Here is a 56,045-nt window from a genome sequence, read left to right as displayed (position 1 = left end):
TCGTCACTACCCCCTCCCTCAGCTGCGCGCCCGCATTTATTACCCGGGGGGTGTGCTTTCCGGGCGGGGGGGCGGGGCGGCCGGGGGGGCCCCGCCCCGCCGCGCGCTCCTTGGGGGCGCGGCCGGCCGGGCGCCGGGCGCCCACGGTGGTCGTGGGCGTCGTCACTTCGATGCCTGCAACTGCTTGTTGCCGAAGGCGACGGCGGCGTCGAGGGCCTCCTGCACCGACTTCTTGCCGAGGAGGGCCTGCGCGATCTCCTCGCGGACCTCGGTCTTCAGCGCTTCGGTCGCACCGGGCCAGTTGTAGACGACGGCCTTGGGCAGCTGGGTGGCGCTGAGGACGCGCACGTTCTCCAGGTCGCTGCCGTCCGAGGTGTGGAAGCGCTTGTCCTCCAGGCTTCCCTCGGTGGAGGGCAGGACCTCGGCGGTCTTGGCGAACGCCAGCTGGTTGTCGGCGTTCGTGACGAAGCGGGCGAAGGCGATGGCGGTGGCCTTGTTCTTCGCGCTCTTGGAGACGGCGACGTTCTGCGGGAACATCGTGGCCGCGGTGTTGGCGATCTGCGGCGTGTACTTCAGGGTCTTGTAGACCTTGGGCGCGTTCTCCTTCAGGTTCTTGATGGCGTACGAGCCACCGTCCATGTACGCGAGCTGGCCGGTCTGGAAGCTCTTCATCTCACCGGTGTAGTCGGTGCTGAGCGCCTCGGGCACGATCGCGCCCGCCTTGTACAGCTCGGCGTAGCGCTCGACGAACTTGACGCCCTCGGCGTTGTTGAAGGTGAACTCGGTCTGGTCCTTGTTCATCACCTCGATGCCGTACTTCGCCATCATCTCGGTGCCGGGCAGCAGGCCGAGCATGCGGTACTTGCCGTGCGACTTCTTGGCCATCGTCATGGCCTGCTCGAGAAGTTCGTCCTGGGTCTTCGGCAGCTTCTTCGGGTCGAGCCCGGCCTTCTCGAAGAGTGCGGTGTTGAACAGCGAAGGCCCGGTGTTCAGGTACCAGGGGTAGGAGAAGTGGCCGCCCGCCTCCTTCCAGTAGCTGCCGTCCCAGGCGCCCTTGAGGAAGCCGTCACCGGCCTTGGGGTCCGCCTCGTCGAGGTTGAGCAGCAGTCCGGCGTCGGCGAGCGGCGAACCGGTGGTCCGGTCGAGGTTGATGACGTCGGGCAGGGTGTTGCCCGCCGCGTCGGCCGAGAGCTTGTCGGCGTAGCCGTCGGCCGGCTGGTCGATCCACTTGACCTCGGCGCCCGGGTGCTGCTTCTCGAAGTCCTTGATGAGGGTGGTGAAGTAGTCCTGGAAACCGGCCTTGAGGTTCCAGGTCTGGAAGCTGATCCTGCCCGTGATCTTGCCTGCGGCCGCGTCCTTGTCCGAGCCGCCCTCGTTCCCGGCGGAGTCGCCCACACCACAGCCGGTGAGCGCCAGGGATGCGGTGAGGCCCGCGGCCACGGCCAGTCTCCGGAAGGATCTCATCGTCAAGTCTCCATCTGTCGGGAAATGCTGCTGGGAAGGGACGCGCGCGCAGGGGGGCGTCCGTGCGGCAGAGCGCGCGGATCGGTTTCTGGGTGCGGGAAGGCATGGCGGCGCAGGGCCGGTGGGGTCTACCGTGACCCGCAAAGGGAAAACTAAGGCGCTTTAGTAGCAAGGGTCAACAGGTTGCCGCCACCGAATCGGCAACGTTTCCAAGGTGCCTGCCCACTTCCGTGGCCCAGCATCCCGCGACGGCCACCCGACCGAACGGAGAGAGCGCCGTGTCCACGACGCCGAACGGCCCCGCCCCGCGGTGGAAAAGCCTTCCGCAGCCCACCCGGATCGCCCTGACGCAGGGGGAGTGGCGACCGGGTGCCCGGGTGCTCGTCACCTACGCGCCCGAGCACCTGGCCCGCGAGGCGGAACGCCTGACACAGGAGCTCACCGCCCTGGGCCATCCGGCCACCGCCCGCCCCGGCGCGGCGATACCCGTGGGGGAGGGTGCCGGTGACCCGGACACGCCCGGCGCCTCGGTGATCGCCCTCCGGACCGGCGACCCGGAAACCGCCGCGCCTGCCGCACCTGCCGCGTCCGCCGAGGCCACCGAACCTGCCGCGTCCGCCGAGGCCACCGCGGACGAAGCCTTCGCCGTCACCGTGCACGACCGCGTGGAGATCGTGGCCCGCTCCGCGGCGGGCGTCTTCCGGGCGACCAGGCAGATCCTGCACAACCTGCGCGCCCAGGGCGGCGTGCCGCGCGGCGAGGTCCACTCCCGGCCCGCCGTCGCGGAGCGCGGGTTCCACCTGGACGCGGCCCGCAAGTTCTACCCCGCCGACTGGCTCACCGACCTCGTCACCGAACTGTCGTACATCGGCGTCAACACGTTCCAGTGGCACTTCTCGGAGAACGAGGGCTTCCGCATCGCCTCCGACCGGCACCCCGGGATCGTCTCCCCCGACCACCTGACCAAGGACGAGGTCCGCGCCCTGCTCGCGCACGCCGCCGACCACCACGTCCGGGTGGTCCCCTCCCTCGACATGCCGGGCCACCTGCGCCACGCCCTGGCCGGGCACCCCGAATGGCAGCTGCCCGCACCCGGGACCGACACCCGGCACGCCCTGGACATCACCAACCCCGACGCGGTGCGCTTCGCCCACGACCTGGTGGACGAATACGCGGAACTCTTCGCCGGCTGCCGCCACTGGAACCTGGGCGCCGACGAGTTCGTCGCCTTCGAGCGCATGGCGGACTACCCCGTCCTCGCCGAGGCCGCCCGGGAGCGCTTCGGCCCCGAGGCCAACGGCTTCGACCTGCTGACCGCGTTCGCCAACGACATCGCGGCCCGCCTCGCCGGGCACGGCTTCACGGCCCGGGTCTGGAACGACGGCATGTTCCGGGGCAACGTCGTGCACCTCGATCCGGCCGTCCAGATCACCTGGTGGACCAACTGGGACGCCCGGATGCGACCGGTGACGGCCGGCCTCGACGCAGGTCACGGCCTCGTCAACTTCATGGACTCGCTGATGTACTACGTGCTCGGCGAGGTGAACAACTACCCCTACCCGACCAGCGAGCGGCTCTGGGACGAGGAATGGCACCCCGGCCTGTTCACCCGCCTGCCCGGGCGGGTGGCGCAGACCTGGCGGCCCCCGTACCCGGAGCAGCTGCTGGGGGCGAGCTTCTCGGTCTGGTGCGACGTCCCCGGGGCGCAGACCCCGGCGGAGGTCGCGGAGGGGATCGGGCGGCCGCTGCGCGGCATGGCGGAGCGCTCGTGGAACGCGGGCAGCCGGCTGAGCCACGAGGAGTTCCTGCACCTCGACGCCGCGATCGGCTGAGGGCACGCCGCGGACCGCTCCCCGCCGCTCACCCCCGCGCCGCCAGGCGCACGGCGCGCGGGGAGGCGCCGAGCTCCTTGCGGCACACCTTGTTGAACGCCTGGAGGTCGGGGATGCCGACGGTCGTGGCGATCGCCGGGATCGCGAGGGTCGACGCCTCCAGCAGGTGCCGGGCCCGCTCCATGCGCCGCCGCCGGACATGGCCGACGACGGTGTCCCCGGTGCCCTCGCGGAACAGCCGGGTCAGATGGGTGTGCGAGACACCGGCGACCGCGGCGATCTCCGGCACGGTCAGCGGCCCGGCCAGCCGCTCCTCGATGTACTCCTGGGCCGCCCGCAGCGCGGGATGCCGTGTCCCCGCACCACCCCCGGCGACGCCGTCGGGGCCGGTGGCGCGCCACAGCACCGTCCACAGCTCCGCCGACGCCCGGACGGGGTTGTGGGCGGCGGCCGCGACGGTCTGCCGCAGCAGCCCGCTCAGCGCCGGCGCGGCGGCCCCCGTGTCCTGCATGACGGGCGCCGTCCGCCGCTCCCCGTCACCCGGCAGCCGGAAGTGCGCGTACAGGTGCTCGCAGCGCCGGGCACCGTAGTGGAAACGGGCCTCCACGCCGGGCGGTACGAGACTGAGGTGGCCGGGGCGGATCAGGTGCCCCACCCCGTGCATCTCCAAGCGCCCCGCGTAGCCGTAGAGGTGGACCTGCCACAGGCCGGGCAGCCGGAACACCTCGGTCGGCCCGGTCGAACCGTGCACCGCCACCCCGGCGTTCACCTCCGTCGGCGGCCGGTCCAGGGCGAGTTCCACGTACGAGGCCATGGTGGAAAATTACCAGTGGCTGTCGGGAACGGCCCACGACATCCCACCCGCCCGCTCCTACGGTTTCGGTATGCCAACCACACAGCCGTACACCCGGCAGCAGCCGCGTCCGTTGAGTTCCGTCCAGATGGCGCGGTTCGTGGCGCAGGGTTTCCTCAGGCTCGACGGGGTCGTCCCCCAGGAGATGAACGACGAGGCCGTCGGTGTCTTCGACGGCCCCCTTCCCGAGGTGCCCTACGGCACCCCCGTCGACAAGGCCTTCCCCGAAGGCGGCTTCGCCCGCAGGCTCCTCGGGCTTCCCGAGGTCGCCGGCGCCCTGGCGGGCCTGGTGGGCCCGGAGCCGACCGTCGACCACCACTTCGTCCACGCCCGCCGGGCGTACGAGGGCCGCGCGCAGTCCCTGCACGCCGACGCCATCATCGACGTGCGCCCCGACGCCTTCGACGTACAGCTCATGTACTACCCGCAGGAGGTCACCGCGGACATGGGCGGCACACTCGTGGTGCCCGGCACCCACCTGCGCCGCATCAACGAGTCCGACATCGGCCGCTACCAGAACCTGCGCGGGCAGACCCGGCTCACCTGCCCGGCCGGCACCGTACTCCTGCTCCACCACGGCATCTGGCACAGCGGCCGGCGCAACGACAGCGACCGCACCCGCCACATGTACAAGATCCGCTTCAACCCGGCCGTCCCCCAGGTCCGCCTGTGGGACACCGGGGACCTCGACAGCCCGGCCGTGATCGAGGAGCTGGCGCGGACCTTCCCCTGGTGCGAGCCGGCGGCCGCCCGTCTGGAGACGTACAACCGCATCCTGCTGTGGCGGACCCTGACCGGCGACCCCGGGTTCGACATCGACCACTGGGCGACCCGTATCACCAACCGGCCCACGACAAGGAGCCACGCATGACCGACGAGACGACCCGCACCACCGCACCCGGCGCAGCGGCCACCGGAGACCGGCTGCGCCAGCAGGTCCTGGTGCTGTACCTGGCCGACTCCTCCCTCGACTCCGACGTCGTCGGCTGGACCAGCTACGACGGAACCGGCCGCACCCGCCCCACCACCGGCGACAGCGACGAACCGCCGTACCCGACGGGGCTGGCGGCCCTGCTGGACGGCTGGCGGCTCTTCCAGGCCGCCCAGTTGATACCCGCCGCGCCCGGGGCCGAGTACCACACCTCGTTCCTCAAGCACGAGTTCTACTTCGAGCGGCTCGTCCACGTGACCGCACCGTAGGGCCGGGCCGCCCCGGCCGGTTCAGCCGGCCGCGGCGGCCCCGATCCGTTCGCGGGTGTGGCGCAGGATGTTCACCACCGGCCGCCCGGTGACCAGGCTGCCCTCCGCGACGAACCCCTCCTCGCGCCCGGTGAGCGCCCGGACGAGATGACCGCGCCAGGTGAGGAGCAACTGCCCGGCCGCGGGATCGGCCGCCAGGTTGTGCAGCTCATGAGGGTCGGCCACCAGGTCGAACAGCTGCTCGCGACCCGTGCCCGACATCCACAGGTACTTGGTCCTGCCGTCGGTGACCCACTGCAACGACTGGTCGAACAGCACGTGCTCGCCGTGCAGGAACTCGCGCCACCGCGCGGGACGTTCGTCCCGCAGGAACGGGACCAGGCTGCGCCCGTCGCACTCCTCGGGCACCGGAAGGCCCGCCAGTTCCAGAAGCGTGGGCATGACGTCCCGCAGCTCCACCACCTCACTCGCCACGCCCCCGGCCGGCTGCCCGCCGGGCAGCGGACCGAACAGCAGCGGCACCCGGGCGGACCCCTCGAAACCGAAGCCCTTGCGGAACAGATGGTGCTCGCCGAGCATCTCGCCGTGGTCCGAGGTGAAGCAGATCACCGTGTCGTCAGCGAGCCCGAAGTCCGCCAGCGCCAGCCTGATGCGGTGGATCTGCAGGTCGATGTGGGCCATGTGCCCGTAGTAACCCGCCCGCGCCCGGTGCAGCGTGCGCGCGTCCATACGGCCCGCGAACGCCTCGTGGTCGCCGTCCCGGTGCCAGTCCGCGAAGTCGTCCGCCCAGTCCCCGACGGCCGGCTCGTACGGCGGCAGACCCAGATAGTCCTCGAAGGCCCAGGCCGGCGGATCGTACGGGGGATGGGGGCGGTGGAAGGACAGGTACAGGAAGAACGGCCGGGTGGGGTCGCGGCGGTAGAGCCACTCGACGGTCCGTTCGGCCAGCCAGCTCGTCGGGTGCAGATGCTCCGGCTTGTCCCAGGGACGGGCGACCAGCGAGTTGCAGCCCGCCCCGTGATCGGTGTGGTCGCTGTCCGGGCCCGCCCCGGGCTGGCGGCGCAGCCAGGGGGTGTAGTCGTCGTAGAAGGCGACGTCCCGCTGTCCGCGCGCCCGCGCGAAGTGGAGGAAGCCGTCGTGCAGGAGGACGTCGTCGAACCCGACGCGGGACCGCTCCGGCCACACGTGCATCTTCCCGATCGCCTGCGTCTGGTAACCGCCGCGCCGGAACTCGCCCGGCAGCGTCACCGGATGAGCCCGGTCGAACGGCACCCCCTCCACGTAACCGACGCGGCCGTGCCGCTCCTGCGACTGCCCGGTGAGCAGGGCGGCCCGGGCCGGGACACAGGTCGGGGTGGCCGAGTAGGCCGCCTCGAAGTGTGTCCCGGAGGCGGCGAGCCGGTCGAGATGGGGCGTACGGACGTCGGGGTGGCCTGCCGATGAAAGGCAGTCGCCACGCCACTGGTCCACGCAGATCAGGATGACGTTGGGTGCGGACAAGGCTCGTGGATTCCTCTGCTCGGGGGGTGGGTGCGCCGTGGCGGCGCGCATGGACGGCTCAGCGGGCGGCGGTGCCGTTCCCGGCCGCCCCGGACGACGGCCGGGCGAGCGGCACGCGGTCGCAGCGGGAGCTGCTGCGTTCGATGAGCTCGGGCACGCTCTCCGCGGTGTCGCCCATGCCCTCGGCGGTACCGTCGAGGGTCGCCATCAGCCGGCCGGCGACGTCCGAGCCGAACGCGAACGCGTCCCGGCCCAGCGCGGTGAGCGGCGGCTCCATGGCACTGGCGATGAGGGTGTCCTCCCACACCACCACGCAGACGTCGGCGGGCACGGCCAGACCGAGACGGCGGATCTCGCCGAGGCCGGCGACGGCCAGGATCTCGTTGTCGTACACCAGAGCCGTCGGCCGGTCCCCGGAGGACAGCAGCAGCCGGGTGGCCCGCGCGGCCGACGAGGCCGAGAAGTCGGTCGACATCACGAAGTGCCCGGGCAGCCCCATCTCCCGGGCGCCGCCGTGGAAGGCGTCGATGCGGCGGGTGATGTGCAGCATCTCGCCCGTCCCGCAGACGTACGCGACGGACTCGTGGCCGGTGAAGTGCAGGTGCTCGATGATTCTGCGCATCGGCTCCCGGTCGTCGATCGTGACGGCGGGCAGCCTGCCCCGCGGATCGGGTCCCCCGGCGATGACCGCCGGCATGCCCAGATCGGCCAGCGCGTCGGGCCGCGGATCGTCGACCCGCAGGTCCACCAGGATCACGGCGTCCACCCGGTTGGCCAGGTGCCACCTGCGGTAGGTGTCGATCTCGGCCTCCACCGAGTCGACCATCTGGAGCAGCAGCGACTGCCCCCGCTTGCTCAGCACGCTCTGCAGGCCCGTCATGAACCGCATGAAGAACGACTCGGAGCCGACGTCCCGGGCGCTGCGCGCGATGACGAGGCCCACGGTCTGCGACTTGGCCCCGGTCAGCACCTTGGCGGCGTGATGCGGCTCCCAGCCGTGCTCCTCGGCGACGGCGAGGATGCGCTGGCGGGTCTTCGCCGACACGCCGGGCTTCCCGTTCAGCGCGAACGAGGCAGCCGTCTCCGACACACCGGCGAGCCCGGCGATATCACGCAACGTCAGACGGGGTGGACGATCGGACATGGAGCTCCGTTCCTGGCAGACAGATGAGCACGCCCCGGCAGGGGGCGTACGGCGGTGTCCGGACGTCGTCCGGGACGCTGGTGCGCCTGGCCGGACGGTGGTGACCGCCGGGCCGGGAAGCTGCGGGTTCCGGGACCCTGCGGCTAGGGGCGGCGGTGGGGCGAGCGTATCGAGCTTCACGCCCGCCTTCCCAGTCCCCGGGACACGGCCGGGCCCGGACCCGCCCTCGCACGGGGCGGGTCCGGGTGCCGCGCACGGTGGGCGGCCCCGTGGTTCCCGGTGCCGCCCACCGCCGCCCCTTCCGTCAGGCGAGCCCGGCGTTCACCGGCCGTCCGTGGCGGCCGTCGGCGCCGACGGCCCGGACCGAGAAGTGCCGGCCGCGGCCGAGGTCGACCGATTCGGCGAAGAACACGTCACGCCGGACCCGGCCCAGCCAGGTGACGCCGTCGTCACCGTGCTGCAGCACGTCGTACGCGTCGGCTCCCTCGACCAGTTCCCACTCGAAGGCGAGGTGGCGCGTCCCTTCGGCCGCCTTCACGTCCCCGGCGTCCGTGACCTTCAGCCCGGAGGTTCCGCCCACCGGCTTGCCGCCGGCCCGCGGCAGGAAGACGACCTTGCCCAGCCGCCCGTCGCCGGCGGTGCGCAGCGAGAGGCGGGCGATCCGGTTGCCGTCCACCCGCACCGAACCGGCCCACTGGTCCCAGCCGCCGGACTCCTCGCGGGTCAGCGGGTGCCAGTCGACGGTCTCGGGGGTGTCCCGCCAGGTGATGCCCAGTTCGACCGAGGTGAGACCCTGGGCCCGCACCCGTACCGGCATCCGGCCCGAGGCGGTGAGGTCCGTCTTGAACAGGTGCAGCACGCCGGAACCGGTGAGGGCGAGGCTGTGCCCGCCCTCGTAGGCCACCGACTCGTCGAGGCGCACCCCCAGGCCGCCCTCGGTCCAGTACTGCCAGGTCAGCGCGCGGTCGGCGGCGCCCTGGTTGTTCCAGCCGGTGTCACGCACCCGCTCCCCGTCGAGCCAGAACCCGGCACCGGCGCCGACGTTGAAGGAGGACACGATGGGCAGCGAGGCGTACGGGGAGCGCTCGGTGATCCAGTGGGCGATGCCGTCGAAGCGCTGGTAGTTCCAGATGTCCTGGCGCCCGGAGGCGTACGGGACGGTGTGCCCGGACGTGGTGGGGTTGCCGGTGGGGCCGGACCAGAACCGTTGCTCCAGGTCGCGCAGGCCGTCCCGCCCGGCGGCCGTCGCGGCCTCGCCCGTTTCCGACTTCAGGACCCAGAAGCGGCTGTCGACGAACAGTGCGACGGACGTCGGAGCGTGGACGCCGGGGCCCGCCACCGTGCCGAACCGCTCGGTCGGGTTGAAGACGCCCTTCTCGTGCTCGATCCCGGCGAACGCCACCTTGCGCGGGTCGAACCCGTGGTTGCGGGCGGTGGTCGCGCTCTTGGTCAGGCGCGGGTCCGCCGACGGCCAGGCGTAGTTGATGAACATCGAGTCGATGATGGGCGCGTCCGGCGTGCCCAGCCACGGCACGTTCCGCTCGTTGAGCGTGTTCTGGTACGAGAGGCTGCCGCTGGGCAGTACGGCGTCGTAGTACTGGAGGTAGAAGTCGGGATCCGTCTTCTTGATGTAGGCGAGCAGGCCCATCAGCTTGGTGGCCTGCGCGGAGGTGATGGTGGCCTCCTGGTTGATGAAGAGGCCGTCGAAGCCGAGGTAGCGCCGGATCTCGATCAGTTTGTCACCGACCGGGAAGGAGCCGTCCTCGCGCTGGACCAGGAAGCCGTTGAAGTCCACGCCGCCGCGCGGCCAGAACCAGCCGCCGATGGCCCGGGCGCCGTTGAGGTGCGCGGCCTCCACCCACTGCGGGTCGGGCAGGTCGATCACGGCACCCTGGCGGCCCGGGGTCCCCGAGGGCCGCGCCACCAGTTCGTCGGGGCACTCGCGCGAGACGATGCCGTGCCAGGTGCCCCAGACGTCGATGTACTGCCAGAAGCGCTGGGTGTACGACCACGGCTCCAGGCCGATGGGCTGCGGACGGGCCCCGTAGACGGAGCCGGCGTTGTACCGGGTGAGTGTGGAGAGCTGCACCTCGGGGTCCAGGTCGGGGTGCGCCTGTGTCGGGGCGAAGGGGGCGATGCGCGGAGCCCGGGGCACCAGACACCGCAAGTGCTTGGCCCACGGCAGGCTCTCCGGGGTGAAGTCCAGGAGGTCGACCGGGTTCCAGCCGAACGGGGCGGGGCCCGGCGGGATGCCCGCCGAGTTGGGGACCGGGAATTCCGCGCCGGCGACCGCCTGGGCGGCGCCTGCTGCGGCGGTGCCCGCGGTGTCGGCGTCGGCGGCTGCCGCCGCCGTCGGTGCGAGGCCGGCGAGGAAGGCCCCGATGCCGAGCCCACCGACGGTGAGTACGGTGCGCCGGGAGAGCCCCGACGGTTCTTCGGCACCTGATGACCGGGCAGGGACGTGCATGTGATCAACCCTTCGTGAGGAGATGGGATCACAGCAGCACAGCGACGTGTGCGCGTGACTGTTGCGCTTTAGTTCGATGTGGTTCGAAAGCCCCGCCCCGTGCGGGCCGGTGGGGCGGGACGGGTCAGCGTGCGCAGCGGAAACCGGTGTTGCCGGAGGTGCTGTCGGGGGTGTTGCCCATGCGCGCCGAGGTGCGGTAGCGGAAGCAGTACGAGTCGTGGCACATGTGGGAGCCGCCGCGCAGCACACGGGTGTCGCCCGTGGCCGGGCCCCGCGGGTCGGTGCGGGGCTCCGGCGAGTGGCGGGTGGTGAACCGGTCGGCGCACCACTCCCAGACGTTCCCGGTCATGTTGAACAGCCCGTAGCCGTTGGGCGGGAAGGCGTCCACGGGGCAGGTGGCCCGGTAGCCGTCGGCAGCCGTGTTCAGCCCGGGGAACTCGCCCTGCCAGGTGTTCATCCGGTGTTCGCCGCCCGGCGTGCGCTCGTCGCCCCACGGGTACGTCCTGCCGGCCAGGCCGCCCCGGGCCGCGTACTCCCATTCGGCCTCGGTGGGCAGCCGGGTGCCGGCCCAGTCGCAGTAGGCGAGGGCGTCGTTGTACGAGACGTGGACGACCGGGTGGTCGGCGCGCCCTTCGAGGTCCGACCCGGGGCCCTCGGGGTGGCGCCAGTCGGCACCGAAGACCTGCCGCCACCAGGGGGTGGCGGCGGCCGCGCGGGTCGGCGGGAAGTCGTCGGGCAGGAAGCCGCCGAAGACGAACGACCAGCCGAACCGCTCGGCCTCGCCGATGTACCCGGTGGCCTCGGCGAAGGCGGCGAACTCGGCGTTGGTGACGGCGGTGGCGGCCAGGCCGAACGCCGAGAGCGTCACCTCGCGTACCGGGCCCTCGCCGTCGGCCGGGTAGGGGCCGTGCTCGGCACCCATGAGGAAGGTGCCGCCGGGGAGGTCCCGCCAGCCGCCGGCCGGGTCCGTCGCCGCGCTCGCCGAGGTGCCCGGGGCGGGGGGAGCGGGAGTGGTGCCGGCCGGATCGGTGCCGCCCGTCCGGCGGGGTGCGCAGCAGGAGCCCGGGGTCCGGGCGAGGTCCTCGCTCATGCGAGCCCCTCCGGGGCCGGGCGATCGGGCGTCCCGGCGGGCGGGGCGGCTGGCACGGTGGTCACGGTCGGGAACACTCCTCGGCGCGGCTCGGACATGCGGGTCTGGACCGGCCCGGCGTTCGTGGGGACACGACGGATCGGGGGCGGCGGCAGTGCACGCGCCCTGACTTTAGCGCTTTAGTTCGATCGCGGGGAAGTGCGGGACGCCGACTTTCCCGCGTCGGGAACAGCCGGTCCGGCCAGGGCGGTTGCACCGAGCGGGACCGGAGCCGTACGGGCGGGAGCACCGCGGGAGGCCGGGACCCAGGAGCGCGGCACGTCCGCCGCGCGTCCGGACCGAGACGTATCCCAGCAGGAGGACTGTGTCATGACTGACCGGCCGCTGACGCTCATGGCAGTGCACGCCCACCCCGACGACGAGGCCACCAGCACCGGAGGCGTTCTCGCGCGCTATGCGGCGGAGGGCATCCGCACGGTGCTGGTGACCTGTACCGACGGTGGTTGCGGTGACGGGCCCGGAGGGACCAAGCCCGGCGAGCCCGGACACGATCCGGCGGCCGTCGCCCGGCTGCGGCGCCGGGAGCTGGAGGAGAGCTGCGAGGTCCTGAAGATCAGTGACCTGGAGACGCTGGACTACGCCGACTCCGGAATGATGGGCTGGCCGGGCAACGACGCCCCCGGTTCCTTCTGGCGGACCCCGGTCGAGGAGGGCGCTGCACGGCTCGCGGAGCTGATGGAGCGCTACCGGCCCGATGTGGTCGTCACCTATGACGAGAACGGTTTCTACGGTCACCCCGACCACATCCAGGCCAACCGCGTCACGATGGCGGCACTGGAGATGACCGGGCTGACCCCGAAGGTGTACTGGACGACGGTGCCGCGCTCGATGATGCAGCGCTTCGGGGAGACGATGCGGGAGTTCGGCGAGGACCTGCCGGAGCCCGACCCGGACGAGGCCGCCGCCATGGCCGAGATCGGCCTGCCCGACGACGAGATCACCACCTGGGTGGACACCACCGCGTTCAGCGGCCAGAAGTTCGATTCGCTGGCGGCGCATGCCAGTCAGGGCGAGAACATCTTCTTCCTCAAAATGGGCAAGGAGAGGTTCGGCGAGCTGATGGGCATGGAGACCTTCGTCCGCGTCAAGGACACCACCGGCGCCGCCGTACCCGAGAACGACCTCTTCGCCGGACTGCGCTGACCCTTCCGGCCGGACGAGCCGGGGGAGCGGCCGTGCGCCGCCCCCCGGGTCAGGTCCGGACCGGCTCGCCCCGGAAGGCGGTGCGGCGCAGGGCGAGGAGGGTCGCGTCGTCGGTGCGGTGGGGGCCGTCCAGATGGGCGACGAGCCGTTCGACGTAGTCCTGGAGCCCGGTGTGGCCGGGGCCCGGCGCCGCTTCCCGGAAGCAGCGCTCGGCCGCGCGGAGGAAGCGGAGTGTGTCCTTCTCGGGGTCGGCCGGACGGCGTTCGGTCAGACCGTCCGAGTACATCAGGACGATGTCGCCGGCCTCCAGCGGCGTCTCGGTGGCGCTGTAGGAGGTGCCCGGCAGGACGCCCAGGGTGAGCCCGGGCCCTCCGGCGGGCGCCGGAAGCTGGGTGGCGCGGCCGTCGCGCAGCAGGACGGGGCGGGGATGCCCGGCGCAGGTCCAGCGGAGCAGGGCGCGCTCGGGGTGGTAGCGGGCGATGACCGCGGTGGCGGTGGACTCCCTGTCGTCGGCGCAGGCCACCTCGTTGAGCCACTGTGTCAGCCGCTCGACGGGCTCGCCGGTGTAGGCCAGACCCGCGAGCGCGTACCTGAGTTTGGCCATCAGGGTGACCGCTTCGAGGCCGTGGCCGCGGGCGTCGCCCAGCGCGACCAGCAGGCGGCCGTCGGGCAGGCCGCGGGCCTTGTACCAGTCGCCGCCCACCCCGGCCTCGCGGGCGTCGGGACGGTAGACGGCCGCCGCCTCCAGCCCGTAGGTGTCCAGCTCGTTCTGGAAGTGGGGCAGCACCGCGTCGCGCAGGACGGCGGCGACTTCGGCGACGGCTTCGGCGCGCTCGTACTCGTGGCGCGCGTCGCGTACGGCGCGCCGGGCGGCCTCGCGCCGCCGCCGGTCCGTGGTGACGTCGATGAGGACGCCCCGCAGGGCCCACACCAGGCCCCCGGGAGCGATGCGCACGGGTTCGGCGACCATGCGGAAGACGCGCTCGCTGCTGCCGCGAAGGCGCAGTTCGCACTCGGCTGTCCGCTTGCGCAGGATGACGTCGTACAACGTCTGGTACAGAGGGGGCAGGCTGGCCGGTACGGCGGCCGTGGCCAGATCGAACAGTCCCGGTACGGGTGCGTCTTCGGTCAGACCGAGCACCTTGCGGAAGCCGCGGGACGCCTGGATGCCGTCGTCCGCGAGGTTCCACTCCACCCAGCAGGTGCGCACCAGCTGCTGGGCGGCCGTGGCCATACGGAGCCGGCTGCCCGGTTCCCAGGTGAGCAGGAGATGCTCGCCGCAGGGGGCGACCCGGGCCTCCGCGTTGATGCGCACCGGTCCCGTGTGCGTGCTCATGAGCCATTCCAGCGTTTCGGTCTTCTGCGGCGTGCGCTGGTGGAAGGCGTCGGCCAGCATGCGGGGGATCACCGTACCGGCCAGGGAGGGGAAGCGCTCGAAGAGCGACTCCGGTCCGTCCCACGGGGGGACGGCCCCTTCGGGGAACCGGGAGGCCCCGTAGGCGCGGGCCGTGGCGTTCTGCGTCAGATAGAGGGCGTCCTTGAGCTCGCCGTTCTCGCCGAAGACGGGGGCCAGGAGAAGAGCTGCCATGGGAAGGGCTTCGAGTACCTCCCGGCCGGAGGGCAGGACCGTGTCCACCGCCGCCGGCACCAGGGACGCCGGGTCGGGCGCACTGGGCCGGTAGCGCTCGGCGTACGCCGTGACGCGCCGCCGCTGCGAGTCCAGCAGCGCACGGATCGCCTGCAGTTCCAGACGTGCGCGCGCGCCGCCCGCCGGAGGAGGATCGTCCACAGGCATGTCGGGCCTCTCGGTGCGGGTGTACGGGCGGCGCCGGAACAGCATCGGGGCGGGCGGGGCGGGGCGCCAGTCGGTGTAGGCCGGGTGGCGGTCGCCTCGGGCAGCGGTGGCGAGCGGGCTTCGGGCCGCGGCGGCGGAGCTCAGGCGGCGGGGGCGAGCGGCCTGCTGTCGACCGAGTCCAGGAAGAGCACCACGGTGAGCAGGGCGCCGCTGGTGGCGGGGCATATCGCGTACCGGGTCAGCTGCTCGTCCAGCTCGGACAGCAGGCGGCGGCCCTCGGGCATCCCGGCGCCACCGGCGGCCAGGACCGTGGCGGCGTCCTCCTGGACCATCCGCAGCGCCAGCGGCCCCTTGTCGCGTACCACCCGCTCGTCGTCCATGGCCGCCATCAGCGTCAGGAGCGCGTCGAGCTGCGCGGTCTCCTCGGCGACGCCCCGCGTGCGTGCCGCGCGGACCGCGGAGAGCGCCGCCTCGGCGGCGGTGAGACCGTGCCACTTGGTCCGGCCCGACAGCAGCCGGTGGCTGTCCCGGAAGTCTCCGGACGGTTCGACCTGCTCGTCGAGGGCGAGGGCCCGCGTGCAGGCGTCCCGGGTGCCGGTGGCGCCCCGCGACCACGCGGCCGTCAGCAGGCACAGCGCGCGGGCCGCCACATCGAATCCGTGCAGGGCCGCGGTGTGGGGCACCCGGGCCTGGGCGGCGCGGCAGGCCGCGGAGAGCCTGCCGATGTCCGCGCCGGCGCCGGCGGCCGCGCGCAGCGGGCCGTGGAGCCGGACCCCGACATCGACGAGCGAGGAGAACACCGAGTTGGCGGGCGTCTGCGCGGTGCGGCAGTCGGGCAGTCCCGGCTTGGGCGTGAGGAACACCTCGCGGGTGAAGGCGGCGACGGCGAGGTCCGCGAGATCGTCTGCGTCGATCCGGGGCAGGTGCTGAGAGGACATGCGTATCGCTTCCACTGGGCGGTGCGGGCGGGGCCCGGCTCCACGGCCGGGCTCCTTGCGTGATGCCCGCCGCCGGAGGGACGAACCGGGACCAATGGCCCTCCGGTGCGGGTACTCCGCCCCCACCCGTGCCGTCAGCCGGCCGTCGCCTCCACGTCCGACTCCAGATAGGCCCGCCAGCCGCCGTGCTCCGTGATGTCGGTGCCCCTGGCCGCGGAGTGCGGGTCGCACTGGAAGCCGAGGACCCAGGTGCCCTCCTCGAGTTCGACACGGCCGAGCGACATGGGTGCGGGCAGGGCGGAGAGGAAGCGTCCGAGCGCGGCGGGGGAGAGGGTCCACCGCTCACCGCTGATCGCGGCGCCGTGCGCCGGTCCGACCCGGACGAGGCCGGGCTTGGGCGGGGTGGTGTCGAGCGCCGTGAGCCGGTAGGCCGCCGCGGTGGTGACCTCGCCGGCGTACCGGGCACCGGATTCGGTGAGCTGGTGGTTGAGCGGCTGGCCGGACAGGTGGGCGCCGAACACGGCGAGGTCCACACCGCCGTCCGGCAGGGGATGCGGGGCCTGTTCACCGGTGAGCAGGGCGGCGATGTCCAGGGCCGGCTGGTCCTCGAAGGCGCGGGTGACGACGCTGACGCCGAACGGACCGCCGTCGGCCTCCCCGGCCGGGACGGCGACGGCCGCCATGTCCAGGAGGTTCACGAAGTTGGTGTACGTGCCCAGCCGCGAGTTGACGGCCACCGGATCGGCCAGGACCTCGGCGATGTCGGGGTGCCCGGTCGTGGTGGGCAGCAGCAGCGCGTCGTAGCCGGAGAGAATCCGCTGCGCGAGCGCCCGGTACCGGTCCAGACGTTCCTGGTCGCCGGCCAGGGCGTGGGCCGGCAGACCGGCGGCGCCGAGGATGATGCCGGCGACCGTGGGGTCGGCCGCCGACGGGTCGCGGGCGATGAACTCCCCGACGGCCGCGTAGCGTTCGGCGACCAGGGCGCCGTCGTAGAGCAGCCGGGCCGCCCGGAGCAGCGGTGACACGTCGACGACGGCAGTCGTGGCGCCGGCCGCCTCCAGCTGCTTGACGGCCACGGCGAACGCGGCGCGTCCCCCGGCGGTGAGCGGGGCGAGGTCCTCGTCGCGGGGGATCGCGACCCGGGGCCGGGGCGGGGCCGCCAGCCGGACGTCGTCGGGCCAGCCGCGGCTGCGCGGGTCGCCCTCGTCCGGGCCCGCCATGACACCGAGGGCCCGCTGGGCCTCGGTGAGGGTGCGGGCGAAGACCGTGACCGCGTCGTAGGAGCGGGCGGCGGGGACCACACCGGTGGTGGGGACCAGGCCCAGGGTGGGCTTGATTCCGACGATGCCGTTGAGGGCGGCGGGAACACGTCCGGAGCCGGCCGTGTCGGTGCCGAGCGCGATGTCCGCGATACCGAGGGCCACGGCGACCGCCGAACCGGAACTGGAGCCGCCGGAGATCTTCTCGGGACGCAGGGCGTTGCGCACGGCCCCGTAGGGGCTGCGGGTACCGACCAGGCCGGTGGCGAACTGGTCCAGGTTGGTCTTGCCGAGCACGACCGCGCCCGCGTCCAGCAGACGCCGCACGGCCGGCGCGGACACGTCCGGGGTGTGGGCGAACGCGGGGCAGGCGGCGGTGGTGGGCAGACCGGCGACGTCGATGTTGTCCTTCACCGCGACCAGGACGCCCGCCAGGGGCAACCGCTCACCGGCGGCCAGCCGGGCGTCCAGGGCGGCGGCCTCCGCCAGGACGTCGGCCTCCGGGCGCAGGGTGATCCACACCTCCGGGCGGTCGGTCCCGGCGATGCGGCGGTAGGCGGCGGTGACGCGGGCGGTGCAGTTCTCGGTCATCGGGTACCTCCGAGGATGCCCCGGCTTTCGGACCGGGGAGGAATCGGACTCCTGCGGAGCAGGACGGGGAAAGGGGTTTCGCCCAGGGACGAAGGACCGCTGCTTCGGCCGGGTGGGCCGCGCGCTGTGCGTGGCGGGAACCAAGCGCGTACGCCGTGCTGATCGAGAACCAGGACAGCACATGCACCTCCACGTCCTGCTGTACGAACCCGGGCCGGTCTCGACCCGGCTGGTGCTGATCGTGGAAGACCTGCCGGGTCGCTGGTCCGCAGGCGACGGGAGCCGGGAATCCCCCTGCTTCAGCTGGGGGAGGACGTCAAGCTGCTTCCTCTCGTGCGACGACGGCCAGCGGGGTGCCGGCGTCGATCTGCTGTCCGGGGGTGACGAGGACGTCGGTGACGACGCCGTGGGCGGGAGCGCGCACCACGACCTCCATCTTCATGGCTTCCAGGACCAGAAGGGCCTGGCCCGGCTCGACCTGGGTGCCGGGCCCGGCCTCGACCTTCCATACGGTGGAGCTCAGCGGGGCCTCGACCAGCCCCGCGCCCGGCGGCAGGGACGGCGGAGCCACGACCTCGGCGGCGGGTTCGGGTTCGGCGCGGGCCGCGAACTCGCCCGCGGCCTCCCACGCCCGGCGCTCCGTCTCGAAGGCCGCGGACTGGCGGGCGCGGAAGGCGGCGATGTCCTCGGCGTTCTCCCGCAGGAACGCCTCGTGCTCGGCGAGCGAGAAGACGCCCGGACGGATGTCCAGGGAGGTCCGCCCGGAGGCGAGACCGGCCCGGATGTCCAGGAGTTCGGCCGGCTCCACGGGGTGCCAGATGATGCGGTCGAAGAAGCGCAGCAGCCAGGGTGTGCCGTCGGCGAAGGAGCGGGGCGGGCGCAGACCGCCCCACACGGGCACGGTCCGGCCGATGAGCTGGTAGCCGCCCGGGCTCTCCATCCCGTAGACGCACAGGTACGAGCCCCCGATGCCGACGCCGGCCTCCGCCGTCCACGTACGGGCCGGGTTGTACTTGGTGGTCACCAGGCGGTGGCGGGGGTCGAGCGGGGTGGCGGCCGGGGCGCCGAGATAGACGTCGCCGAGGCCGAGGACGAGATAGCGGGCGTCGAAGACGGTACGGCGTACGTCCTCGACGCTGTCCAGCCCGTTGATACGGCGGATGAACTCGATGTTGGACGGGTTCCACGGGGCATCCCCGCGCACCGACGCGGTGTAGCGGTCGATGGCCTCGTTCACGGTGGGGTCGTCCCACGACAGGGGGAGGTGCACGTCCCGGCTGGGGACGGCCAGGTCGGCGGTGGCCGGCAACTGGTCCTCGGCCTCCCGGAGAAGACCGAGGAGGGTGCGCAGGGGCAGCACGTCCGGATCGGTGTGCAGATGCAGTGAGCGCACGCCCGGAGTGGAGTCGACCAGTCCGCGCGGCGCCAGGGCGCGTACGTGCTCGGCGAGGGCGTGGACGCGCATCCGCAGACCCAGGTCGAGGGTCATGGGGCCGTACTCGACGAGGATGTTGTCGTCGGCGCCCCGCCGGTAGGTGACCTCGGGGGTGGTGTCGGTGGCGGGGCGGCGGCCGAGGACGCCGTCGTCGCCGTCCGGGCCGCCGAACCCCGGAAGCGCGAGGAGCGCGGGGGTCCGGCGCAGGGCGTCGGCGGTCCGCTCGGTGACGGGGACGAACTGGACGGTGTCACCGGGGCGCAGCTGGCCGGTCTTCCAGCGCTCGCCGCGCACGACGGTGACCGGGCAGGCGAAACCTCCCAGGCTCGGCCCGTCGGGGCCGAGGATGGCCGGAGTGTCGCCGGTGAGATTGACCGCGCCGACGGAGTACGCGGTGTCGTGCACGTTGGACGGATGCAGTCCCGCCTCGCCGCCGTCCGGGCGGGCCCACTCGGGACGGGGTCCGATGAGACGCACGCCGGTGCGCGCCGACTGCGCGGAGACCTTCCAGTGGGTCCCGTAGACCGTCTCGATGCCGCCACGGGTGAGGAAGTCCGGTGCGGCGTGCGGGCCTTCACTGACCGCGATACGCCAGTGGCCGGTGAAGTGCGGACGTGCGGCGGCCGGCACGGGGACGGGCGCCGGGGCATCCGTCGCGGGCCGCGCGGGCCGCAGCACGTCGCCGGTGCGCAGGGCGCGGCCGGCGTGGCCGCCGAAGGAACCGAGGGTGAAGGTGGCGGCGCTGCCCAGGTAGGCGGGGACGTCGAGACCGCCGCGCACCAGGACGTAGGTGCGCATCCCGGGGCCCTGGGCGGTGCCGACGTCCAGCAGTTGGCCGGCGGCGAGATCGAGCGGCTCCCACATGGCGGCGGGCCGCCCGTCGACGGTGACCGCGGCAGGGGCGCCGGTGACGCAGACCACGGCCGGCCGGGAGAAGCGCAGTGCGGGCCCCTCCAGGGTGCACTCCAGACCGGGGGTGCCCTCCGGGTTGCCGACGGCGGTGTTGCCGAGCCGGAAGGAGAGGTCGTCCATCGGGCCGCCGGGCGGGATGCCGACCTCCCAGTAGCCGGTGCGCCCCGGCCAGTCCTGCACCGTGGTCTGGGCACCGCCGCGTTCCACGTCGATCCGCGGGCGCGGATCGGGCAGACCGGCCAGGGTGGCCGTGGTGTGACGGGCGTCGAGCACCACCGGCTCGCGGCAGGCGGCGCGCAGCAGCCCGAGGTTGGTCTCCACCCCGTCCACCACGGTCTCGTCCAGGGCCTCGGCCAGCCGGGCGAACGCCTCCGCCCGGGTGTCGCCGGTCGCGACGACCTTGGCGAGCATCGGGTCGTACGCGGTGGAGATGTGCTGCCCGGTCTCCGCCCAGCCGTCCACCCGCACATCGGCGGGGAACCCGACGCGGGTCAGCAGGCCGGAGCTCGGCCGGTGGTCCCGGGCCGGGTCCTCGGCGTAGACGCGCGCCTCGACCGCGTGGCCCCGGGCGGACGGTTCCCGGAGGAAGCCGCTCTCGCCGCGCGCCAGCCGCAGCATCCAGGCGACCAGGTCGATGCCGTGGATCTCCTCGGTCACCGGATGCTCCACCTGGAGACGGGTGTTCACCTCCAGGAAGTACGCCTCCTCGCGCACCGGGTCGTACACGAACTCGACCGTGCCCGCCGAGCGGTAGTCCACCGCGGCGCACAACTCCCGTGCCGCGGTGTGGAGTCCGGAGCGCACCTGCGGGGGCAGCCCCGGCGCCGGGGCCTCCTCCAGCACCTTCTGGTTGCGGCGCTGGAGGGAGCAGTCGCGGTCGCCGAGGACGACGATGCCGCCCGCGCCGTCACCGAAGACCTGCACCTCGACGTGGCGGGCACGCTCGACGTACCGCTCCAGGAAGACGCCGCCGTCGGCGAAACCGCCCCGGGCCAGCCGCGACACCCTGGCGAAGGCGTCCCGCAGCTCCGCGGGCCCGGCGCACGCCTGCATGCCGATGCCGCCTCCGCCGCCGGTCGCCTTGAGCATCACCGGGTAACCGGTCCGCTCCGCCGCGCGCAGCGCCGCCTCCTCGTCGGCGAGGAGCCCGCTGCCGGGCAGCAGGGGCACGCCAGCCGCGAGCGCCGCGGCCCGTGCCGTGTGCTTGGCCCCGAAGACCTCCAGCTGCGCGGGGGTGGGGCCGACGAACGTCAGGCCCGCCTTCTCCACGGCGGCGGCGAACGCCGTGTTCTCGGACAGGAAGCCGTAGCCGGGGTGGATCGCGCCGGCCCCGGTGGCGAGGGCGGCCTCCAGGACCGCGTCGGCCCGCAGGTAGCTCTCGGCGGCGGGGGCCGGGCCCAGCCGCACGGCCTCGTCGGCCATCCGGACGTGCGGGGCGGTCAGGTCGGCGTCGGAGTACACGGCCACCGTGCGCAGGCCGAGGGCTTCGGCGCTGCGGATGACACGGCAGGCGATCTCTCCGCGGTTGGCGATGAGCAGGGTGTCGAACATGGCGGCAACTCCTCGGTACGGGGCCGGGGTTCAGGCGGTGCGGGGCTGGGCGGGCAGCACGTGGTCGCCGACGCCGTCGGTGCCGGCCGCGGGGATTCAGAGGCGGTCGGCGTGCAGGGCCATCTGCGTCATGGCGCGCTGGGCCCGTTCGAGTACGACGCTCATGGAGTCGCCGACGTGGGCGTGCAGGGCGCGGTGGCCGTCGTCGAGGCGTCCGTCGCGGACGGCCTCCATGATCTCGATGTGCTCGGTGATGGTCGTCTCCACCCGGTCCCGGGTGAGGAAGTCGTACATCCGCACCCGGCGGATGCGCTCGCTGACGGCCACGAGGGCGTCCGTCAGGGCGGGGTTCCCCGAAGCGCGGGAGAGCTCCGCGTGGAAGCGCTCGTCCTGGACGACGAACCGGGGATCGGGGTCCGGGGGCCGGTCGCGCATGGCGTACCAGCGATCCAGCTCGGCGGTGAGAACGGACGGTTCGTGGCGGACGGAGGAATCCTCGATCGCCCGGGCGATGCCCCGCAGTTCCAGGGTGACCCGCAACTCGTAGAGGTCGCGCAGCTGGGTCAGGTTGGGGATCGTGACGAAGAAGCCGCCGTCCCCGCGTTCGATCAGGCCGTCCGCGAGGAGACGTGCCAGGGCTTCACGCACCGGGGTCCGGGACACGCCGAACCGCGTGGCGAGCCGCATCTCGGCCAGCCGCTCGCGCGGTCCGAACCCACCGTCGAGCACGGCCGCGCGCAGCTGTCCGTAGACCATGTCGCGCAGCGAGGACGAGGGTGCCGGGCCCGCGTCCCGCACGGTGTCCGGGAGCGTATACCGCGTCGAATCCAGCGTCGCATCCATGAGCGGAGACGCTAGGGACCGGTTGTTTCACCGAAGGCCGCGCCGGGGTGAACGACTTGTTTCCGCTGACTCACACGGACGGGGAGAAGGGAGGACGCCCGCGGACTCGGGGCGGGACACGGCGAGGGACGCCCCGCGCCGAGGGTGGCGCGGGGCGTCCCTCACGATGACCGCCCCGAGGTGCTTCCGGTGGTCAGCCCGTGGCGCAGGACACCGTCGGCCAGGTCCACGTGCCGTTGGTCTGGATCGTCAGCCCCCAGGTGTTGCCGTTGCCGTTGGGCCGGGCGGTCAGGACCTGGGCGCCGGGATACGAGGCGCTGACGTTCCAGGTGGTGAGGACCCGTTCCGGGGCGGGGAGGCGCAGGGTCACGGTCCAGTCGGCCGAACCCGTGACGGACACGTTGAGGTTGTAGCGGTCGCCCCACTGCTGGCCGGCCGACAGGGTCGCCGTGCAGCCACCGGTGCTGCCGCCTCCGCCGCTGCCGCCGTCGGGCGCGACGGCCCGCCCGGTCTGCGGCGAGATCATGCCGGAGCACAGCCCCCGGGAGGCGAGCGACTGGGCGATGCGCGGGATGGCGGCCAGGGTGTTGGCGGGCCATTCGTGCATCAGGATGACCTGGCCGCTGGACAGGCGCGACACGGCCTGGACGATCGCGTCGGTGCTCGCCCCGTTCCAGTCCTGCGAGTCGACGTCCCAGATCACCTCCGTGAGGCCGTACTTGGCCTCGACGGCCTTGAGGGTGGCGTTGGTCTCCCCGTACGGCGGCCGGAACAGCTTCGGGGTGCCGCCCCCGGCGTTGGCGACGGCCTGCTGGGTCCGGGAGATCTCCGAGTCGATCTGCGCCTGGCTCTGCTGGATGAGATGGGGATGGGTGTAGCTGTGGTTGCCGACCCACATGCCCGCGTCGACCTGGGCCTTCACCTGGGCCGGGTAGGAGGCGGCGAACTGGCCCTCGTTGAACATGGTGGCCCGCAGGCCGTTCCGCTTGAGGGCGTCGAGCAGGGCGGGGGTGTGGTCGTTGGACGGGCCGTCGTCGAAGGTGAGGCCCACGTAGCCGTTGCAGGCGGCGGCCTGGGCCGGGGCGGCGGCCGTGGCGGTCAGGCCCAGGGAACTCGCAGCGGCGAGGACGAGGCCGGCCGCCAGGGCGGCCGGGCGGCGGTGGAAGCGCAGACGCATGAAGGGTCCTCCAGATGAGGGGAGTTCCGGCCGCACGGGCGGCGCGGCCGGGCCTGACCACGGATTTTTTGGCCGTCCCCGGTCGCTGTCAATAGTTTCGGCATGTGTTTCGAAAGCGTCGGTACGGTGGTGTGCCCGCCTGGCGAGAGATCGGTGCACGTCAGCAGGTGTCGCGCGACACGCGCCGACGCGGTGCGGGGGTGGCCGGGCCCGCCGGTCCGGTGCGGCGGGAGACCACGCGGCGAAAGTTTCGAACCTTCCAGGGAGGTCGGCCCGGTTCCGCTGCCGCGCTCGCCCTGCCCCTCTTCGTCGCCGTGCCCGCCGGTGGACCGCCCGCTACGGCCGGGCTGGGAGAGCTACGGGACCGGCGACGCCACCCTGTGGTTCGACGACGTGGCCGTCGGCTCCTCGCCGGTCGGCTGCTGACGGGCGGCCGCCCGGCGAGCGGGGAGTACCGGCCTCCACGGGTCGGTGCGGGTTTCCCGGGAAGCCCGCACCGACCCTTCCCCGTGTCCGGGGCGGGGAACGCGCGCCCCCTGTGATGGGTCGTGGGCGGATACGTGGGCAAGGGTTGTTTTCCCGCGAAACCTATAGCATTCTTCAACGCACCCGAGATTCCTATAGGAAGTGAGAGGGGTGTGGGAGTGCCTGCACATGCGTCGGCCGGAGCGGATCCGGTCGCGGTCGTCGGTCCGGGAGCCGTCGGCCTCGCCTTGGCGGGCCGGCTGGCCCTGCGGGGGCATCCGGTCACGCTGTGCGGACGGCCCGGCTCCGCGCCCGTCCATGACATCGAGCTGACCGGTGGCCGGGACACGTCCACGGTGGGGGTTCACTGGCAGGACGACCCCGCACGGGCGCGCCCGTCCGGCTGGGTCGTCGTCGCGACCAAGCTGCATCAGGGGGACGCCGCCCGCACCTGGCTGGAGCGCCTCGTCGGGACCGACACCGTGGTGGTCGTCGCGCAGAACGGCATCGACCACCGCGAGCAGGCGTCACCGCACGCGGCGGCGGGCCAAGTGGTCCCGGCACTCGTCCACTTCAACGCGGAACGCCTGAGCCGGAACAGGGTTTCGGTCCGCGTCGAAGGGGAGGGGCTCGTCCTCGGGGACGACGAACCCGGGCGCAGGGCAAGCCCGTTGCTCCGGGGGACCGGGCTCGGGGTGCGGATGGTGGACGACTTCACCACGGCGGCCTGGCGCAAGCTGATGGTCAACGCCGTCGCCAATCCCGTCACCGCCCTCACCTCCCGCCGCGTCGAGGTCTTCCGGGACCCGGCCGTACGGGACACCGCGGCCGCCATGCTCGGTGAAGTGGCCGATGTGGGCCGCGCCGAGGGTGCGCGGCTGCCCGCCGACGCCGCCGAGGAGATTCTCGCCTGGATCGACGCCCGCCCGCCCGGGGCCGGCTCCTCGATGCTCGCCGACCGCCTGGCCGGCCGGCCCATGGAGCACGACGGGCTCCTCGGCGCCGTCGTCCGCAGGGCCCGCGCCCACGGGATCGCGGTGCCCGTGTGCACGGCGGTGCTGGCACTGGTCGCGGCACTGGACGGCGCGCACACCTGACGCGGGCCGCGCCCCGGCCCGCACCGCTCCCGGGGCCGCCCCGGGCGCCCGCGACACGACCCGACCGATTTCACGTACAAGGCTCTGGAGAGCAGCAGTGGCAAAAGTGATCAAGGCGGAGGCCTACCTCGTCGACATCGAGGTGGAGACCGTACGCACGGACGCGACCCAGGCCTTCCTCAAGCAGGAGACCCTCTTCGTCGAGGTGACGACGGACGAGGGCCTGACCGGCACCGGCTACGCGTACACCATCGGCACCGGCGGCCGGGCGGTGCTCGCGATGCTGCGCGACCATCTGCTGCCCGCGCTCGCCGGCCACGACTCCCGTGAGATCGAGGGAGCCTGGCGGACGATGTACAACAGCACGCGCGCCACGATGGTCGGCGCCCTCACCGCCCTCGGCCTGGCCGCCGTGGACCTGGCCCTCTGGGATCTGCGCTGCCTGCGGGCGGGCGAGCCGCTGTGGCGCGTGGCCGGCGGCGCCCGCCCGGCGGTCCCGGTGTACGACACCGAGCGCGGCTGGCTCCAGCTCGACGAGGACGAACTGGTCGCCGGCGCCCGCGAGGCCCAGCGGCAGGGCTTCTCCGGCGTCAAGATCAAGATCGGCAAGCCGAGCCCGGGCGAGGACGCCGCCCGCATCCGGGCCGTACGCGAGGCGGTCGGCCCCGGCCTGGACATCCTGGTCGACGCCAACCAGGCGTTCACCGGCGCCGAGGCCGTGCGCCGAGCCGCCCTGCTGGAGCCGTACGACATCGGCTGGCTGGAGGAGCCGCTGCCCGCCGACGACGTGGCGGGGCACGAACGGCTCGCCGCCTCGACGTCCATCCCGGTGGCGGTCGGGGAGTCCATGTACTCGCTGGGCCACTTCCGCGAGTACCTGCAGCGCGGCGCGGCCGGCATCGTGCAGCCCGACGTGGCCCGGATCGGCGGCATCACGCCCTGGCTGAAGGTCGCCCACCTCGCCGAGGCGTTCAACGTCGAGGTCTGCCCGCACTTCCTGATGGAGATCCACGTCAGCCTCACCGCCGCCGTGCCCAACGCCCGCTACGTCGAATACATCCCGCAGCTGCGTGCCGTGACGACGCACGGGCTGCGGATCGACGGCGGTCTCGCCCACGCCCCCTCCGAGCCCGGTCTCGGCATCGCCTGGGACCGCGACGCGATCGACGCCCGGCGCGTCGCCTGACCGTCGCGGCGCAGGCCGCACCCCGCACGTCACCGCCCCCGTCCCGCTGTCCCAGCACACCCGGAGGACGACGATGTCCACCCTCACCGCAGCCGAGCCCGTCCACACCGCGGCCGCGCACCGCCGCAGAGTCCTGCTGGCCTCACTCGTCGGCTCGGCCCTCGAGTGGTACGACTTCTATCTCTACGGCACCGCCGCGGCCCTCGTCTTCAACAAGATCATCTTTCCGTCGTTCGATGCCACGGCCTCTCTGCTCGCCTCGTTCGGAACGCTCGCCATCGGCTACTTCGTACGGCCGCTCGGCGGTATCGTCTTCGGCCGTCTCGGCGACCTGTTCGGCCGGAAACGCGTCCTGGTCCTCACCCTGCTGGTGATGGGTGCCTCCACCGTCGGCATGGCGCTCGTGCCCACGTACGAGCAGGTCGGCGTGCTCGCGCCCATCCTGCTGGTCGTGCTGCGCGCCATCCAGGGGCTCGGCGCGGGCGCGGAGTACGGCGGGGCCGCCGTGCTGGCCGCGGAGTTCTCCGAACCGCGCCGGCGCGGACTGTTCGGCGCGGCCCCCAGCATCGGCGTCTACATCGGCATCCTCATGGCCTCCGGCGCCTTCGCGCTGGTCACCCAGCTTCCGGAGGACCAGTTCCTGGCCTGGGGCTGGCGGATTCCGTTCGCGGCCAGCGTGCTCGTCATCGGTGTGGCGCTGGTCATCCGGCTGCGGCTGACGGAGAGCCCCGCGTTCGAGGCGGCCCAGGAGCGCTCCGGGCCGGCGGAGGTCTCGCCGGTGCGGGACGTCGTGCGTCACGAGTGGAGGGCGGGCCTGGTCGTCTTCGGCCTGCAGACCGCCCAGAACGTCGTCGCCTATCTGAACCTGACGTTCATGGCCGCCTACCTCACCGACACGCTCAAGATGTCCAGCTCGACGGGCCCCGTGGCCATCACGGTCGGTACGGCGGTGACCGCGGTGACCCTCGTGCTCTTCGGCCACCTCACCGACCGGGTCGGACGCAAGCCGGTCGCCCTGGCGGGCATCGTCTTCTCCGCGGCCTTCGTCTTCCCGTACTTCTGGGTCATCGACCACACGCACAGCTCGCTCGCCGTCACCCTGGTGGTCGTGGCCAGCATGGGGATCGGGGTGGGCTGCATGTTCGCCCCGCAGGCCGCCTACTACAGCGAGCTGTTCACCGCGCGCTCGCGGTTCACCGGGCTCGCCCTGTACCGGGAGATCGCCGGTGCGATCACCGGCGGGCTCACCCCGCTCATCGCCGTCGCCCTGGTCGCCGCGGCGGGGGACCGCTCCTGGGGCGTCGCCCTCTTCGTCATCGGCGCGTGCGCCGTGGGCGGCGTCGCGGTGGCCCTCGGACCCGAGACACGGGGGCGCGACCTCGCCGCCACCACCGTCGCCGAACTGCGCGCCTCGACCGGCACCTACCGCTGAACCGGCCGGCCGTCGCCCCCACGAGGGCGGCGGCCCGCCGGTGCGCCACCCCCACACTCTCAGGAAGGCATCATGCGCATCGCCCGCCTCGGCCCCCCGGGCCAGGAGATCCCCGTCGTCCTCGACGGCGACCGCGTACTCGATCTGCGCGGAGTCACCCCGGACGTCACACCGCAGTTCCTCGAGCACGGCCTGCCCGCGCTCGACGTGTCCGCGCTGCCCGAACTCCCGCACGCCGAGGGGCTGCGGCACGGTCCGCCCATCACCCGGCCCACCGCCGTCGTCTGCGTCGGAATGAACTACGCCAGGCACGCGGCCGAGTCCGGTGCCGAACCGCCCGCCGAACCGGTCGTGTTCCTCAAGCACCCCAACACCGTGGTCGGCCCGGACGACCCGGTCACCATCCCCCGCGGCAGCACCATGACGGACTGGGAGGTCGAACTCGGCGTGGTCGTCGGCAGGCGTACGAGCTATCTCGCGTCGCCCGCCGACGCCGCGTCCCACATCGCCGGATACGTCCTCGTCAACGACGTCTCCGAGCGCGAGCTGCAGCTGCACACCTCGGGCGGCCAGTGGTCCAAGGGCAAGTGCGCCCCCACGTTCACACCGGTCGGGCCGTGGCTGGTCACCGGCGACGCCCTGGACCCGGCGGCGGTGCGGCTGCGCAGCCGCGTCAACGGGGAGGCGCGGCAGGACTCCGGCACCGCCGACATGATCTTCCCGGTGCCCGAAATCCTGTACCGGCTCAGCCAGTTCATGACCCTGGAAGCCGGTGACCTCGTTCTCACCGGCACCCCCGAGGGCGTCGCCCTCTCCGGACGCTTCCCCTACCTGGCCGCGGGGGACGTCGTGGAGCTGGAGGGCGAGGGGCTCGGCAGGCAGCGCCAGACCATGGCCGCGACGGCCGCGGAGGGAGACCGATGACACAGGAGAACGTCACGATGACAGCACCCGCACCCGAGTTCGCCGGCCTCGTCGCGGTGGTGACGGGCGGGGCGTCCGGCATCGGTCTGGCCACCGCCCGGGAACTGCACGCGCGCGGCGCGCGGGTGGCCGTGCTCGACCCGGCCGCCTCGGACGAGCCGTTTCTCCACGTGCCGTGCGATGTGACGGACGACGACGCCGTGCGCGCGGCCCTCGACACGGTGACGGATCGCCTCGGGGGCGTGAACGTCCTGGTCAACAACGCCGGAATGGGGGCGCAGGGCACCGTCGAGGACAACACCGCCGAGGAATGGCACCGTGTGCTCGACGTCAACGTCGTCGGCATCGCCCGGGTGACCGCGGCAGCCCTTCCGGCACTGCGCGAAGCGGCCGCCGGCGGGGAGGGCCACGCGGCGATCGTCAACATGTGCTCGATCGCCGCCACGGCCGGCCTGCCGCAGCGGGCGCTGTACTCGGCCAGCAAAGGCGCCGTACTCGCCCTGACCCGGGCCATGGCCGCCGACCACCTGCACGAGGGTATCCGCGTCACCTGCGTGAACCCCGGAACGGCGGACACCCCCTGGGTGAGCCGGCTCCTCGCCGCCGCTGACGACCCGGAGGCGGAGCGCGCCGCCCTGGCCGCCCGCCAGCCGAGCGGCCGCCTGGTCAGCGCCGCCGAAGTCGCCCACGCCGTCGCCTACTTGGCGAGCCCCCGCTCGGGAGCCACCACCGGTACCGATCTGGCGGTGGACGGAGGTATGCAGGGACTGCGGCTGCGCCGGCGGTGACCCACGGGGGCGCGGGCGCCACCTCGCCGGCGGTCCTTCAGGACCTCACGAGGTGCGCGCCCGCGTCTGCGTCTGCCGGGACGGTGCCTCCGGGCGGTGCCGTACGCGGCTGGAGCGCAGGTGCGTCGTCATCGCCTCCGCGGCCTGCTCCGGGTTGCGCCGGGCCACCGCGTCCAGGATCTGCTCGTGCTCCTGGATCGTGGGGCCGGCCGCTCCCGGCGCACTGGTCAGGCGGAACAGGTGCAGATGGGCGTGGAGACGGTTCACCGCGTCGGCGAGCAGCGGCCGGTTCGCCGCACGGGCCAGCGTGTCGTGGAACTCCTGGTCCAGCAGGGCGAACCGGTGGTAGACCGCGTAGTTCTCACCGGTCTCGGGGTGGCCGCGCATCTCCTCGACGATGGCCCGGAGCCGCTGGAGATGCGCGCCGTCGGCGTTCTCCGCGGCGAGCGAGGCGGCCTGAGGCTCCAGCAGCAGCCGCATCTCGAACAGATCGCGCACACCGTCCGGGTCGAGCAGATCGGTCGCCCGGTAGCCGGCGTTCGGCCGCTTGACCACGAGACCGTCCGATTCGAGCCGCGCCAGCGCCTCTCGTACCGGGGTGGCCGACACATCGAGCCGACGGGCCAGCGCGTCGATACCGACGCGGGCCCCGGGGGCGATGCCATGGTCCATGACCATCGCCTTGATGTCCTCGTAGACCCGCTCGGCCAGCACATCCTGTCGAATCCCGTTCCCCATGACGTCAATCATAGAGAATCCGCAGGTCGAGGACCGCAACGGCCGACGAGGGGCGCCCGGGACCGGCCGTACTGCGCGCGGCGAGAGCGCGTCGCGCCGGGGAAGGCCGTGTGGCGGGCCCGGCCCGGGACACCCGGCAGTGGTTGCTCGTACCACGCACATACCCGCAGGCGTCACCCGCTTTGCTCCGCCCCACCGTTCTGCGACTAGTTTGTGTCCAGCACAGACGGGCGGTCCCGTGACGGCAGAGGTGCACGGGGGACGAGAGGTCGGGAAGAGTGTCGCTGCGCGCAGGCGATCCAGCCGAGATCGGCGGTTATCCGCTCGAGGCGCGGCTCGGGTCGGGGGGCATGGGTACGGTCTTCCTGGCCCGTACGAGTTCGGGCCGGCCCGTCGCGATCAAGCTGATCCACCAGCAGTTCGCCGGCGACAGCGAATTCCGCACCCGCTTCCGGCAGGAGGTCGAGGCGGCGCGGCGGGTGAGCGGGGCGTTCACCGCCGCCGTGGTGGACGCCGCGCCCGAGGCCGAACAGCCGTGGATGGCGACGGCCTACATCGGGGGCCCCACGCTCGCGCAACGCATCGCCGACGAGGGCCCGCTGAGCGGAGCCGGACTGCGGAGCCTGGCCATCGGGCTCGCCGAGGCGCTGCGCGACATCCACCGGGTGGGGGTCGTCCACCGCGACCTGAAGCCGTCGAACGTCGTGCTCTCGGACGAGGGGCCGCGCGTCATCGACTTCGGCATCTCGCGCGCCGCCGACCAGCAGACACTGACGATGACCGGACGCGTCATCGGGACCCCGCCCTTCATGTCACCGGAGCAACTGCAGGCGCCGCGCGGTGTCGGGCCGCGCTCCGACGTCTTCTCCCTGGGGACACTGCTGGTCTACGCGGCGACGGGCCACGGCCCCTTCGACGCGGACAGCCCCTACCTCACGGCCTACCAGGTGGTGCACGAGGAGCCGTCGCTGGACGCCGTACCGGCGGCGCTGCGTACGGTCGTCGAACCGTGCCTGGCCAAGGAACCCGAGGACCGCCCCTCGACGGACGAACTCCTGGAACTGCTGCGGGACCTGCCCGCCGACCTCGGCGGGCCCGAGGCGGACGGGTGCACGGCGGGCCGCACCCGCGATGTGCTCACCCAGCACCACCTGGCCACCCCCGCGCCCAGCGCGCCCGTCCCCGCCCCGGAGGGGACCGGCTCCCCCGTCGGGCGCACGCTGCGCGGGCGGTGGCGGCCCGTGCTCGCGGCCGCGGTCGCCGTGGCGGCGATCGGCGGGGGAGTCGCGGTACTGCGGTCGGGCGGCTTCGGCGAGAACGCGGCCGACGGCAAGGGCCGCACGGTCGCGGCGCCCGCCGCCCCGCTGCCGGCCGGCTTCCAGCCCTGGCGCGTGACCGTGCCCGGCGGGCGCGAGGACATCCCCGACGAGCTGCGGTGCGTCGCACGCGGTGACGCGGTGTTCTGCGGCGGCGGCGGGGTCGTTGCGACCCGGATCGGCGTCCGGGACGGCTCGCGCGCCTGGACGGTGAAGAGCCCGGGCGTCCCCGTCCAGGGCATGCACATGGTGGGCGCCACCGACGACACGGTCCTCGGTTTCCGGATCGCCGCCCAGGACGCCCCGCAGGGCCCCTCCGACGAGGTGGTCGCCATCGACGCGGACAGTGGGAAGGAGCTGTGGTCCGCACCCTCCGGCGCCCAGTCGACGGCCGTCACCGGCCGGACCCGGGACGCCGTCGTGCTCGGCTCCACCGTGGTCACCGTGGACGCCTCCGACTCCGCCTTCGAGGCCCGGGAGGCGCACAGCGGTGAACTCGCCTGGACGGCGCCGTTCCCCGCGGGTTCGCGGTGCGCTCCCGTCCCGGTGGGCAACGTGCTGCTGGCCATGTGCGCGACGGACGCGGAGCTGGACGCCTCGGCGGTCCGCCACCCGGTTTTCCACCCGCTCGACCGGGCCACGGGGAGCTGGGGCCGGGCCATCGCGCTCGACGGTCCCGCCGTACCGGTGGGCGTCACCGGCGGGCGGCTCGTCCTGCTCGGGGAGCACATCGAGGGAACCGGGTTCACCGGCTACGACATGGTGGCGCAGGTCGATCCGGCCTCCGGGAAGGTCACGCGCGCCCGGCTGGCCACGACGTACGCGGGCACGCCCGGCATGGCGGACGGCACCGTGTACGTCAGCGGGCAGACCGGTCGCGTCACGGCGCTCGACCCCGCCACCGGCCGCACGAAGTGGTCCCGGCAGACCAGTGTGGAGGGTGCGTCGGGCCCCGTGGCCGGGAACGGCGCGCTGTTCTTCAGCTCCGCCACCGGCCGCGTGGTCGCGCTCTCGCCGTCCGACGGCACGACGCTGTGGGCGACGGACCCCCGGGCCGACGGCCTGACCGGCGAGGAGGGCGCGAGCCCGCGCGTGACCGTCGTGGGGCGCGCGGTGGTCGTGGCCGCCGACCGGAACACCCTCTTCGCCTTCGACACGCGGCACCCGCCGAAGTCCGGCTGACCGGCGGGCACGGGAGGCCCGCCTCACCCGCCCAGCACGCCCAGGCGCTCGCCGATCCGGGCGGCGGCCGGCCGGTGCAGTTCGTCGGCGACCAGTCCGTCGGCGAGCAGCAGCACCCGGTCCGCGCAAGCGGCGGCGACCGGGTCGTCGGTCACCAGCACACAGGTCTGCCCCTCCCGGTCCGCCCCCGCACGCAGCAGGGCGGCGATCTCCCGGCCTGCGGCCGGGCCGAGGGCGCCGGCCGGCTCGTCGGCGAACAGCACGGCGGGGCGCGCCACCAGCGCCCGGGCGATCGCCACCCGCTGCTGCTGGTCCCCGGTCAGCTGTCCCGGCCGGTGCCGCTCGTACCCGGCCAGTCCCACCCGGCCGAGCACCTCCCGGACCCGGTCGGGACCCGGCAGCCCCGGCAGCGCGAGGTGCTGCCCGACCGTCATCGCCGGCATGAGGTTGAACGCCCGGGACACGAACCCGACCCGGTCGCGCCGCAGCTCCGCCAGCCGCCGGACGGGCAGCCGGGTCACCTCCGTACCGCCCCAGCGGACCGAGCCCCGAGTCGGCCGGTCCAGTCCCGCGAGGCAGTGCAGCAAGGTGGTCCTGCCGGAGCCCGCGGGCCCCATGACCGCCGTGAACGTACCGGGGGAGAGGTCCACCGATACGCCGCGCAGCGCCCGGACGGCGGCGTTGCCGTGCCCGTACGCGCGGTGCAGGTCCTGTGCCCGGACGGCGGTTCCGGTTCCGATGCGTGTCGCTGTCTGAGTCATGACCTCATCCTGGGCGTACGGGGCGCGGCGATCGATCCTGCCCGCACCCGGACCGGGGGTACGGGAAAGTGAACCACCGCAGGGGTGGAGGCCCCGCCCCGTCTACAGTGGGCCGCATGAACCGCTGGACCGAGCTGACCGGAGAGACGTCCGGGGAGGACTACGCCGCCCGCTTCGCGGCCCTCGCCCGCGGCGGCGAGGACGTGCACGGCGAGGCGCGGTTCTGCGCCGCCCTGGTGCCCGCCGGAGCCCGCGTGCTCGACGCCGGCTGCGGCACCGGCCGGGTCGCGATCCGGCTCGCGGAGCTCGGGTACGACTGCACCGGGGTGGACGTCGACGCCTCGATGCTTGCCGTGGCGCGGAAGCAGGCGCCCGCACTGCCCTGGTTCCGGGCCGACCTGGCCGCTTTCGACCCGGCCGCGCTCGGTATCGAGCCCGGCTTCGACCTCGTCGTCGCCGCGGGCAACGTCATGGCGCTGCTCGCCCCGGGCACCGAGGCCACCGTCGTCGGGCGCCTCGCGGGAGCCCTGCGCCCGGGCGGTCTGCTGGTCGCCGGCTTCGGCCTGGACGAGGCCCATCTCCCCGTACCGCCCGGCCTCACGCTCGCCGAGTACGACGACCACTGCGCCGCCGCGGGGCTCGTCCCCGTCGACCGCTTCGCCACCTGGGACGCCGCTCCGTACGACGGCGGCGGCTACGTGGTCGGCGTCCACCGCCGGAGCGACGGCCAAGGGCTGTCCCGCCGGGGATGACGGGACACCCTTGACGCCGCGACAGCGGTTCCGGCGTCGCGCACAGTGCCTCCGGGAACGCGGGCTCGACGCTGTGGACGTTCCGGCAGCCGCCGGCCTTCGTGCGGGCGACCGGTCCCCAGCCCGTCTTCCCGGCCCGGGGGAACCAGCGGTCCTCCAGTCGCGACGAGTGGGCCGGGCACGGGTCCCCGGCGCAGGCCGGTCCCCTGCGCGTGGGCAGGTCCCGTACCAGCCACTTCCCGTCGCACTTCTCCGCGCTCCGGCTCGTGTGCGCCGGCACGTCGGTCGCCTGCACGGCCTGCTCGTACGAGGCGGGGTGCAGCCGGTGGGCAAGGTACGGCGGACGTTGATCCATTCCATCGCGTGTTCGTATTGACTTGGACTAGGTCCATCGTAGGATCGGTTCCGGCTGAAGCCAGGGCAGGACGCCCCCGGGGGCGAAACCGGTCAGGCCGTTTCACCCGCCACATTCTCAGAGCACCGAGATCCGCCCCGTCCGGAAGGAATTCCATGACTGAGAACCACGACGCGATCGTCACCGACCCCAAGTCGGAGGAGGCCGGCGGCTGCCCCGTCGCGCACGGTCGCGCGCCGCACCCCACCCAGGGCGGCGGGAACCGCCAGTGGTGGCCGGAGCGGCTCAACGTGCGGATTCTCGCCAAGAACCCCGCCGTGGCCAACCCGCTCGGCGAGGACTTCGACTACGCCGAGGCCTTCAACGCCCTGGACCTGCCCGCCGTCAAGCGGGACATCGCCGAGGTGCTGACGACCTCGCAGGACTGGTGGCCCGCCGACTTCGGCAACTACGGCCCCTTCATGATCCGGATGGCCTGGCACAGTGCCGGCACCTACCGCATCAGCGACGGACGCGGTGGCGCCGGCTCCGGCCAGCAGCGCTTCGCCCCGCTCAACAGCTGGCCGGACAACGCGAGCCTCGACAAGGCGCGGCGCCTGCTGTGGCCGGTCAAGAAGAAGTACGGCAAGAACATCTCCTGGGCCGACCTCCTCGTCCTCACCGGGAACGTCGCGCTGGAGACGATGGGCTTCAAGACCTTCGGCTTCGGCGGCGGCCGCGTGGACGCCTGGGAGCCCGACGAGGACGTGTACTGGGGCCCCGAGACCACCTGGCTCGGCGACGAGCGCTACACCGGCGACCGCGAGCTGGAGAACCCTCTCGGCGCGGTGCAGATGGGCCTCATCTACGTCAACCCGGAGGGCCCCAACGGCAACCCGGACCCGATCGCCGCGGCCCGCGACATCCGTGAGACATTCCGCCGCATGGCGATGAACGACGAGGAGACCGTCGCCCTGATCGCCGGCGGCCACACCTTCGGCAAGACGCACGGCGCCGGCCCCGCCGACCACGTCGGCCCCGACCCCGAGGCGGCCCCGATGGAGCGCCAGGGCCTCGGCTGGGAGAGCTCGTACGGCACCGGCAAGGGCGGCGACACCATCACCAGCGGCCTCGAAGGCATCTGGACGGACACCCCCACCACCTGGGACAACAGCTTCTTCAACATCCTCTTCGGCTACGAGTGGGAGCTGTTCGAGAGCCCCGCAGGCGCCCACCAGTGGCGGCCGAAGGACGGGGCCGGCGCGGGCACCGTGCCCGACGCGCACGACCCGTCGAAGAGCCACGCCCCGACCATGCTCACCACCGACCTGTCGCTGCGCTTCGACCCGGCGTACGAGCAGATCTCGCGGCGCTTCCACGAGAACCCGCAGGAGTTCGCCGACGCCTTCGCCCGCGCCTGGTACAAGCTGACCCACCGCGACATGGGCCCGGTCGTCCGCTACCTCGGCCCCGAGGTCCCGCGGGAGACCCTGCTCTGGCAGGACCCGCTGCCCGAGCGCACCCACGAGCTGATCGACGCCGCCGACATCGCGGCGCTCAAGGAGAAGGTCCTCGCCTCCGGCCTGTCCGTGTCCGAGCTGGTCTCCACCGCCTGGGCCTCCGCCTCGTCCTTCCGGGGCAGCGACAAGCGCGGCGGTGCCAACGGCGCGCGCATCCGCCTCGAACCGCAGAACGGCTGGGAGGTCAACGACCCGGACCGCCTCGCGGGCGTCCTGCGTACCCTCCAGTCCGTCCAGGAGTCCTTCAACGCCGCGCAGCAGGGCGGCAAGCAGGTCTCCCTCGCCGACCTGATCGTCCTCGCGGGCGCCGCCGGCGTCGAGAAGGCGGCCAAGGACGCCGGCACGGACATCGAGGTCCCGTTCGCCCCGGGCCGGGTCGACGCCTCGCAGGAGCAGACCGACGTGGAGTCCTTCGTCGAGCTGGAGCCGGTCGCGGACGGCTTCCGCAACTACCTTGGCAAGGGCAACCGGCTGCCCGCCGAGTACCTGCTGCTCGACCGGGCGAACCTGCTCAACCTGAGCGCGCCGGAGATGACGGTCCTCGTCGGCGGGCTGCGCGTCCTGGGCGCCAACCACCAGCAGACCTCGCACGGGGTGTTCACCGACGCGCCGGGCACGCTGACCAACGACTTCTTCGTCAACCTGCTCGACATGGGCACGACGTGGAAGTCCACGGCCGACGACCAGAGCGCCTTCGAGGGCCGCGACGCCGTCACCGGTGAGGTCCGCTGGACCGGCACCCGTGCCGACCTGGTCTTCGGCTCGAACTCCGAACTGCGCGCCGTCGCCGAGGTCTACGCGAGCGACGACGCCAAGGAGAAGTTCGTCCGCGACTTCGTCGCCGCCTGGGACAAGGTCATGAACCTGGACCGGTTCGACCTGGTCTGAGAACGCCGTACGGGCCGGCCCCCACGTGGGGGCCGGCCCGTACCGCTGTGCGGGTTTTGCCAGGCGGTTTCCTTCCCGGTCCGGGGTGTCAACCCGGTCCGAGGTGTCAAGGCTCCCGGAATCCGTCCGTCCGGCCGGGCTGCTTCCGTGCAACAGCCCGGACCGTGCCCCGGGTCGACCCGAGGCACCCGTCAGCGCAGGGACGCCGGAAGCGCCTCCCGGTGCACGATGCCCAGCCGCTGCGTGGCGCGGGTCAGCGCCACGTACAGGTCGCTGGTCCCGAACCGGCCGGGCTCCACGACCAGCACGTGGTCGAACTCGAGGCCCTTGGCCTGCCGGGGGCCGAGCAGCACCACCGTGCGGGTCAGATCCGGCTCGACACCGGGCGTGACGCCGTCCAGCGGGGCGGCGATCTCCTCGTGCAGCTCGCGCGGCGCGATCACCGCGAGGCGCCCCTCGGCGGGCGTCAGCTCGGCGACCGCCCGCGCCACCGCGCCCGCCAGATCGGCCCCGGCGTCCCGGACCCACGGCACCTCGCCCGTGGAGCGCACCGAGCCCGGCGGCTCGAACGACGGGTCCTCGGCCCGCAGGACCTTCGCCGCGACCTCCATCACCTCGGCGGGCGTACGGTAGTTGACCCCGAGCCGCACATGCTCGTACCGGTCGCCCACGTACGGCTCCAGGATCTCCTGCCACGACCCGACCCCGGCCTCCTCCGAGGTCTGGGCCGGGTCGCCCACCAGGGTCATCGACCGGGTCGGCGACCGGCGCATCAGCAGCCGCCACGCCATCGGCGACAGCTCCTGCGCCTCGTCCACGATGATGTGCCCGAACGCCCACGTCCGGTCGGCGGCGGCCCGCTCGGCCGCGCTGCGGTGATCGGCCTCCTCCTGCCGTTCCGCCATCCGCTCCGCGTCGATGATGTCGTGCGCGGCGAGCAGCTCCGACTCCTCGTCCTCGAACTCGAAGGACTCCGAGCCCCTGGACAGCTCGAGCACGCCCTGCGCGTACGCGATCCGCTCCTGGCGCTCCGCCTCGGCGGCGGCCCGCTCGGCGCTGTCGTCCGCACCGAGCAGTTCGGCCGCCTCGTCCAGCAGCGGGACGTCGGCCGGCGTCCACGCGTCCTCGCCGGGCGCCCGCCGGACGGCCTCCGCGTCCGCCTCCGGCAGATGGACCGGCTCGGCCAGGTAGTCCGCGAGGAAGCCCTCCGGTGTGAGGTGCGGCCACAGCTCGTCGATGGCCGCGTGGACCTCCTTGCTGACGGCGACGGCCTTGCCGAGCTGGGCGATGTCGTCCGGGCCCAGGAAATTGGGACCGCCGTACGGGTCGGCGCCGATCCGCTCGGTGAGCTGCGCGGTCAGGGCGTCGATGATCCGGAACGCGAAGTGCGGCCGGGCCAGGTTGTGGGGGAGCCGGGTGTCGCGGGCCGCCTGCCGGGCCTCGTAGGCGATCTCCCAGTCCAGGATCAGGTCGCCGTCGTCGTGCGGGACGATCAGCGGGGCGCCGGGCTCGGGCAGCAGCTGCCGGTCGCGCACGGCGAGCTCCAGGGCCTCGGCCATGGCCGCGCCGCCCTTCACCGCGGCGGCCCGGGGCGTGTCCGTGGAGCGCGCGTGGACGCCGGGGAAGAGCTCGGCCTGCGTGGCGAGCAGGACACCGGTCTCGCCGAGCGCCGGCAGCACCTCGCCGATGTAGCTGAGGAAGGCCGGGTTCGGGCCCACGATCAGGACCGCCCGCTTGGCCAGCAGCTCCCGCTGCTCGTACAGCAGGAACGCCGCCCGGTGCAGGGCGACCGCCGTCTTTCCGGTGCCGGGGCCGCCCTCGACGACGAGGACACCGCGGTGCGGCGCGCGGATGATGCGGTCCTGCTCCGCCTGGATGGTCCGCACGATGTCGGCCATGCGCCCGGTGCGCGCGGAGTTCACGGCGGCGAGCAGGACGGAGTCCCCGCTCGGGTCCTCGAAGCCGGTGCGCTCCCGGTCCTCGATGTCGAGGATCTCGTCGTGCAGCTCGGTGACCGCCCGGCCCTCGGTGGTGATGTGGCGGCGCCTGCGCAGACCCATCGGGGTGTGGTTGGTGGCGAGATAGAAGGGGCGGGCGACCGGGGCGCGCCAGTCGATCAGCAAAGGCGTGTGCTCGGCGTCGTCCTCGCGGATTCCGATACGGCCGATATGGTGCGCGGCGCCGTCCGAGAGATCGATGCGGCCGAAACACAGCGAGCCGTCGACCGCGTTCAGGGCGGCGAGCAGACCCGAGCGCTCGGCGACCAGCACATCGCGTTCGAGCCGCGCCTGCTGGCCGGTGCCGACCGGCGTCAGGGCGTCCCGGACGTGCCGAGCGGCATCACCGCGCAGCACGTCGACGCGGTCGTAGAGCCGGTCGATGAATTCCTGCTCCTTCTGCAATTCGGCGCTTTCCCGAGTTGACAAAATCGCTCCCTGGCGGCTAAGGTGATTCTTGTCGGCCCCCTTTGAGGGGCCTTTTCTGTGGGCGCACAGAACCGCTCAATATACCTGGCGAAATCCCCGGTCCGCAATTACGGACCGGGGATTTCTCTTTGCCCGGCGCACTCGGGAGCGCCTGTCCACGCGCGTACGCCGCGCAGCCGCGCGGCGTACGCCCGGGGGGGTGGGTGGTGCTGCCGTTGTGCCCGCCGGGGAACGCGACGAGCGCCCGCCCCGCCAGCCGGCGCGCGCACTGCCCGACGAAGACGTCCGGTGCCGTGGTGGCCCCGCCGGCGGGCGCGATGCGCACCGGGGACGTCCGCAGCGCCTCCCGGTCGAGCTCGGCCTCGACGACGGCCGTGAAGTCGTGCGCGATGAAGAACCCGAAGCCGACGGCCCGGCCCGGAGTGAGCGGCATGGGCGTGAGGTCCGGCTCGGTCTCCTGGCGGGCCGGGTCGATGCCGAGGACCCGGGCGATCTCGGGGAGGGCGGCCCGCAGGCCGCCTCCGGGCGTGAGCGCCCCGGGCTCAGATCTCCTTCAGCAGCGCGTCCGTCGTCGTCACGACCGCGCAGCGGCCCGCCGCCCAGCGCAGGGCCATGTCGTGCTCCTCCCGCGAGAAGTCCGCGACGGCGTCGGCCACCACGAACGCCCGGATGTCGCGCATCCACGCGTCGGCGGCGCTCATCAGCACGCCGATGTGCGCGTACACGCCGGTGATCACCAACTGGTCGCGGCCGTCGTCGCGGATGAGGGATTCCAGCTCGGTGCGGACGAACGCGCTGTACTTCCACTTGGTGAGGACCGTGTCATCCGGGGCGGGCGCCACCGCCTCCGGCGCCGCCAGGGCCTCCGGGTCGTCCGCCACCCCCGGCCCCCAGAAGTCGAGCTGGAGGCCGCGCTCCTCGGCGCTCTGGCCACCGCGCTGAGCCGAGTGCACCACCGGGATTCCGGCGCGGCGGGCCGCCCCGATGACGCGGGCGGTGTTCGCGAGCATGCCGGTCAGCGGCTCCTCCCCGGGGCGGTACGCGCGCAGGAAGTGGTTCTGCAGGTCGTGGACGAGCAGCACGGCGCGCGCCGGGTCGACGGTCCAGCCGACCCGGTTCGCCGGGAGCTCGTCCGCGCCGGGCAGGGGGTAGGGGGCGATGGCGGGGAGTGCCATGGGGAGCCTTTCGTGCCGCTCGGGGTGGATTCAGTGCTGTTCGACGGGGGCCGACGGGGCGGCGGGGGCCGCCGTGGCGGATTCGGTGCGCAGGCCCTTCTTGCTGACCTTGCCGATCCCCGTCTGCGGGAAGACGTCGACGAACTCGACGAGATCGGGCACCTTGTACGCGGCGATTCCGCGCTCGCGCACATGCCGCTTCACGGCGAGCGCCCCGAGCGGTTCGGCGCCCTCGCGCAGAATCACGTATGCCAGAGTGCGTTCACCGAGATACGGGTCGGCCACACCGACCACCGAGACGTCGTGCACGGACGGGTGGGCGAGGATGATGTTCTCGATCTCCTCCGGCGCGACCTTCTCGCCGCCCCGGTTGATCTGGTCCTTCGCCCGGCCCTCGACGACGAGGTGGCCGCTCGGGGTACGGCGCACGATGTCGCCCGTACGGTAGAAGCCGTCCTCGGTGAACGCCGTTCCGTTGTGTTCGGGGGCGCGCCAGTAACCGCGGATCGTGTACGGGCCACGGGTCAGCAGATGCCCGAAGTGCCCTTCCGGAACGTCGAGTCCGGCATCGTCCACGATGCGGATCTCGTCGTCCTCGGAGATCGGCCGGCCCTGGGTGGTGACCACGGTCTCCTGGTCGTCGTCGAGCCGGGTGTAGTTGACCAGACCCTCGGCCATGCCGAAGACCTGCATCAGCCGGCAGCCGAGCGCGGGCTCCAGCCGCCGGGCCGCGGTCTCGCTGTACTTGGCGCCGCCGACCAGGACCAGCTCCAGGCTCGACAGGTCCTGCTCCGCCGCGGCGGCCGCGTCGGTCCACACCAGGGCGAGCGGCGGCACCATGCCGGTCATGGTGACGCGCTCCCGCTCGATGACCGGGAAGGCCGTGGCGGGGTCCGGACGCGGGCACAGGACGACCGTGCCGCCCGCGTACAGCGTGCCGAGCCAGCCGGGCGAGCTCATCGGGAAGTTGTGCGCCGCGGGCAGGACCACCAGGAAACGGGTGTCCGCGTCGACGCCGCAGATCTCGTTGGAGCCGCGCAGCGAGTAGATGTAGTCGTCGTGCGTGCGGGGGATGAGCTTGGGCACCCCGGTGGTGCCGCCGGACAGCTGGAGGAAGGCCAGATCGTGCGGCTCGGGCCCGTCGTCGGGCTCGCCCGTCTCCTCGCACGGCACGTCGGACAGGGCGGTGTGCCCGCCCGGGTCGCCCACGACGAACACGTGCTTCAGGGTGGGCGTCCGCTCCTTGACGGCGCCGGCCAGCTCCCGGTGGTCGAATCCGGCGTGCCGGTCCGGGATCACATAGGCGACGGCCTCCGCGAAGGAGCAGAAGTAGCCGATCTCCGTCTCCCGGTGGGCGGGCAGCGCGTAGACGGGCAGCGCGCCGATGCGGAAGAGGGCGAACACGACCTCGGCGAACTCGGCGATGTTGGGCAGCTGGACGACGACCCGGTCGCCCTTGGCGATCCCGCGCGCCCGGAATCCGGCCGCCAGCCGGGCCGCGCGCTCGTCGAGTTCGCGGTACGTCCAGGCGCGGCGCTCGGGGGCCGGGTCGACGATCGCGACCCGGTCGCCGTGGGCCTCGGCCCGTTCGCGCAGCATGCTCGTGAACGTCTCGCCGCGCCAGTGCCCGGCGGCCCGGTAGCGGGCGGCGAACTCGGCGGGCCAGGTCGGGGCGTCTTCGTACGGGGCGGTGCTCACAGGGCTGCTCCCACGGCGTTGAGGAACGTACGGAACTCGGCGCCGGTCTCGGCGGCCTTGGCCTCGGGCGACGGGCCGGGGGGTTCGCGCAGTGAGGTGGACATCGTGGTTGTCTCCAGTGGGGGAGGGCTGTGAGCCGCGTCGGGGGCGCCGTGCGGACCGGGTCAGGCGCGCAGGGTGGCGCCGCCGTCGACGTACAGGTCGTGCAGGGTGATGTGGCGGGCCCGGTCGGACACCAGGAAGGCGACGGCCTCGGCGATGTCGGACGGCTCGGCGATCCTGCCCAGGGGTATGCCCGTGCGGTAGCTCGCCAGGTCCCCGGCTATGACGCGCTGCGCGGCGGGTCCGTCGTCCCGCGCCTCACCGGCCGGCCACATCCCGCGCTGCATGTCGGTGAGGGTGGACCCCGGCGAGACCGTGTTGCACCGGACGCCCAGGGGCGCCAGCTCCAGGCCGAGGCACTTGGTGAACATGACGGCGGCCGCCTTGGACGCGGCGTACGCCGCCATCGTCGTACGGGGGATGCCGGCGGCGTTGGACGCGACGGTGACGATGCTGCCCGCACCGCGCCCGGCCATCCTGCGGGAGACGGCGCGCGAGACGTGGAACACCCCGTCGGTGTTGACGGCGAACGTGGCCGCCCAGTCCTCGTCGGTCAGCTCGGCGACGGGCGAACACCGCAGTATCCCGGCGACGTTGACCGCGATGCCGAGGGGGCCGAGCGTCTCCTCGGCCTCGACCACGAGGGCTTCGACGGCCGCCGCGTCCCTCACGTCCAGCGTCCGCGCGACGACGCTTCCGCCGTACTCCCGGGCGAGGGCCTCCACGCCTTCCCGGTCCACATCGGTCGCCAGGACCCGGCAGCCGCGGGCGACGAGGAGGCGTACGACCGCCTCGCCGATGCCGCGTCCGGCTCCCGTCACGAGGGCCAGGCGGCCGGTGAGTTCCCGGTCGTCGGGGCGGACGGGACGGCCGGGATCAGGAGTGGAATGCGGCGCCATGGTCTGGGTCTCTCCAGTTGCCGATGAGGGGTGGGTGGGTCGAGACGTTCCGGTGCGGCGGACAGGGCGGTGGCACCGAGCGATTGACGGCGTTTCAGGGCAGGGGGTGCCCAGTCGCCACCGCGATCCACTCGGTTGCACTTAGGTTAGGCTAACCATATGTCGATCACGCAAGGGGGCGAACCCGGAAGGTGGCCGACCGCGCCGGCTTCGCGCCGCGCGCTGTCCCGATTGTCCGAATGTGGACAAAAGGCCGACATGGTGAGATCTGGGCCCGTTTGGCGCCCCTCGAAGCTGGCGAAACGGACAAATGCTAGCGTTTCGGTCGCAGTGGGCAGTCTCACGTTTGCCGTTTCTGACGCGCATTCCGATCCCTCGTTTCCCAGACGTGCCAAGTAATTTGACTTCCCCCGGCGCAGTCGATCATGAGGGTTTTCTTTGATTGATCTTGCAAAACAATTGTGATCAGCAATTCCGGGCTTGTTCCGGCCGTCGTTTCTCGCTTACGGTCCCGTCATCAATCCGGATGGAACGCCGAATCCTGCCGCCGTCCGGGAACCCGACCACTCACGTACGGCAGGAGCGGGGGACCCAGGTTTGCCGCCGGTCCGGAATCCGGAGCGGCTAGGGGTGAAGTCGCCATGTGCGGCCGGACATCTCCAGTCCGAACCCGACAGCTCACCTCGCAGGCGACGGAGAGGAAATGCGCCATGCCCATCATGGGTAAGCACCATCGTGTCAAGTCCGCGTCCCTGACCCGCGGTTTCATCGCCGCGAGCGCGGGTGGAGCCGTTCTCGCGCTCCCCCTGATCACTGCCGGATCGGCCTCCGCCGCCCCCGTCAAGGCCGTCGTCGCCGAAAAGGCCGCAGCCTCGACTTCCGTCGCAGGCAAGGGAGCCGCCGTGCGCGGCGCCGCCTCCACCACGTATTCCGTGGTCGCCGGCGATTCGCTTTACAAGATCGCCCAGGGGCATTCCCTCAGTGGTGGCTGGGAGCGTCTGTACAAGGACAACCGCAGCGTTGTCGGCAGCAACCCCAACGTCATTCACCCGGGTCTGAAGCTCACCATCGGCGCCAAGTCCGAGGCCGTCGCACCGAAGGCCGCGGAGAAGAGCGCATTCAAGGCGGAGACCGCCGAGAACAACGCCGACACCGCCGCCCGGACCGAGAGCGCCGACCGCGCCGACCGCTCCGAGTTCAGGGTCGTCCCCCTCGCCGCGAAGACCGCCGCCCCCGCCGAGACCCCGACGGCCGTCACGTACACCGACGACCTCGACGGCTGGATCAAGGAATCCCTGGCCGTCATGGCCGAGCACGGTATCCCCGGCAGCTACGACGGCATCTACCGCAACGTCATGCGCGAGTCCTCGGGCAACCCGTTCGCCATCAACAACTGGGATTCCAACGCCGTCGCCGGCACGCCCTCCAAGGGCCTGCTCCAGGTGATCCAGCCCACCTTCGACGCGTACCACGTGCCCGGGACGTCGATGGACATCTACGACCCGGTCGCCAACATCACGGCCGCGTGCAACTACGCCGCCGCCACGTACGGCTCCATGGACAACGTGTTCAGCGCCTACTGATCCCACCGGCCCCGGTGCTCGGGGCCGAGTCGTGAGAGCGGAATCGTGAGAAGGGGCGGGAGAAGCGGATGCGCTTCTCCCGCCCCTTCGCGTGTGCCGGGGGCGCATGGTGTCCGGCGCGCAGGGCCACACGCCGGAATGCGTCGGGCGGGCAGGGCGTGGATGCTGGAACGGTCAGCGTCTCTAGGAGGTCAGTCATGAGCATGCTCGACAAGATCAAGGGCATGATCAAGGGGCATCCGGACCAGGCCCGGCAGGGTGTCGACAAGGGGGGCGACTTCGTCGACAAGAAGACCGGCGGCAAGTACGGCGGCCAGGTCGACTCGGCCCAGCAGAAGATCAACGACCAGCTCGGCGACCGCCGCCCGCCCGACGAGGGCCGGTAGGAGCCTGCACGAACCGTGAGGGAGCGGTGGCCGCCACACCCGTGGCGCCCACCGCTCCGCCGTGCCGGGCCCCCGATCGCGCGTGCCCGGTCTGCTCCGAGGTGCGGGTACCGGCCCGGTGGGCGCATCCTGGCTGTGTGACCTGGCACGGAGCGGCCGGGCCGCTGCCGCACGGTTCGGACGACGGCCCACCCGGGAGACCGGACGACACCCGGGCGCCGGACGAGCTGTCGCTGGTGCTCGCCCAGTCCGTCGTGAGCGCCATCGACGCCGTCGGCGGCCGGGCCGGCGGCGTCTACCTGCCCTCCAGCGCCCCCGGCCTGCTGCGCCTGGCCGTCCTCGCCGGGCTCCCCGGACCGCTGTTCCGGCCCTGGTGGCGGATGCACGTGAACAGGCCGTTCCCGATCGCCGAGGCCTTCCGTACCGGCAGCCCGTCTACCTCGCCGACGCCGAGGACGCCATGCGCCGCTTCCCGCAGCTCATGGCGGGCCTGCCGTTCCCCTTCGGCTCCCTGTACGTGCCGGTCCTGCGCGGCCACGTGCCGGTCGGCGTCCTCGTCGTCCTGCGCGCCGCGACCGGGGACGAGCCGGTGCCCTCCGCCGACCGGGAACGGCTCCAGCGCATCGCCCGGAGCCTCGGCGCGCAACTGGCCGCCCTGGCGGACTTTGGCACCCGGCCGGAGTGGGACGCGGAACCGCTGCCCGTCCAGCTGCCCGCCGAGACCTCGCCGCCGGTGCGCATCGGCCGCTTCGACTGGAACCTCGGCACCGGCGCCGTCGAGACCGACGCGGACCTCGACGCGATCCTCGGCACCGGCACCGGCGTCCTCCCCGGCACCATCGGGGCCCTGGCGGCCAGGCTCGCACCGGAGGACGTGTACGGCCTGTGGGCCCTGGCCCGGCAGGCCGCGGACTCCCACGGCCCCGTCGTACGCCGGATGCGGCTGCGCGGCCCGGACGGCCGCTCCCACCTGCTGGAGGTCTCCGGGCGCCGGCACGACGACGCCGGCCCCGGCGGGCACCTCACCGGCTTCCTGGTGGACCTGGGCATCGGCCCGGTCGTCGCGGAGGCCGCGGACCGGCTGCCGCACGGCATCTTCTCCCTCGACCGCTTCGGCCGGATCACCCACGTCAACCCGCCGGCCGAGGAGATGCTCGGCCGGTCCCGCGCCGAACTGGTCGGCCGCGTCTTCTGGGAGGCGCTGCCCTGGTTCGCGAACCCCGCGTACGAGGACCACTACCGGGCCGCGATGATCTCCGACGCCCCGGTCCGCTTCCTCGCCCGCCGGGATCCGCCCCCTGGCTCTCCGTCTCCCTGTACCCCGGCCACGCAGGGCTGACCGCCGTCCTCACCCCCCACCGACGAGCCCGCCTACGCCCCGGACTCCGTCGTCTCACCCGGCCTGGGGCTCGGCTCCCCGGCCGACCGGTCCGCCGCCCTCTACCGCCCGGTCGCCCTCGCCATCGCGCTCACCGAGGCCGTCACCGCCCGCCAGGTCTCCCGCGTGGTCACCGAGGAACTGCTGCCCGCTCTCGGCGGCCGGCAGCTGGCGATCTACCTGCTCAAGGAGGGCCACCTCTACCTGGAGTGGGAGACCGGCTTCCCACAGGGCTTCCTCGACCGGTTCGACGCCGTCGGCCTGGACGCCCGCATCCCTGGCGTCGAGACCCTCACCACCGGGCGCCCCATCTTCTTCGAGTCCATGCAGCGCCTGGCCGCCGCCTACCCCGGCATCCCCATCGACGCGGACATCGGCGCCCGCGCCTTCCTGCCGCTGATCGCCTCCGGGCGGCTCGTCGGCTCCTGCATCCTCGGCTTCGACCAGCCACGCGGCTTCAGCCCGGAGGAGCGCACGGTCCTCACCGCCCTGGCCGGCCTCATCGCCCAGGCACTCCAGCGGGCCCAGCGCTACGACACCGAGGCCGCCCTGGCCCGCGGCCTCCAGGACGCCCTGCTGCCGCACCGCCTCCCCGCCGTCCGCGGCATCGACCCCCAGGGCCGCTACCTCGCCGGCACCCAGGGCATGGACGTCGGCGGCCACTGGTACGACGTGATCGAGACCCATGGCCGGCTCGCCCTCGTCATCGGCGACGTCCAGGGCCACGGGGTCGCCGCCGCCGCGACGACATCGCCCTGCTGCTCGCCGCCTGCTGGGCCGAGGAGGACGAGGTCGCGCCCGGACGGCTTTAGAACCTCTTAACCGGCCCTCCCGACAATGCCGGTTCACACCGGAGAGCCGGCTGTGGACCGAGCGCCTGGGGGCCGCATGAGCATCGACACCGTGACCACCGAGACCGTGGGGCTGCCGCAGTTCCCCATGACGCGCGGCTGCCCCTACCACCCGCCCGCCGGGTACGCGGAGCTGCGCAAGGAGGGGCCGCTCGCCCGGGTCCGCCTGTACGACGGCCGCGTGGCCTGGGTCGTCACCGGCTACGAGGAAACTCGCCGGCTGCTCGTGGACCCCCGGCTCTCCTCCGACCGCACCCGCCCCGACTTCCCGGTGCTCGTCCCGCGCATGGCGGCCGCCAAACTGACCGCCCTGGTGGGGATGGACCCGCCGGAGCACGACATCCAGCGGCGCATGCTGATCCCCAGCTTCACCGTGAAGCGCGTCAACTCGCTGCGCCCCGCGATCCGCCGCATCGTCGGCGAGAAGATCGACGCCCTGCTCGCCGGCGGAAGGACCACCGCGGACCTGGTGCCGGCGTTCGCGCTGCCGGTCCCGTCCACCGTGATCTGCGAACTCCTCGGCGTGCCGTACTCCGACCACGACTTCTTCGAGCAGCAGACGAGCCGGATGGTGCAGGCGACGAGCACGGCGCAGGAGGCGTCCGACGCCAGCGCCGCCTTGGTCGCCTACTTCGACGAACTCATCACGGCCAAGGAGGCGAACCCGGGGGAGGGGCTGCTCGACGAGCTGATCGCCGACCGGCTGGCCACCGGTGAGCTGGGGCGCCTCGAACTGGCTTCCATCGCGATGTTCCTGCTGGTCGCCGGCCACGAGACGACCGCCAACATGATCGGCCTGAGCGTGCTCACCCTGCTCGAACACCCCGACCAGCTCGCTGAGGTGCGCGACGACCCGGACGTGGCCTCCGGGGCGGTCGAGGAGCTGCTGCGCTTCCTCTCGGTCGCCGACGAGCTCCAGCGGGTGGCGGCGGCCGACATCGAGATCGGCGGGGTCGTGGTGAAGGAGGGCGACGGCGTCTACCTCCCGAACGCGGCGGCCAACCGCTCCCCGCAGGTCTTCACCGACCCCGACACCCTCGACGTCCGCCGCGGCACCCGCCACCACCTCGCCTTCGGCTACGGCGTCCACCAGTGCATCGGCCAGAACCTCGCCCGCGCCGAACTGGAAATCGCCCTCCATGAACTCGCCGTCCGCATCCCGACGTTGCGGCTGACCGAACCCCTCGAAGCCCTGGGCGTCAAGCCGGGCGGCTCCGTCCAGGGGGTGTTCCGCCTCCCCGTCACCTGGTGATCCACCCGTACACCTCACCCGTACGAGGAGCCGGGGCCCTGTCCGCAGGGCCCCGGCTCCTCGCTTCGCACCCTCCGCTACGCGGCGGCCAGCTCGGCCCGGATGAATCCGGCCACCGCCGACGGCGTCGGGTGGTCGAAGAGCAGCACCGGCGGCAGCACCAGACCGGTCGCCTCGCAGAGCCGGTTGCGGACCTCCAGCGCGGTGAACGACGAGAACCCGATGTCCACGAAGTTGTCCTCGGCTGCGATCGACTCCGGTGACGCGTGACCGAGCACATCCGCCGCGTGCAGCCGTACGAGATCCAGCAGCGAACCGCCCGCCTCCGCCACCGGCACCGGTCCGGCCTCCGGCGCGGGCCGCGCCTCGGGCGTCCGGCCCACCGGGACCGGCCACCAGTGGGGCGTGTGCTCGAACGGATACGTCGGCAGCTCCGCCGGAGGCGCGGAGGTCTCCGCGTACCAGCTTTCCCACCGCACCCCGGCCCCCGCCGCGTGCAGCGCCGAGAGCGCCCCCGCGAACGTCTCCTCACCGGCCCGCCCCCGCACCTGCGAGGGCACCGCCAACGGCGTGGACCCCGGCAGGCACGCCGCCACCAGCGGAGTGAGCACGGCGTCGGGCCCCACCTCCACGAACGCCTGCGCACCCGCTTCGGCGAGCGCGGCCACCGCGTCGCCGAACCGCACCGGCGAACGCAGCTGACGCGCCCAGTAGTCCGGCTCCCGCAGCTCGTCGAGGCCCGCACGGCGCCCGGTGAGATCGGAGACGACCGGGATCAGCGGCTCGCGGAACCGCAGACCCGCCGCCACCGCGCGCACCTCGTCGAGCGCCCCGTCCATATGGGGTGAGTGGAACGCGTGGCTCACCCGCAGCGCGCGCGTCCTGCGCCCCCGCGCCCGGAACGCCTCGGCGATCTCCGCCACCGCGTCCGCGTCGCCCGAAACCACCGTCGAACGCGGTCCGTTGACCGCCGCCACCGCGACGCGGCGCGCGTACCCGGCCAGCGCCTCGCGCACCTCGTCCTCGGATGCCTCGCACGCCACCATCGCGCCCCCGTCCGGCATCCGCTGCATCAGCCGTCCGCGCGCGGCTACGAGGGCGGCGGCGTCCTCCAGCGACAGCACCCCCGCGGCGTGCACGGCGGCCAGCCCTCCGATCGAGTGCCCGGCGACCTGCCCCGGCGCCGGAAGCGACTGCTCCAGGAGCCGGAACAGGGCGGTCTCCACGGCGAACAGCGCCGGCTGCGCGTACTCCGTGCGTTCCAGCAGCGCCGCCTCCGCAGTGCCCTCGTCCGCGAACATCAGGCTCTTCAGCGGACGCGGCAGCAGCGGCTCGAACGCCTCGCACACCTCGTCCAGGGCCTTGGCGAACACGGGCCGTCCCTCGTACAACTCGGCGCCCATGCGCGGACGCTGGCTGCCCTGCCCGGTGAACAGGTAGGCGGTGGAAGGCGGTCCGGCCGCTTCACCGCGCACCACCCCCGCCGGTCTGCCGCCCGACGCCAGTGCGGCGAGCGCGGCCAACTGCGCCGCACGGTCGCCCGGCAGGACCACCGCGCGGTGCCGGAACGCCGAACGGCCCAGGGCCAGCGTCCGGCCCACGTCGTGGCCCGACAGCGCGGGGTCCGCGACGAGGCGCGCGTGCAGCCGGCCGGCCTGGGCCCGCAGCGCGGACTCCGTACGGGCCGACAGCGTCCAGGGTGCGGGCGGCTCAGGCAGCAGCGCCTCCGGACCGGCGTCGCTCGCCGCCTCTTCCGCCTGTTCCAGGACGACGTGCGCGTTGGTGCCGCTGATGCCGAAGGAGGAGACGCCCGCCCGGCGCGGCCGGCCCCGGTCGGGCCAGGCCACGGACTCGGTGAGCAGTTCCACGGCACCTGACGCCCAGTCGACGTGCGGGGTCGGCTCCGTCACGTGCAGGGTGCGCGGCAGCACCCCGTACCGCATCGCCTGCACCATCTTGATGACCCCGGCCACCCCGGCCGCCGCCTGGGTGTGGCCGATGTTCGACTTGAGCGAGCCCAGGAGCAGCGGCTCGCCCTCGGGGCGCCCCTGCCCGTACGCCGCCAGCAGGGCCTGCGCCTCGATCGGGTCGCCGAGCCGGGTGCCGGTGCCGTGCGCCTCCACCGCGTCCACCTGCTGCGGGGCCAGCCGGGCCGAGGCCAGGGCCTGCTGGATGACCCGGACCTGGGTGGGGCCGTTGGGCGCGGTGAGGCCGTTGCTCGCCCCGTCCTGGTTGACCGCCGAGCCCCGCAGCACGGCGAGGACGCGGCGGCCGTTGCGGCGCGCGTCGGAGAGCCGCTCCAGCAGCACCAGGCCCACGCCCTCGGCGAAGCCGGTGCCGTCGGCTGCCGCGTCGAACGCCTTGCAGCGGGCGTCGGGCGCGAGCCCCCGCTGCCGGCTGAACTCGACCAGCAGCACCGGCGTGGCCATCACCGTCACCCCGCCGGCCAGGGCGAGATCGCTCTCGCCGCGCCGCAGCGACTGGGTCGCCAGATGCATCGCCACCAGCGACGAGGAGCACGCCGTGTCCAGGGTGACGGCGGGGCCCTCAAGACCCAGGTGGTAGGCGATCCGCCCGGACGCGACACTCGTCGCGTTGCCCGTCATCAGATGCCCCTCGAACCCCTCGGGCACCCGCTCCGGCGGCGGCACGTACGCCTGCGACACCACCCCCGCGAAGACGCCCGTACGGCTCCCGCGCAGGGAGTCCGGGGCGATCCCGGCACGCTCCAGCGTCTCCCAGGCCACCTCCAGGAGCTGCCGGTGCTGCGGGTCGGTCGCGACGGCCTCCCGAGGGCCCATCCCGAAGAACGGCGCGTCGAACTCGCCCGCGCCCTCCAGGAATCCGCCCTCACGCGTGTACGCGGTTCCAGGCCGGTCCGGATCGGGGTCGTACAGCCCCTCCAGATCCCAGCCCCGGTCCTCCGGCAGGCCGGACACCGCGTCCGTCTCCTCCGTCACCAGCCGCCACAGCGCCTCCGGTGAATCGACACCGCCCGGGAAACGGCACCCCATCGACACGATCGCGATCGGCTCGTGCTCCTTGTCCTCCAGCTCCTTGATCCTGCGCCGGGCCTGCCGGAGGTCGGCCGTGGTCCGCTTCAGATAGTCGCGGAGCCTGTCCTCGTTACTCATCGCCCTTGCCCTCTCGTACGCGGAAATGACCGGTCAGGACGCGCCCAGCTCCTCGTCGAGCGCGCGGAACAGCTCCTCGTCGGTGGCCGTCTCCAGATCGTCGTCCGGTGCCTCGCCGGCCTCCGGCTTCGACGCCTGCTCGTCCCAGAGCCAGAGCGCGGCCCGCAGCCGTTCCCGCAGCGCGTCGAAGCCCTCGCCGCCGACTGTGACGGACTCCAGCAGCCGTTCCAGCTCCTCGGCGCCCGTCCGCTCGTCCGGGGCCAGGAGCACGGCCAGCCGCTCGGCCAGGGCGGTGGGCGTCGGGAAGTCGAACACCGTGGTGGTCGGCAGCCGCAGCCCGGTCGCCGCCGAGATCCGGTTGCGCAGTTCGACCGCCGTCAGCGAGTCGAACCCGATCTCCTTGAACGCCCGGTCGGCGGTGATCTCGTCGGCCGTCAGATGACCGAGCACAGCCGCCACCTGCTCCCGTACCAGCGCGAGCAGCGCCTGTGTCCGCTCGGGCCCGCTCAGCGCGGCCAGCCGGTCCGCCGCCGATGCGGCCGTCGTCCGCACCGCGCTCGCCGCCCGGCGCACAGCAGGCGCCCGCACCAGCGACCGCAGCACGGCCGGCACCCCGCCGGTCCCGGGCCCGGCCTCGGCCAGCGACCGCAGCCCGGGACCGTCCAGGGGCGCCGGTACGAGCAGCGGCCGGCCGTCGGCCAGGGCGGCGTCGAACAACGCCATGCCCTCGGGCACCGACATCGGGACGAGCCCGCCCCGCGTGATCCTGGCCCGGTCCGCGCCGCCCAGATGCCCGGTCATCCCGCTGGCCGCCTCCCACATGCCCCAGGCCAGGGACACCGCGGGCAGCCCGCGCTCCCGCCGGTGACCGGCCAGAGCGTCCAGGAAGACGTTGGCGGCCGCGTAGTTGCCCTGCCCGGCCCCGCCGAGCAGACCGGACGCGGAGGAAAACAGCACGAAGAACGACAGGTCGACCCCCTGGGTCAGCTCGTGCAGATTCCAGGCCGCGTCCGCCTTGGGCCGCAGTACCGCCCGCACCTTCTCCGGGGTCAGCGAGGCCAGCACTCCGTCGTCCAGGACCCCCGCCGCGTGCACCACGCCCGTGAGCGGATGGGCGGACGGCACGGACTCCAGCAGCCCGGCGAGCGCCTCCCGGTCCGCGGCGTCGCATGCGGCGATTCGCACCTGTGCCCCCAGACCGGTCAGCTCGTCGGCCAGCTCGACCGTCCTCGGCGCGTCGGGGCCGCGACGGCCGGTGAGCAGCAGGTGGCGCACGCCGTGCGCGGTCACCAGATGACGGGCCAACGCGGCGCCGAGCGTGCCGGTGCCGCCGGTGATCAGGACCGTCCCGTCCGGTGCCTCGCGCGGCGGCAGGGTCAGGACGACCTTGCCCACCTGGCGGGCCTGCCCGAAGTGGCGGAACGCGTCGGGGGCGCGGCTCACGTCCCAGCTGGTGACCGGAAGCGGCGCCAGTTCACCCCGCTCGAAGAGGCCGAGCACCCGCGCCAGCGTGTCCGCGACCCGGTCCGGGTCCATGTCCAGCAGCTCGAACGGCCGGTAAGCGACGCCCGGCCGCTGTTCCGCGATCTCCGCCGGATCCCGCAGGTCCGCGATGCCCATCTCGACGAACCGCCCGCCCGGGGACAGCAGCCGCAGCGACGCGTCGATGAACTCCCCGGTCAGCGAGTTCAGCACCACGTCGACCCCGGGCGCGGCCGTCGCGTCCGCACGTCCTGTCACATCCAGGACGTGCTGCTCGAAACCGGTCGTACGGGAGGAGGCGATGTGGTCCGCGTCGAGGCCGAGGGCCCGCAGCGCACCCCATTTCGCCGGGCTCGCCGTGGCGAACACCTCGGCCCCGATGTGCCGGGCCACCTGGAGCGCCGCCATGCCGACCCCGCCGGCCCCGGAGTGGATCAGCACCCGCTCGCCCCGGCGCAGCCCGGCCAGTTCGACCAGCCCGTAGTAGGCCGTCGTGAACACCGCGGGCACACCGGCCGCTCGCGCGTACGACCAGCCCTCCGGGATACGGGCGATCAGCCGCCGGTCCGCGACGGCCAGCGGCCCCACCGCCCCCGGCACCAGCCCGAAGACCCGGTCCCCGGCCGCCAGACCGGTGACCCCCGGCCCGGTCTCCACGACGAGTCCGGCCGCCTCCGTGCCGAGCGGAGTGGCTTCCGGGACCATCCCGAGGGAGGTCAGCACATCGCGGAAGTTGAGCCCGGCGGCCCGCACCTCGATCCGTACCTGGCCCTCGGACAGCGGGGCCTCGGCGGCCGGATGCGCGGTGGCTCGCAGGTCGTCCGGCGACCCGCCGGGCGTCTCCAGCCGCCACCCGGCCACCCCCTCGGGCGGTACCACCGTCACGGGAGCGGGTTCCGTCCGGCGCAGCCTCGGCACCAGCACCCGGCCGTCCCGCAGCGCGAACTGCGGCTCCCCGCTCGCGACGGCCGAGGCCAGCGCGTCCAGCGAGGACCGTTCCCCGTCGTGGTCCACCAGCACCACCCGGCCCGGGTTCTCGGTGGCGGCCGACCGCACCAGCCCCCAGAGCGGGGCGGCGCCGAGATCGACCGGGTCACCGGGGAGCGCGGCCACGGCACGGCGAGTGAGCACGACGAGAGGGCTGTCCGGCCCGCCCTCGTCACCCAGATGGTCCCGGAGCCGGCCGAGCAGCCACTCCACGGCCGCCCCCGCCGCGCCGGGCGCCGCACCCTCGAATGGTGCGGTGGCGTCCAGCACGTCGAACGCCGCCCGGTCCGCCGGCACCGGTGGCGCGTCGAGTTCCGTCCACTCCAGGCCGTACAGCGAGTCGGCGGCCGAGGACCCCGGCGCGGCGGGCAACCGACCGGGTGAGACGGGGCGCAGGGTGAGGCTGTCCACGCTCACCACGGGTGCGCCCGTGGGGTCGGCGACCGAGACCCGGACGGTGTCCCGGCCCCCGTCGCCGGGGGAGACGGTGACCCGCAGGGCCGTGGCCCCGGTGGCCCGCAGCACGGCCCCCGACCAGGAGAACGGCAACCGGATGCCCTCGCCGAGGAAGTCACCGAGCCCCAGCGTGTGCAGCGCCGAGTCCAGGAGCGCCGGATGCAGGACGAACCGGGCCGCCTCCGCGTGCAGCTCCGGTGCGAGGGACACCTCGCCGTGCACGGTGTCCCCCGCACGCCAGGCGGCGGTCAGATTCTGGAACGCGGGACCGTACTCGTAACCCAGCGCGGCGAGTTCGCCATACAGGTCGCCGGTGTCCAGCGGGGTGGCGCCCGCAGGCGGCCAGGCTTCGTCGTCCGTCCCGTCGTGCGGCGGTACGGCGTCCGCCGGGGCGAGGACGCCCGTGGCATGACGGGTCCACCCCGGCCCCCTGCCCAGGACGTCGTCCACCGGGACATCGGGCCGGGAGTGCACGGCGAGCTGCCGGCGGCCCTCCTCGTCCGGTGCCTCCACGGATACCTGCACGCGGACTCCGCCCCGCTCGGGCACGAACAGCGGGGCCTCCAGCGTCAGTTCGTCCACCGCGCCGGAACCCGCCTCCCTGCCCGCCTGCAGCGCCAGTTCGAGATGGGCGGTGGCCGGGAGCAGCGGAGTCCCGTTCACGGCGTGGTCGGCGAGCCAGGGGTGGGTGCGCAGCGAGATCCGCCCCGTGAGCAGGAGGGCGTCGCCCTGGGCGAGCGTGGTTGACGCCGCGAGGAAGGGATGGTCGGCCGCGTCCACACCGAGGCTTCCCGCGTCGCTGTGCGCGGCGGGCCCCTCCAGCCAGTAGCGCTTGCGCTGGAACGGATACGTCGGCAGATCGGTGGCGCGGCCGGCGCCCGCGGGGAGAGCGGGATTCCAGTCGACGGGGATGCCGTGGGTGTGGAGGTGGGCGAGGGAGTGGTGGAAGCGGGTGAGGGTGCCTTCGTCGCGGCGGAGTGTGCCGGTGACGAGGGCGGTGGTGTCCGTGGTGTCGGCGGTGTCCTGGAGTGCGGTCGTCAGGACGGGGTGCGGGCTGACCTCCACGAACACGGAGTGGCCGGCGTCGAGGAGGGCGCGCACGGCCGGTTCGAAGAGGACCGGGTTGCTCAGGTTCCGGTACCAGTAGTCGCCGTCCAGCTCGGTGGTGTCCAGGAAGGAGTCGGTGAGCGTCGAGTAGAAGGCGGTGGTGGTGGGCTGTGGGGTGATGCCGTTGAGGAGGGTGTGCAGGGTCTCTTCGAGGGGGTGGACGTGGGGGGTGTGGGAGGCGTAGTCGACGGGGATGGTGCGGGCGCGGATGTCCCGGTCGTTCAGCTCCTCGACGAGGGTTTTGAGCGCCTCGGCATTGCCCGCGACGACCGTGGTGGCGGGTCCGTTGTGGGCGGCGATGTGCAGATCGGAGAGGTCGGCGAGGAGGGCTTGCGCGTCGTGACGGCCGAGCGGGAGGGAGGCCATGCCGCCGGTGCCGGCGAGCTGGAGGATGGCATGGGAGCGGAGTGCCACCACCTTGGCGGCGTCGTCGAGGGTGAGGGCTCCGGCGATGTATGCGGCGGCTATTTCGCCCTGGGAGTGGCCGATGAC

Annotated in this window: 35 protein-coding genes, 1 pseudogene and 1 riboswitch; of the genes and pseudogenes, 16 read left to right on the top strand and 20 right to left on the bottom strand. The window is 73.2% G+C overall.

Annotation, left to right across the window (positions count from 1 at the left end):
* Positions 1 to 162: 162 nt before the first annotated feature.
* Positions 163 to 1,464 carry a sugar ABC transporter substrate-binding protein gene (locus tag ABZ564_RS27030; protein ID WP_360861391.1) on the bottom strand — a complete coding sequence of 434 codons (1,302 nt, stop codon included), beginning with the start codon at positions 1,462 to 1,464 and terminating at the stop codon, positions 163 to 165.
* A 278-nt stretch (positions 1,465 to 1,742) separates the two neighbouring features.
* Between ABZ564_RS27030 and ABZ564_RS27025 the strand changes: the two genes are divergently transcribed.
* Positions 1,743 to 3,296 (top strand): family 20 glycosylhydrolase, encoded by a 1,554-nt coding sequence (locus tag ABZ564_RS27025; protein ID WP_360861389.1) that lies wholly within the window; start codon positions 1,743 to 1,745, stop codon positions 3,294 to 3,296.
* A gap of 28 nt (positions 3,297 to 3,324) precedes the next feature.
* Here the strand turns inward: ABZ564_RS27025 and ABZ564_RS27020 are convergent, their stop codons facing one another.
* Positions 3,325 to 4,110 (bottom strand): AraC family transcriptional regulator, encoded by a 786-nt coding sequence (locus tag ABZ564_RS27020; protein WP_360861387.1) that lies wholly within the window; start codon positions 4,108 to 4,110, stop codon positions 3,325 to 3,327.
* Between the two features lie 70 nt (positions 4,111 to 4,180).
* Here ABZ564_RS27020 and ABZ564_RS27015 point away from each other — a divergent pair, with 70 nt between their 5' ends.
* Both ABZ564_RS27015 and ABZ564_RS27010 read left to right on the top strand, forming a co-directional pair.
* A complete protein-coding gene (locus tag ABZ564_RS27015) occupies positions 4,181 to 5,020 on the top strand; it encodes a phytanoyl-CoA dioxygenase family protein (protein ID WP_360861385.1) in 840 nt (279 codons plus the stop codon).
* Positions 5,017 to 5,349 carry a hypothetical protein gene (locus tag ABZ564_RS27010; RefSeq protein WP_360861384.1) on the top strand — a complete coding sequence of 111 codons (333 nt, stop codon included), beginning with the start codon at positions 5,017 to 5,019 and terminating at the stop codon, positions 5,347 to 5,349. Before ABZ564_RS27015 ends, ABZ564_RS27010 begins: the two co-directional genes overlap by 4 nt.
* A 21-nt stretch (positions 5,350 to 5,370) precedes the next feature.
* Here ABZ564_RS27010 and ABZ564_RS27005 read toward each other — a convergent pair whose 3' ends face one another.
* From ABZ564_RS27005 to ABZ564_RS26990, 4 genes are all read right to left on the bottom strand, one after another.
* On the bottom strand, positions 5,371 to 6,849 hold the full coding sequence (locus tag ABZ564_RS27005) for an arylsulfatase (protein WP_360861382.1): 1,479 nt from the start codon (positions 6,847 to 6,849) through the stop codon (positions 5,371 to 5,373).
* Between the two features lie 58 nt (positions 6,850 to 6,907).
* Positions 6,908 to 7,993 (bottom strand): LacI family DNA-binding transcriptional regulator, encoded by a 1,086-nt coding sequence (locus ABZ564_RS27000; RefSeq protein ID WP_360861380.1) that lies wholly within the window; start codon positions 7,991 to 7,993, stop codon positions 6,908 to 6,910.
* 304 nt (positions 7,994 to 8,297) lie between these two features.
* Positions 8,298 to 10,460 carry a hypothetical protein gene (locus ABZ564_RS26995; protein WP_360861378.1) on the bottom strand — a complete coding sequence of 721 codons (2,163 nt, stop codon included), beginning with the start codon at positions 10,458 to 10,460 and terminating at the stop codon, positions 8,298 to 8,300.
* Positions 10,461 to 10,584: 124 nt separating this feature from the next.
* Positions 10,585 to 11,550 (bottom strand): formylglycine-generating enzyme family protein, encoded by a 966-nt coding sequence (locus ABZ564_RS26990; protein WP_360861377.1) that lies wholly within the window; start codon positions 11,548 to 11,550, stop codon positions 10,585 to 10,587.
* 369 nt (positions 11,551 to 11,919) lie between these two features.
* Between ABZ564_RS26990 and ABZ564_RS26985 the strand changes: the two genes are divergently transcribed.
* Positions 11,920 to 12,753 carry a PIG-L family deacetylase gene (locus ABZ564_RS26985; RefSeq protein WP_360861375.1) on the top strand — a complete coding sequence of 278 codons (834 nt, stop codon included), beginning with the start codon at positions 11,920 to 11,922 and terminating at the stop codon, positions 12,751 to 12,753.
* 49 nt (positions 12,754 to 12,802) lie between these two features.
* Here ABZ564_RS26985 and ABZ564_RS26980 read toward each other — a convergent pair whose 3' ends face one another.
* From ABZ564_RS26980 to ABZ564_RS26955, 6 genes are all read right to left on the bottom strand, one after another.
* The gene (locus ABZ564_RS26980; protein ID WP_360861373.1) at positions 12,803 to 14,548 is read right to left on the bottom strand and encodes a PP2C family protein-serine/threonine phosphatase; all 1,746 of its coding nucleotides are present in this window, start codon (positions 14,546 to 14,548) and stop codon (positions 12,803 to 12,805) included.
* Between the two features lie 140 nt (positions 14,549 to 14,688).
* On the bottom strand, positions 14,689 to 15,486 hold the full coding sequence (locus tag ABZ564_RS26975; RefSeq protein ID WP_360861371.1) for a triphosphoribosyl-dephospho-CoA synthase: 798 nt from the start codon (positions 15,484 to 15,486) through the stop codon (positions 14,689 to 14,691).
* A 134-nt stretch (positions 15,487 to 15,620) separates the two neighbouring features.
* Entirely contained in the window at positions 15,621 to 17,336 is a 1,716-nt protein-coding gene (gene atzF / locus ABZ564_RS26970) for an allophanate hydrolase (protein ID WP_360861369.1), read from the bottom strand.
* 316 nt (positions 17,337 to 17,652) lie between these two features.
* Positions 17,653 to 21,234 carry an urea carboxylase gene (uca, locus tag ABZ564_RS26965; RefSeq protein ID WP_360861367.1) on the bottom strand — a complete coding sequence of 1,194 codons (3,582 nt, stop codon included), beginning with the start codon at positions 21,232 to 21,234 and terminating at the stop codon, positions 17,653 to 17,655.
* A 96-nt stretch (positions 21,235 to 21,330) separates the two neighbouring features.
* Positions 21,331 to 22,077 (bottom strand): GntR family transcriptional regulator, encoded by a 747-nt coding sequence (locus ABZ564_RS26960; RefSeq protein ID WP_360861365.1) that lies wholly within the window; start codon positions 22,075 to 22,077, stop codon positions 21,331 to 21,333.
* Between the two features lie 193 nt (positions 22,078 to 22,270).
* On the bottom strand, positions 22,271 to 23,254 hold the full coding sequence (locus ABZ564_RS26955) for a polysaccharide deacetylase family protein (protein WP_360861363.1): 984 nt from the start codon (positions 23,252 to 23,254) through the stop codon (positions 22,271 to 22,273).
* A gap of 644 nt (positions 23,255 to 23,898) precedes the next feature.
* Here ABZ564_RS26955 and ABZ564_RS26950 point away from each other — a divergent pair.
* The 5 genes from ABZ564_RS26950 (at position 23,899) to ABZ564_RS26930 (ending at position 29,146) form a co-directional block, all read left to right on the top strand.
* Positions 23,899 to 24,816, top strand: coding sequence for a 2-dehydropantoate 2-reductase (locus ABZ564_RS26950; RefSeq protein ID WP_360861362.1), 918 nt, complete (start codon positions 23,899 to 23,901; stop codon positions 24,814 to 24,816).
* 97 nt (positions 24,817 to 24,913) lie between these two features.
* Positions 24,914 to 26,002 (top strand): mandelate racemase/muconate lactonizing enzyme family protein, encoded by a 1,089-nt coding sequence (locus ABZ564_RS26945; protein ID WP_360861360.1) that lies wholly within the window; start codon positions 24,914 to 24,916, stop codon positions 26,000 to 26,002.
* 73 nt (positions 26,003 to 26,075) lie between these two features.
* Entirely contained in the window at positions 26,076 to 27,434 is a 1,359-nt protein-coding gene (locus ABZ564_RS26940) for an MFS transporter (RefSeq protein WP_360861358.1), read from the top strand.
* A gap of 72 nt (positions 27,435 to 27,506) precedes the next feature.
* Positions 27,507 to 28,358, top strand: coding sequence for a fumarylacetoacetate hydrolase family protein (locus tag ABZ564_RS26935; protein WP_360861356.1), 852 nt, complete (start codon positions 27,507 to 27,509; stop codon positions 28,356 to 28,358).
* 17 nt (positions 28,359 to 28,375) lie between these two features.
* Positions 28,376 to 29,146, top strand: coding sequence for an SDR family oxidoreductase (locus tag ABZ564_RS26930; protein ID WP_360861354.1), 771 nt, complete (start codon positions 28,376 to 28,378; stop codon positions 29,144 to 29,146).
* A 45-nt stretch (positions 29,147 to 29,191) separates the two neighbouring features.
* Here the strand turns inward: ABZ564_RS26930 and ABZ564_RS26925 are convergent, their stop codons facing one another.
* Positions 29,192 to 29,884, bottom strand: coding sequence for a GntR family transcriptional regulator (locus ABZ564_RS26925; RefSeq protein WP_360861352.1), 693 nt, complete (start codon positions 29,882 to 29,884; stop codon positions 29,192 to 29,194).
* A gap of 278 nt (positions 29,885 to 30,162) precedes the next feature.
* On the opposite strand from ABZ564_RS26925, the gene ABZ564_RS26920 reads away from it, so the two are divergent.
* A complete protein-coding gene (locus ABZ564_RS26920) occupies positions 30,163 to 32,382 on the top strand; it encodes a serine/threonine-protein kinase (RefSeq protein WP_360861350.1) in 2,220 nt (739 codons plus the stop codon).
* A 23-nt stretch (positions 32,383 to 32,405) separates the two neighbouring features.
* On the opposite strand, the gene ABZ564_RS26915 is transcribed toward ABZ564_RS26920, so the two are convergent.
* The gene (locus tag ABZ564_RS26915; protein WP_360861348.1) at positions 32,406 to 33,143 is read right to left on the bottom strand and encodes an ABC transporter ATP-binding protein; all 738 of its coding nucleotides are present in this window, start codon (positions 33,141 to 33,143) and stop codon (positions 32,406 to 32,408) included.
* 116 nt (positions 33,144 to 33,259) lie between these two features.
* Between ABZ564_RS26915 and ABZ564_RS26910 the strand changes: the two genes are divergently transcribed.
* The gene (locus ABZ564_RS26910; protein WP_360861346.1) at positions 33,260 to 33,895 is read left to right on the top strand and encodes a class I SAM-dependent methyltransferase; all 636 of its coding nucleotides are present in this window, start codon (positions 33,260 to 33,262) and stop codon (positions 33,893 to 33,895) included.
* A 510-nt stretch (positions 33,896 to 34,405) separates the two neighbouring features.
* Positions 34,406 to 36,637, top strand: a complete 2,232-nt coding sequence (gene katG / locus ABZ564_RS26905) for a catalase/peroxidase HPI (RefSeq protein WP_360861344.1) — start codon at positions 34,406 to 34,408, stop codon at positions 36,635 to 36,637.
* A gap of 191 nt (positions 36,638 to 36,828) precedes the next feature.
* On the opposite strand, the gene ABZ564_RS26900 is transcribed toward katG, so the two are convergent.
* The 4 genes from ABZ564_RS26900 to ABZ564_RS26885 all read right to left on the bottom strand — a co-directional run bounded on the left by ABZ564_RS26900 (position 36,829) and on the right by ABZ564_RS26885 (position 42,937).
* Positions 36,829 to 39,039, bottom strand: coding sequence for a helicase (locus ABZ564_RS26900; RefSeq protein WP_360861393.1), 2,211 nt, complete (start codon positions 39,037 to 39,039; stop codon positions 36,829 to 36,831).
* A gap of 566 nt (positions 39,040 to 39,605) precedes the next feature.
* Entirely contained in the window at positions 39,606 to 40,238 is a 633-nt protein-coding gene (locus ABZ564_RS26895; protein ID WP_360861343.1) for an isochorismatase family protein, read from the bottom strand.
* A 30-nt stretch (positions 40,239 to 40,268) separates the two neighbouring features.
* On the bottom strand, positions 40,269 to 41,936 hold the full coding sequence (locus ABZ564_RS26890) for a (2,3-dihydroxybenzoyl)adenylate synthase (protein ID WP_360861341.1): 1,668 nt from the start codon (positions 41,934 to 41,936) through the stop codon (positions 40,269 to 40,271).
* 164 nt (positions 41,937 to 42,100) lie between these two features.
* Entirely contained in the window at positions 42,101 to 42,937 is an 837-nt protein-coding gene (locus ABZ564_RS26885) for a 2,3-dihydro-2,3-dihydroxybenzoate dehydrogenase (RefSeq protein ID WP_360861339.1), read from the bottom strand.
* Positions 42,938 to 43,459: 522 nt separating this feature from the next.
* A riboswitch (cyclic di-AMP (ydaO/yuaA leader) is annotated at positions 43,460 to 43,642 on the top strand.
* Positions 43,643 to 43,647: 5 nt separating this feature from the next.
* Between ABZ564_RS26885 and ABZ564_RS26880 the strand changes: the two genes are divergently transcribed.
* The 4 genes and pseudogenes from ABZ564_RS26880 to ABZ564_RS26865 all read left to right on the top strand — a co-directional run bounded on the left by ABZ564_RS26880 (position 43,648) and on the right by ABZ564_RS26865 (position 48,387).
* Positions 43,648 to 44,520 (top strand): transglycosylase SLT domain-containing protein, encoded by an 873-nt coding sequence (locus tag ABZ564_RS26880; RefSeq protein ID WP_360861337.1) that lies wholly within the window; start codon positions 43,648 to 43,650, stop codon positions 44,518 to 44,520.
* A gap of 197 nt (positions 44,521 to 44,717) precedes the next feature.
* Positions 44,718 to 44,906, top strand: a complete 189-nt coding sequence (locus ABZ564_RS26875) for an antitoxin (protein WP_360861335.1) — start codon at positions 44,718 to 44,720, stop codon at positions 44,904 to 44,906.
* A gap of 164 nt (positions 44,907 to 45,070) precedes the next feature.
* A pseudogene (locus ABZ564_RS26870) lies at positions 45,071 to 47,031 on the top strand (GAF domain-containing protein); the annotation flags it as partial.
* A 141-nt stretch (positions 47,032 to 47,172) separates the two neighbouring features.
* Complete coding sequence (locus ABZ564_RS26865; RefSeq protein ID WP_360861333.1) at positions 47,173 to 48,387, top strand: cytochrome P450; 1,215 nt, start codon at positions 47,173 to 47,175, stop codon at positions 48,385 to 48,387.
* A gap of 77 nt (positions 48,388 to 48,464) precedes the next feature.
* Here ABZ564_RS26865 and ABZ564_RS26860 read toward each other — a convergent pair whose 3' ends face one another.
* Both ABZ564_RS26860 and ABZ564_RS26855 read right to left on the bottom strand, forming a co-directional pair.
* Positions 48,465 to 51,521: a beta-ketoacyl synthase N-terminal-like domain-containing protein gene (locus ABZ564_RS26860; RefSeq protein WP_360861331.1), complete on the bottom strand. Its 3,057-nt coding sequence runs from the start codon at positions 51,519 to 51,521 to the stop codon at positions 48,465 to 48,467.
* A gap of 33 nt (positions 51,522 to 51,554) precedes the next feature.
* Positions 51,555 to 56,045: SDR family NAD(P)-dependent oxidoreductase (locus ABZ564_RS26855; protein ID WP_360861329.1), on the bottom strand; the 4,491-nt coding region annotated here is incomplete at its 5' end.

Origin of the sequence: Streptomyces sp. NPDC019224 (assembly GCF_040632605.1) — a bacterium.
Taxonomy (GTDB): Bacteria; Actinomycetota; Actinomycetes; order Streptomycetales; family Streptomycetaceae; genus Streptomyces.
This window is presented reverse-complemented; position numbering and strand designations above follow the sequence as displayed.

Excerpts from the sequence above, each read along its gene's own strand:
- ABZ564_RS26980 (WP_360861373.1), bottom strand. The coding sequence starts at position 14,548 with ATGCCTGTGGACGATCCTCCTCCGGCGGGCGGCGCGCGCGCACGTCTG.
- ABZ564_RS26925 (WP_360861352.1), bottom strand. The coding sequence starts at position 29,884 with ATGGGGAACGGGATTCGACAGGATGTGCTGGCCGAGCGGGTCTACGAG.
- ABZ564_RS27020 (WP_360861387.1), bottom strand. The coding sequence starts at position 4,110 with ATGGCCTCGTACGTGGAACTCGCCCTGGACCGGCCGCCGACGGAGGTG.
- ABZ564_RS26985 (WP_360861375.1), top strand. The coding sequence starts at position 11,920 with ATGACTGACCGGCCGCTGACGCTCATGGCAGTGCACGCCCACCCCGAC.
- ABZ564_RS26895 (WP_360861343.1), bottom strand. The coding sequence starts at position 40,238 with ATGGCACTCCCCGCCATCGCCCCCTACCCCCTGCCCGGCGCGGACGAG.
- ABZ564_RS27000 (WP_360861380.1), bottom strand. The coding sequence starts at position 7,993 with ATGTCCGATCGTCCACCCCGTCTGACGTTGCGTGATATCGCCGGGCTC.
- ABZ564_RS26885 (WP_360861339.1), bottom strand. The coding sequence starts at position 42,937 with ATGGCGCCGCATTCCACTCCTGATCCCGGCCGTCCCGTCCGCCCCGAC.
- ABZ564_RS26940 (WP_360861358.1), top strand. The coding sequence starts at position 26,076 with ATGTCCACCCTCACCGCAGCCGAGCCCGTCCACACCGCGGCCGCGCAC.
- ABZ564_RS26875 (WP_360861335.1), top strand. The coding sequence starts at position 44,718 with ATGAGCATGCTCGACAAGATCAAGGGCATGATCAAGGGGCATCCGGAC.
- ABZ564_RS26910 (WP_360861346.1), top strand. The coding sequence starts at position 33,260 with ATGAACCGCTGGACCGAGCTGACCGGAGAGACGTCCGGGGAGGACTAC.
- ABZ564_RS26995 (WP_360861378.1), bottom strand. The coding sequence starts at position 10,460 with ATGCACGTCCCTGCCCGGTCATCAGGTGCCGAAGAACCGTCGGGGCTC.
- ABZ564_RS26930 (WP_360861354.1), top strand. The coding sequence starts at position 28,376 with ATGACAGCACCCGCACCCGAGTTCGCCGGCCTCGTCGCGGTGGTGACG.
- atzF (WP_360861369.1), bottom strand. The coding sequence starts at position 17,336 with ATGACCGAGAACTGCACCGCCCGCGTCACCGCCGCCTACCGCCGCATC.
- ABZ564_RS26915 (WP_360861348.1), bottom strand. The coding sequence starts at position 33,143 with ATGACTCAGACAGCGACACGCATCGGAACCGGAACCGCCGTCCGGGCA.
- ABZ564_RS26975 (WP_360861371.1), bottom strand. The coding sequence starts at position 15,486 with ATGTCCTCTCAGCACCTGCCCCGGATCGACGCAGACGATCTCGCGGAC.
- uca (WP_360861367.1), bottom strand. The coding sequence starts at position 21,234 with ATGTTCGACACCCTGCTCATCGCCAACCGCGGAGAGATCGCCTGCCGT.
- ABZ564_RS26990 (WP_360861377.1), bottom strand. The coding sequence starts at position 11,550 with ATGAGCGAGGACCTCGCCCGGACCCCGGGCTCCTGCTGCGCACCCCGC.
- ABZ564_RS26955 (WP_360861363.1), bottom strand. The coding sequence starts at position 23,254 with ATGCGTCTGCGCTTCCACCGCCGCCCGGCCGCCCTGGCGGCCGGCCTC.
- ABZ564_RS27010 (WP_360861384.1), top strand. The coding sequence starts at position 5,017 with ATGACCGACGAGACGACCCGCACCACCGCACCCGGCGCAGCGGCCACC.
- ABZ564_RS26860 (WP_360861331.1), bottom strand. The coding sequence starts at position 51,521 with ATGAGTAACGAGGACAGGCTCCGCGACTATCTGAAGCGGACCACGGCC.
- ABZ564_RS26935 (WP_360861356.1), top strand. The coding sequence starts at position 27,507 with ATGCGCATCGCCCGCCTCGGCCCCCCGGGCCAGGAGATCCCCGTCGTC.
- ABZ564_RS27015 (WP_360861385.1), top strand. The coding sequence starts at position 4,181 with ATGCCAACCACACAGCCGTACACCCGGCAGCAGCCGCGTCCGTTGAGT.
- ABZ564_RS26880 (WP_360861337.1), top strand. The coding sequence starts at position 43,648 with ATGCCCATCATGGGTAAGCACCATCGTGTCAAGTCCGCGTCCCTGACC.
- katG (WP_360861344.1), top strand. The coding sequence starts at position 34,406 with ATGACTGAGAACCACGACGCGATCGTCACCGACCCCAAGTCGGAGGAG.
- ABZ564_RS27030 (WP_360861391.1), bottom strand. The coding sequence starts at position 1,464 with ATGAGATCCTTCCGGAGACTGGCCGTGGCCGCGGGCCTCACCGCATCC.
- ABZ564_RS26960 (WP_360861365.1), bottom strand. The coding sequence starts at position 22,077 with ATGGATGCGACGCTGGATTCGACGCGGTATACGCTCCCGGACACCGTG.
- ABZ564_RS26865 (WP_360861333.1), top strand. The coding sequence starts at position 47,173 with ATGAGCATCGACACCGTGACCACCGAGACCGTGGGGCTGCCGCAGTTC.